General features: G+C 72.6%; 52 protein-coding genes and 1 pseudogene (2 of these 53 only partly in view). 7 read left to right on the top strand and 46 right to left on the bottom strand.

Annotated elements, in window-relative coordinates:
• Positions 1 to 206 carry the beginning of a hypothetical protein gene (locus tag MUE36_03855; protein ID MCU0310061.1) on the bottom strand. The gene continues 304 nt to the left of window position 1, outside the view, so only the first 206 of its 510 coding nucleotides appear in the window; it begins with the start codon at positions 204 to 206; the stop codon falls past the left edge of the window.
• 272 nt (positions 207 to 478) lie between these two features.
• On the opposite strand from MUE36_03855, the gene lexA reads away from it, so the two are divergent.
• Complete coding sequence (lexA, locus tag MUE36_03850) at positions 479 to 1,111, top strand: transcriptional repressor LexA (GenBank protein ID MCU0310060.1); 633 nt, start codon at positions 479 to 481, stop codon at positions 1,109 to 1,111.
• 22 nt (positions 1,112 to 1,133) lie between these two features.
• Here the strand turns inward: lexA and MUE36_03845 are convergent, their stop codons facing one another.
• The 10 genes from MUE36_03845 to recA all read right to left on the bottom strand — a co-directional run bounded on the left by MUE36_03845 (position 1,134) and on the right by recA (position 11,689).
• Positions 1,134 to 1,595, bottom strand: a complete 462-nt coding sequence (locus MUE36_03845; protein MCU0310059.1) for a peroxiredoxin — start codon at positions 1,593 to 1,595, stop codon at positions 1,134 to 1,136.
• Positions 1,596 to 1,690: 95 nt separating this feature from the next.
• Entirely contained in the window at positions 1,691 to 2,785 is a 1,095-nt protein-coding gene (gene dapE / locus MUE36_03840) for a succinyl-diaminopimelate desuccinylase (GenBank protein ID MCU0310058.1), read from the bottom strand.
• Between the two features lies 1 nt (position 2,786).
• The gene (locus tag MUE36_03835; protein ID MCU0310057.1) at positions 2,787 to 3,611 is read right to left on the bottom strand and encodes a 2,3,4,5-tetrahydropyridine-2,6-dicarboxylate N-succinyltransferase; all 825 of its coding nucleotides are present in this window, start codon (positions 3,609 to 3,611) and stop codon (positions 2,787 to 2,789) included.
• A 73-nt stretch (positions 3,612 to 3,684) separates the two neighbouring features.
• Positions 3,685 to 4,617, bottom strand: a complete 933-nt coding sequence (locus tag MUE36_03830; GenBank protein MCU0310056.1) for a hypothetical protein — start codon at positions 4,615 to 4,617, stop codon at positions 3,685 to 3,687.
• A 77-nt stretch (positions 4,618 to 4,694) separates the two neighbouring features.
• Complete coding sequence (locus MUE36_03825; GenBank protein ID MCU0310055.1) at positions 4,695 to 5,810, bottom strand: aminotransferase class I/II-fold pyridoxal phosphate-dependent enzyme; 1,116 nt, start codon at positions 5,808 to 5,810, stop codon at positions 4,695 to 4,697.
• Positions 5,810 to 7,294, bottom strand: coding sequence for a GTPase HflX (hflX, locus tag MUE36_03820; GenBank protein ID MCU0310054.1), 1,485 nt, complete (start codon positions 7,292 to 7,294; stop codon positions 5,810 to 5,812). Before hflX ends, MUE36_03825 begins: the two co-directional genes overlap by 1 nt.
• Positions 7,287 to 8,114: a diaminopimelate epimerase gene (gene dapF / locus MUE36_03815; GenBank protein MCU0310053.1), complete on the bottom strand. Its 828-nt coding sequence runs from the start codon at positions 8,112 to 8,114 to the stop codon at positions 7,287 to 7,289. Before dapF ends, hflX begins: the two co-directional genes overlap by 8 nt.
• Positions 8,115 to 8,120: 6 nt before the next feature.
• Positions 8,121 to 9,101 (bottom strand): tRNA (adenosine(37)-N6)-dimethylallyltransferase MiaA, encoded by a 981-nt coding sequence (miaA, locus tag MUE36_03810; protein MCU0310052.1) that lies wholly within the window; start codon positions 9,099 to 9,101, stop codon positions 8,121 to 8,123.
• Between the two features lie 2 nt (positions 9,102 to 9,103).
• Positions 9,104 to 10,570: a MiaB/RimO family radical SAM methylthiotransferase gene (locus tag MUE36_03805; GenBank protein MCU0310051.1), complete on the bottom strand. Its 1,467-nt coding sequence runs from the start codon at positions 10,568 to 10,570 to the stop codon at positions 9,104 to 9,106.
• A 78-nt stretch (positions 10,571 to 10,648) separates the two neighbouring features.
• Complete coding sequence (gene recA, locus MUE36_03800; protein ID MCU0310050.1) at positions 10,649 to 11,689, bottom strand: recombinase RecA; 1,041 nt, start codon at positions 11,687 to 11,689, stop codon at positions 10,649 to 10,651.
• A gap of 342 nt (positions 11,690 to 12,031) precedes the next feature.
• Here recA and msrB point away from each other — a divergent pair, with 342 nt between their 5' ends.
• The gene (msrB, locus tag MUE36_03795; protein MCU0310049.1) at positions 12,032 to 12,445 is read left to right on the top strand and encodes a peptide-methionine (R)-S-oxide reductase MsrB; all 414 of its coding nucleotides are present in this window, start codon (positions 12,032 to 12,034) and stop codon (positions 12,443 to 12,445) included.
• Between the two features lie 82 nt (positions 12,446 to 12,527).
• Here msrB and MUE36_03790 read toward each other — a convergent pair whose 3' ends face one another.
• The 7 genes from MUE36_03790 to MUE36_03760 all read right to left on the bottom strand — a co-directional run bounded on the left by MUE36_03790 (position 12,528) and on the right by MUE36_03760 (position 21,561).
• Positions 12,528 to 13,772: a competence/damage-inducible protein A gene (locus MUE36_03790; protein ID MCU0310048.1), complete on the bottom strand. Its 1,245-nt coding sequence runs from the start codon at positions 13,770 to 13,772 to the stop codon at positions 12,528 to 12,530.
• 74 nt (positions 13,773 to 13,846) lie between these two features.
• Entirely contained in the window at positions 13,847 to 15,016 is a 1,170-nt protein-coding gene (locus tag MUE36_03785; protein ID MCU0310047.1) for a low temperature requirement protein A, read from the bottom strand.
• 28 nt (positions 15,017 to 15,044) lie between these two features.
• Positions 15,045 to 15,692 carry a CDP-diacylglycerol--glycerol-3-phosphate 3-phosphatidyltransferase gene (gene pgsA, locus MUE36_03780; GenBank protein ID MCU0310046.1) on the bottom strand — a complete coding sequence of 216 codons (648 nt, stop codon included), beginning with the start codon at positions 15,690 to 15,692 and terminating at the stop codon, positions 15,045 to 15,047.
• Positions 15,689 to 16,996, bottom strand: a complete 1,308-nt coding sequence (gene rimO, locus MUE36_03775) for a 30S ribosomal protein S12 methylthiotransferase RimO (GenBank protein MCU0310045.1) — start codon at positions 16,994 to 16,996, stop codon at positions 15,689 to 15,691. Before rimO ends, pgsA begins: the two co-directional genes overlap by 4 nt.
• Positions 16,997 to 17,068: 72 nt before the next feature.
• Positions 17,069 to 17,989: a Dyp-type peroxidase gene (locus tag MUE36_03770; protein MCU0310044.1), complete on the bottom strand. Its 921-nt coding sequence runs from the start codon at positions 17,987 to 17,989 to the stop codon at positions 17,069 to 17,071.
• A 43-nt stretch (positions 17,990 to 18,032) separates the two neighbouring features.
• A complete protein-coding gene (locus tag MUE36_03765; GenBank protein MCU0310043.1) occupies positions 18,033 to 18,983 on the bottom strand; it encodes an SMP-30/gluconolactonase/LRE family protein in 951 nt (316 codons plus the stop codon).
• Positions 18,984 to 19,044: 61 nt separating this feature from the next.
• Entirely contained in the window at positions 19,045 to 21,561 is a 2,517-nt protein-coding gene (locus MUE36_03760) for a DNA translocase FtsK (protein ID MCU0310042.1), read from the bottom strand.
• A 171-nt stretch (positions 21,562 to 21,732) separates the two neighbouring features.
• On the opposite strand from MUE36_03760, the gene MUE36_03755 reads away from it, so the two are divergent.
• Entirely contained in the window at positions 21,733 to 23,004 is a 1,272-nt protein-coding gene (locus MUE36_03755; GenBank protein ID MCU0310041.1) for a lipase family protein, read from the top strand.
• Positions 23,005 to 23,296: 292 nt separating this feature from the next.
• Here MUE36_03755 and bioB read toward each other — a convergent pair whose 3' ends face one another.
• The 8 genes from bioB to MUE36_03715 form a co-directional block, all read right to left on the bottom strand.
• Positions 23,297 to 24,370 carry a biotin synthase BioB gene (gene bioB / locus MUE36_03750; protein ID MCU0310040.1) on the bottom strand — a complete coding sequence of 358 codons (1,074 nt, stop codon included), beginning with the start codon at positions 24,368 to 24,370 and terminating at the stop codon, positions 23,297 to 23,299.
• 56 nt (positions 24,371 to 24,426) lie between these two features.
• Positions 24,427 to 26,103, bottom strand: coding sequence for a ribonuclease J (locus tag MUE36_03745; GenBank protein ID MCU0310039.1), 1,677 nt, complete (start codon positions 26,101 to 26,103; stop codon positions 24,427 to 24,429).
• An 81-nt stretch (positions 26,104 to 26,184) separates the two neighbouring features.
• On the bottom strand, positions 26,185 to 27,069 hold the full coding sequence (dapA, locus tag MUE36_03740; GenBank protein MCU0310038.1) for a 4-hydroxy-tetrahydrodipicolinate synthase: 885 nt from the start codon (positions 27,067 to 27,069) through the stop codon (positions 26,185 to 26,187).
• Positions 27,070 to 27,117: 48 nt separating this feature from the next.
• Positions 27,118 to 28,233: a ferritin-like domain-containing protein gene (locus tag MUE36_03735; GenBank protein ID MCU0310037.1), complete on the bottom strand. Its 1,116-nt coding sequence runs from the start codon at positions 28,231 to 28,233 to the stop codon at positions 27,118 to 27,120.
• A gap of 25 nt (positions 28,234 to 28,258) precedes the next feature.
• Positions 28,259 to 28,879, bottom strand: a complete 621-nt coding sequence (locus MUE36_03730; protein ID MCU0310036.1) for a TetR/AcrR family transcriptional regulator — start codon at positions 28,877 to 28,879, stop codon at positions 28,259 to 28,261.
• A gap of 122 nt (positions 28,880 to 29,001) precedes the next feature.
• Positions 29,002 to 29,604, bottom strand: coding sequence for a TetR/AcrR family transcriptional regulator (locus MUE36_03725; protein MCU0310035.1), 603 nt, complete (start codon positions 29,602 to 29,604; stop codon positions 29,002 to 29,004).
• A complete protein-coding gene (locus tag MUE36_03720; GenBank protein ID MCU0310034.1) occupies positions 29,604 to 30,431 on the bottom strand; it encodes an SURF1 family protein in 828 nt (275 codons plus the stop codon). The genes MUE36_03725 and MUE36_03720 overlap by 1 nt, the downstream gene beginning before the upstream one ends.
• Before the next feature lie 66 nt (positions 30,432 to 30,497).
• Positions 30,498 to 32,126 (bottom strand): long-chain fatty acid--CoA ligase, encoded by a 1,629-nt coding sequence (locus MUE36_03715; GenBank protein MCU0310033.1) that lies wholly within the window; start codon positions 32,124 to 32,126, stop codon positions 30,498 to 30,500.
• Positions 32,127 to 32,195: 69 nt separating this feature from the next.
• Between MUE36_03715 and MUE36_03710 the strand changes: the two genes are divergently transcribed.
• The gene (locus tag MUE36_03710) at positions 32,196 to 32,978 is read left to right on the top strand and encodes a hypothetical protein (GenBank protein ID MCU0310032.1); all 783 of its coding nucleotides are present in this window, start codon (positions 32,196 to 32,198) and stop codon (positions 32,976 to 32,978) included.
• Here the strand turns inward: MUE36_03710 and MUE36_03705 are convergent.
• The 6 genes from MUE36_03705 to rpsO all read right to left on the bottom strand — a co-directional run bounded on the left by MUE36_03705 (position 32,969) and on the right by rpsO (position 39,436).
• The gene (locus MUE36_03705) at positions 32,969 to 33,640 is read right to left on the bottom strand and encodes a hypothetical protein (protein ID MCU0310031.1); all 672 of its coding nucleotides are present in this window, start codon (positions 33,638 to 33,640) and stop codon (positions 32,969 to 32,971) included. The two genes, MUE36_03710 and MUE36_03705, sit on opposite strands and share 10 nt — an antisense overlap.
• Positions 33,641 to 33,648: 8 nt before the next feature.
• Complete coding sequence (locus MUE36_03700) at positions 33,649 to 34,260, bottom strand: TlpA family protein disulfide reductase (GenBank protein ID MCU0310030.1); 612 nt, start codon at positions 34,258 to 34,260, stop codon at positions 33,649 to 33,651.
• 142 nt (positions 34,261 to 34,402) lie between these two features.
• Positions 34,403 to 35,191, bottom strand: coding sequence for a 4-hydroxy-tetrahydrodipicolinate reductase (gene dapB / locus MUE36_03695; GenBank protein MCU0310029.1), 789 nt, complete (start codon positions 35,189 to 35,191; stop codon positions 34,403 to 34,405).
• An 85-nt stretch (positions 35,192 to 35,276) separates the two neighbouring features.
• The gene (locus MUE36_03690; GenBank protein MCU0310028.1) at positions 35,277 to 36,626 is read right to left on the bottom strand and encodes an insulinase family protein; all 1,350 of its coding nucleotides are present in this window, start codon (positions 36,624 to 36,626) and stop codon (positions 35,277 to 35,279) included.
• Positions 36,565 to 38,976: a polyribonucleotide nucleotidyltransferase gene (locus tag MUE36_03685; GenBank protein ID MCU0310027.1), complete on the bottom strand. Its 2,412-nt coding sequence runs from the start codon at positions 38,974 to 38,976 to the stop codon at positions 36,565 to 36,567. The genes MUE36_03690 and MUE36_03685 overlap by 62 nt, the downstream gene beginning before the upstream one ends.
• Before the next feature lie 223 nt (positions 38,977 to 39,199).
• Positions 39,200 to 39,436, bottom strand: a complete 237-nt coding sequence (rpsO, locus tag MUE36_03680; protein ID MCU0310026.1) for a 30S ribosomal protein S15 — start codon at positions 39,434 to 39,436, stop codon at positions 39,200 to 39,202.
• A gap of 440 nt (positions 39,437 to 39,876) precedes the next feature.
• Here rpsO and MUE36_03675 point away from each other — a divergent pair, with 440 nt between their 5' ends.
• Positions 39,877 to 41,154, top strand: coding sequence for a sulfotransferase (locus tag MUE36_03675; protein MCU0310025.1), 1,278 nt, complete (start codon positions 39,877 to 39,879; stop codon positions 41,152 to 41,154).
• 9 nt (positions 41,155 to 41,163) lie between these two features.
• Here the strand turns inward: MUE36_03675 and MUE36_03670 are convergent, their stop codons facing one another.
• From MUE36_03670 to proS, 9 genes and pseudogenes are all read right to left on the bottom strand, one after another.
• Complete coding sequence (locus MUE36_03670) at positions 41,164 to 42,117, bottom strand: bifunctional riboflavin kinase/FAD synthetase (GenBank protein ID MCU0310024.1); 954 nt, start codon at positions 42,115 to 42,117, stop codon at positions 41,164 to 41,166.
• A gap of 12 nt (positions 42,118 to 42,129) precedes the next feature.
• The gene (gene truB, locus MUE36_03665) at positions 42,130 to 43,065 is read right to left on the bottom strand and encodes a tRNA pseudouridine(55) synthase TruB (GenBank protein ID MCU0310023.1); all 936 of its coding nucleotides are present in this window, start codon (positions 43,063 to 43,065) and stop codon (positions 42,130 to 42,132) included.
• A complete protein-coding gene (gene rbfA, locus MUE36_03660; protein MCU0310022.1) occupies positions 43,062 to 43,481 on the bottom strand; it encodes a 30S ribosome-binding factor RbfA in 420 nt (139 codons plus the stop codon). The genes truB and rbfA overlap by 4 nt, the downstream gene beginning before the upstream one ends.
• Complete coding sequence (locus MUE36_03655; GenBank protein MCU0310021.1) at positions 43,478 to 43,777, bottom strand: DUF503 domain-containing protein; 300 nt, start codon at positions 43,775 to 43,777, stop codon at positions 43,478 to 43,480. Before MUE36_03655 ends, rbfA begins: the two co-directional genes overlap by 4 nt.
• Before the next feature lie 47 nt (positions 43,778 to 43,824).
• Complete coding sequence (gene infB / locus MUE36_03650; GenBank protein MCU0310020.1) at positions 43,825 to 45,816, bottom strand: translation initiation factor IF-2; 1,992 nt, start codon at positions 45,814 to 45,816, stop codon at positions 43,825 to 43,827.
• Positions 45,817 to 46,218: 402 nt separating this feature from the next.
• Complete coding sequence (locus MUE36_03645; protein ID MCU0310019.1) at positions 46,219 to 46,593, bottom strand: translation initiation factor IF-2 N-terminal domain-containing protein; 375 nt, start codon at positions 46,591 to 46,593, stop codon at positions 46,219 to 46,221.
• A 155-nt stretch (positions 46,594 to 46,748) separates the two neighbouring features.
• On the bottom strand, positions 46,749 to 48,017 hold the full coding sequence (gene nusA / locus MUE36_03640; GenBank protein MCU0310018.1) for a transcription termination factor NusA: 1,269 nt from the start codon (positions 48,015 to 48,017) through the stop codon (positions 46,749 to 46,751).
• The gene (locus MUE36_03635) at positions 48,014 to 48,592 is read right to left on the bottom strand and encodes a ribosome maturation factor RimP (protein MCU0310017.1); all 579 of its coding nucleotides are present in this window, start codon (positions 48,590 to 48,592) and stop codon (positions 48,014 to 48,016) included. Before MUE36_03635 ends, nusA begins: the two co-directional genes overlap by 4 nt.
• A gap of 456 nt (positions 48,593 to 49,048) precedes the next feature.
• Positions 49,049 to 50,155, bottom strand: a pseudogene (gene proS / locus MUE36_03630) (proline--tRNA ligase).
• Positions 50,156 to 50,364: 209 nt separating this feature from the next.
• On the opposite strand from proS, the gene MUE36_03625 reads away from it, so the two are divergent.
• Positions 50,365 to 50,880: a hypothetical protein gene (locus tag MUE36_03625; protein ID MCU0310016.1), complete on the top strand. Its 516-nt coding sequence runs from the start codon at positions 50,365 to 50,367 to the stop codon at positions 50,878 to 50,880.
• 182 nt (positions 50,881 to 51,062) lie between these two features.
• Positions 51,063 to 51,557: a hypothetical protein gene (locus MUE36_03620; GenBank protein MCU0310015.1), complete on the top strand. Its 495-nt coding sequence runs from the start codon at positions 51,063 to 51,065 to the stop codon at positions 51,555 to 51,557.
• A 55-nt stretch (positions 51,558 to 51,612) separates the two neighbouring features.
• On the opposite strand, the gene ispG is transcribed toward MUE36_03620, so the two are convergent.
• The 5 genes from ispG to frr all read right to left on the bottom strand — a co-directional run.
• Positions 51,613 to 52,848, bottom strand: a complete 1,236-nt coding sequence (gene ispG, locus MUE36_03615) for a flavodoxin-dependent (E)-4-hydroxy-3-methylbut-2-enyl-diphosphate synthase (protein ID MCU0310014.1) — start codon at positions 52,846 to 52,848, stop codon at positions 51,613 to 51,615.
• Positions 52,845 to 54,473: a site-2 protease family protein gene (locus MUE36_03610; GenBank protein MCU0310013.1), complete on the bottom strand. Its 1,629-nt coding sequence runs from the start codon at positions 54,471 to 54,473 to the stop codon at positions 52,845 to 52,847. The genes ispG and MUE36_03610 overlap by 4 nt, the downstream gene beginning before the upstream one ends.
• On the bottom strand, positions 54,470 to 55,672 hold the full coding sequence (dxr, locus tag MUE36_03605; protein MCU0310012.1) for a 1-deoxy-D-xylulose-5-phosphate reductoisomerase: 1,203 nt from the start codon (positions 55,670 to 55,672) through the stop codon (positions 54,470 to 54,472). The genes MUE36_03610 and dxr overlap by 4 nt, the downstream gene beginning before the upstream one ends.
• 88 nt (positions 55,673 to 55,760) lie before the next feature.
• Complete coding sequence (locus tag MUE36_03600) at positions 55,761 to 57,536, bottom strand: phosphatidate cytidylyltransferase (protein ID MCU0310011.1); 1,776 nt, start codon at positions 57,534 to 57,536, stop codon at positions 55,761 to 55,763.
• Positions 57,536 to 57,671 carry the 3' end of a ribosome recycling factor gene (gene frr, locus MUE36_03595; GenBank protein ID MCU0310010.1) on the bottom strand. Its footprint extends 434 nt past the window's final position, so the window shows 136 of its 570 coding nt (coding positions 435–570); its start codon lies off the right edge, out of view — the gene reads right to left on this strand; the stop codon is at positions 57,536 to 57,538. The genes MUE36_03600 and frr overlap by 1 nt, the downstream gene beginning before the upstream one ends.

The raw sequence follows: 57,671 nt of genomic DNA, 5'->3' as shown, positions 1-57,671 counted from the left end.
ACGAGGGCGAGGGCCACGACGGCCGCCGTGACGAGGCCGGCGAGGACCGCCGTTGCCCCGGGGCGGGCGACACCGGCCCCGCGGCGACGCTGCGCGCGCACCGCCGCGGGACCCCCGGGCAGCACCCGGAGCTGGGGGCGGGCGCTGGGCGGGTGGTGCCACGGAGCGGGAGCGGGGGTGGAGGTGGGGGTGATCACGGCGGCCATGGGAGCCAGTCTCCTCAGGGGGTGGGACAGTCGACGGGGAGCTGGGGATGGCGGGGGGCTGCAGGTGCGCCCATCCACCACCGACGAACGGACGTTCGCTACGGTCCTCACCCAATCACGAACAACTGTTCGGCGTCAAGCGATTCTCCGAACAGGTGTTTGCCGATGTCGTCCACCTGCGCTACGGTGGCCGAACGAGCGTTCGCCGGCACGGCAGTGTCGGCCTCCGTCAGACCGGGCCCGTCCCGGCCGCACCCCGTGGAGGGGAACCAATGAGCACCGACCGACTCACCGCCCGCCAACTCCAGATCCTCGACACCATCGAGCAGCACATGACCGAGCGGGGCTACCCACCGTCGGTCCGCGAGATCGGCGAGGCGGTGGGCCTCACCTCCCCCTCGAGCGTCCACTCACAGCTGAACACCCTGCAGCGCCTGGGCTACCTGCGCCGCGACCCCACCAAGCCGCGAGCCATCGAGGTGCGCTACGACCCCAACTCCGGGGCGTCGATGGAGCGTCGACCGGTGCGCCACGTCCCACTGGTGGGCGACGTCGCCGCCGGCACCGACGTGCTCGCCGAGGAGAACGTCGAGGAGATCATGCCGTTGCCCGCCGACCTCTGCGGTGACGGCGAGCTGTTCATGCTGCGCGTCCGCGGCGACTCGATGGTCGACGCCGGCATCCTCGACGGCGACTACGTCGTGGCCCGCGCCCAGCAGACCGCCGAGAAGGGCGACATCGTGATCGCCGGCATCCCCGGCGACGAGGCCACGGTGAAGACCTACACGCGCAAGGGCACGAAGGTGGTGCTCCTCCCCGCCAACGAGGCGCTCGCCCCGATGGAGTTCGACGCCGACGAGGTCGCCGTCTACGGGCGGGTCGTCACGGTGATGCGCAAGCTCTGAATCCGGCCGGCGGCGAGGGCTCTCACAGCTTGGCGATCGCCTCGCGGTAGCGCTCGGCCGGGCGCGCCGTGCCGAGATCGGGGCTCTCGAAGGCGTCCACCACGGTGCCCGAGGCGTCGATCACGAAGGTGCCGCGGTTCGCACAGCCGAGCGCCTCGTTGAACACGCCGAAGGCCTTCGCCGCTGCGCCGTGGGGCCAGAAGTCGGACAGGACCGGGAAGGTGTACCCCATCTCCTCGGCCCACTTGGCCTGCGCGAACCGGCTGTCGCACGACACCGCCAGCACCTGCACGCCGGCCGCCTCGAACTCCCCGAAGTCGTCACGGATGGTGCACAGCTCGCCCTCGCACACCCCGGTGAAGGTGAACGGGTAGAACACGACCGCCACGGGCGAGCGACCCTCGAACGACGACAGCGTCACCTCGTCCCCGGACTGGTCCTTGAGCGTGAAGTCCGGGGCGTCGGAACCGATCTCGATGGCCATGGGTGAACTCCTGGGTGTCGGGCGGGCACGAGCCCCCGGGGCGATGTGGGAGGTCACCCTAGGACGTGGCCGGCCGGGTGAGAGACCGCGCCGGGTCAGAGAGAGGCCGGGCCCCTCGTGAGCAGCTCGTGGGTCGCCGACCAGACGGCGTGGAGGTCCGCGGCGTCGAGGTACTCGCCGCGGGTGTGGGCCACCGTGGCGTCGCCGGGCCCGAAGTTGGCCGCCGGGACGCCGGCCTCCGCGAAGCGGGCGACATCGGTCCACCCCAACTTGGCCCGCACCTCGAGCCCGGCGCGCTCGACGAGGGCGCCGATCAGGGGATGGGTGTGCGACGGTGCCGCGCCGGCCACGCACTCGACGACCTCGACGGCGTCACCCGGTTCGAGCCACGGGGCGAGGAGATCCCGCACGTGGGTCTCGGCCTCGACGGGGGAACGGTCGGGGGCGAAGCGGTGGTTCACGACGAGGTCCACCTCGTCGGGGACCACGTTGCCGGCCACGCCACCCCTGACCGACACCGCCTGAAGTGCCTCGCGGAACTCACAGCCGTCGATCACCGGTCGCCGCTCGCGGTAGCCGTCGAGCACCCCCAACAACCCGGCCAGGCGGTGGACGGCGTTGCGGCCCATCCACGGTCGAGCGGTGTGGGCCCGCTCCCCCGCCAGCGTCACGGCCAGGCGCATCGTCCCCTGACAGCCCGCCTCCAGAGCACCGCCGGTGGGCTCGCCGAGCAGGGCGGCGTCGGCCACGAGCAGATCAGGACGGACCTCGAACAGCTCACCGAGTCCGCTCTCGGCCGAGCGGATCTCCTCGCGGGCGTAGAAGACGTAGGTGACGTCGACCGCGGGCTCGGCCAGCCGCGTGGCGAGGTCGAGCATGACCGCCAGACCGCCCTTCATGTCGGCCGATCCCACCCCCCAGAGTCGGTCGTCGGCGAGGCGGCCCGGGAAGTTGTCGTCGGCAGGCACGGTGTCGGTGTGCCCACCCAGGACGAGGCGCCAGCGCCGCCCCAGCTCGGTGCGGGCCACGAGGTTGTCGCCGACCCGGGTCACCGACAGGTGCGAGGCGAGCCGGAGCCGGCTCTCCAGCTGCGCCACCAGCGCCGCCTCCTCGCGCGACGGCGACCACACGTCGACGAGCTCGGCGGTGAGCGCCAGGAGGTGGGCCCCGGGACGGGCCGTGGCGGTCATGTCAGGTCGCGGCGCCGTGGAGCCGCAGGACGTCGTTGAGCGCCGCCTTGTCGTGGCGCTCGCCCTCGTCGAGGCGCTTGAGCACGAGGACGCAGGGCAGACCGAACTCGCCACCGGGGAACGACCGCGGGCGGGTGGCCGAGACGGCGACGCACCAGGGCGGCACCACCCCCCGACCGAGCTCCTCGCCGGTCTGGGCGTCGATGACGGGGATGGACCCGGTGAGGATGCAGCCCGCTCCGAGGACCGCTCCCTCGCCCACCCGGGCGCCCTCGGCGACGATGCAGCGGCTGCCGATGAGGCAGCCGTCGCCGACCATCACGGGCGCGGCCTGCGGCGGTTCGAGCACGCCACCGATCCCGACGCCGCCGGAGAGGTGCACGTCGGCGCCGATCTGCGCGCAGGATCCGACGGTCGCCCAGGTGTCGACCATCGTGTTGGCGCCCACCCGTGCGCCGATGTTGGTGTAGCTCGGCATCAGCACCACACCCCGATCGAGGAACGACCCGTACCGCGCCGAAGCCCCCGGCACCACGCGGACGCCGGCGGCGGCGTAGTCGGTCTTGAGGGGGATCTTGTCGGCGTACTCGAAGGGCCCGAGCTCGGTGGTCGCCATCTGCGACTGGCGGAAGTACAGGAGGATGGCGTGCTTCAACCACTGGTGCACGACGGGCTCGCCGTGGGCGTCGAGCTCGGCGACGCGGGCCGCGCCGGAGTCGAGCAGGGCGATGGCCTCACCGATGGCGTCGTTGGCGTCGGCGTCGTCGGGAGCGAGCTCGGTGCGCCGCGCCCAGAGCTCGTCGATCGTTGCGGAGAGGTCGGCCATGGCGCGGCAGGCTATCGGCCAACCTCCGACGGCCCAGCCGTCGCCGTCCCGCGGCCGACCGGTGCCGTCCGGGTCAGCCGGGCGGGTCCGAGGCCGGCGGGGCGGCCGGGGGCGCCATGGGCGGCGCCTGCGGACCCGGCGGCGGAGGCGTCGGACCCGGCGGCGGAGGCGTCGGAGCCGGGGCCGGGGCCGGCGGCGGCGTGGCCGGCGCAGGCGGCGCCTGCGGACCCGGGGGCGGAGGCGTCGGAGCCGGGGCCGGCGGCGGTGGCGTCGGAGCCGGGGCCGGCGGCGGCGTGGCCGGCGCAGGCGGCGCCTGCGGACCCGGCGGCGGAGCGGACTGGCCGGGCGGGGCCATGGTGGGCGGCGGCATGGGGGCCGGCGGCGGGGTGGGGGCGTACGACGGCGGGTACGCCGTCGCGGCACCCGGGTAGCCGGCCGTGCGCACCATCTGCTTCTTGGCCTTGCTCCTGCGCACCAGCGTGACGATCACGAGGATCAAGGCCACGAGGAACCCGAGGGCTCCGAGGGCGATGCCCCCGATCAGGAGCCCGACGAAGGTGCCGATGGGCAGCTGGCCGACCCGCACGCTCGTCCCGTCGGGCCCGTCCGTCTCGAAGGTGTAGACGCCCGCCTGGTCGATGTCGATCCGCCCGAGGGAGGTGAAGGACAGACCGCCGGTCTCGGCGTCGTACTGGCCGATGTCGGACGTCAGCACCAGCGACGAACCGTCCGGCGCGGTGACGGTGACGTCCACGAGCGAGGCGGCACCGGTGCTGGCGCTGTCGGTCCCGACGAACACCCAGTACTCCCCGGTCGACAGCCGCACCTCGGCGGTCTGGGGGACGTCGATCTCGGCGAAGTCGCTGATGGCGTTGGCGATGGTCGTGAACGACACGACGATCATCACGATGCCGACGACCGCGGTGACGAGGAAGATCACCAAGGCGATCCAGAAGCCCTTGGACGGCAGCTTGGCGGGCGGGGTGGGAGTCGCAGGCATGGCCATGGGTGCACTCTCGCGCATCTCGTCGACCGCCGTCGCGGATCTCGACCCCTCGGCTCAGCCGGTCGTCGCCGGCCGGATCACGAGGACAGCCGGCGGGCGACCAGCGCGATCCGATCGTCGGGCTGGACGACGGCCACCCGGACGAACGCCGCGCCCCCGGGTCCGTAGAACTCCCCCGGACTCACCAGCACGCCACCGTCGCGGGCGAGGCGTCGGGTCAGGGCCCAGGCGTCGCCGTCCGGCGCCGCCACCCACAGGTAGAAGGCGCCGTCGGGCATCCCCGCCGGCACACCGGCGTCGGTCAGGACGCGGGCCATCTCCTCGAGGCGGCGCCGGTAGCGATCGCACTGCTCGTCGACGTGACGGTCGTCGTCCCACGCCGCGACCGCGGCGGCCTGGACCGGTCCGGGGACCATGAACCCGGCGTGCTTGCGGACCTCGGACAGGTAGTGGACGAGGTCACCGTCACCGGCGTAGAAGCCGGCGCGAGCACCGGCCAGGTTCGACCGCTTCGACAGCGAGTGGACCGCCACCACCCCGTCGGGGCCGTGCTCGAGGATGGTCCGGCGCCGCCCCGACCAGGTGAACTCGACGTAGCACTCGTCGCTGAAGACGGGGACGTCGTGGCGGCGACCCCACGCGGCCTCCGCAGCGAGGTCGCCGAGGGCACCGGTGGGGTTGGCGGGGGTGTTCACCCACAGACAGATCGCTCGGTCCGCGTCGGTGGGATCGACGGCGTCGAGGTCGAGGGCGCCGTCGGGCCGCACGCCGACGGGCACCGCCCGGGCTCCGGCCAGGGTGGCGCCCATGGCGTAGGTGGGGTAGCTCACCGCCGGGTACAGCACCGTGTCGCGGGACGGATCCCGCAGCCGCAGCCAGTGGGGGACGCCGGCCACGAGCTCCTTCGTGCCGATGCAGGCGGCGAGGTCCGAGGGCGCCACCGTGACGCCCAGGCGCCGTTCCAGCCAGCCGGCGGCGGCCTCGCGGTAGGCCGGCGAGCCCACCGACGGCGGATAGCCGCGCTCGGCACCCGAGCGGGCCAACGCGTCGAGGACCAACTGCGGAGGTGGGTCGCACGGGGTGCCGATCGAGAGGTCGACGACACCGCCCTCGTGGGCCTCGGCCAGGGGGACGACGTCGGCGAGACGGTCGTACGGATACGGCGGCGGGACGAACCCCGCAGGGGCGGCCATCAGGGGGCGGTGGTGCCGATCGACGCCGGGGCGGCGGCCACGAACTCCCGGAACCGGTGCGCGGAAGCGTCGTCGAGGCGGGCGCGCACCACCATGGCATCGTCGCCGGCGTCGGCGGCGAGGACCTCGCCCTCGCGGTGCAGGGCAGCGAGCACGTCGCCCCGGTCGAAGGGCACGACGAGCTCGACCACCGACGCCATCCCCCGGAGCCGGTCGCCGACCGCTCGGAGCAACCCGTCGATGCCCTCCCCCGTCACCGCGCTCACCGGCACCGAGCCGGGGTGCAGCGCGACGAGGCGGGCCACCGCCACCGGGTCGAGGTCGCACTTGTTCACGACGAGCAGCTGGGGGACCCGGCCGGCCCCGATCTCGTCGAGCACGCCGTTGACGGCGTCGATGTGCTCACCGGGGTCAGAGGTGGAGCCGTCGACCACGTGGACGAGCAGGTCGGCGTCGACCACGACCTCGAGCGTCGACCGGAAGGCCTCGACGAGCTGATGGGGGAGCTTGGTGATGAAGCCGACGGTGTCGGTGACCAGCACCGACTCGCCGCCCGGCAGCGCGAGCCGACGCGTGGTCGCGTCGAGGGTGGCGAACAGACGGTCCTCGACGAGGACGCCGGCGTCGGTGAGCCGGTTCAGCAGGGTCGACTTGCCGGCGTTCGTGTACCCCACGATGGCCGCGGTGTGCAGACGTGACCGCCGGCGGGCCTTGGCCTGCGTCCGCCGGACCCGGGTGACCCCCCGCAGCTCGGCCTCCAGCTTGTGCATCCGACGCACGAGTCGCCGGCGGTCGATCTCGAGCTGGGTCTCGCCGCCGCCCTGGCGGGCACCGATGCCGCCCCGCTGCTGGGAGAGCTGCTTGCCCCGGCCGCGCAGGCGGGGGAGGCGATAACGGATCTGCGCCAGCTCGACCTGGGCCTTGCCCTCCTGGCTCGACGCGTTCTGCCCGAAGATGTCGAGGATCACCGCGGTCCGGTCGATGGCGGTGCGGCCGAGGAGCTTCTCGAGGTTGCGCTGCTGGCCGGGGCTCAGCTCGTCGTCGAAGACCACCGTGTCGACGTCGAGCTGCTCGCAGAGGACACGCAGCTCCTCGACCTTCCCGCTGCCGAGGAAGGTGGCGGGGTCGGGGTGGTGGCGGCGCTGCACGACCCGCCCGATCACGTCGGCGCCGGCGGTGTCGACCAGGAGGGCGAGCTCGTCGAGGTGGCGGTCGGTGTCCTCCTCCAGATCGTGGGGGCGGGTCACCCCCACGATCACGATCTTCTCCCGGAAGGCCCGGTCGATGAGCCCGGACGAGGTGCCGCCGAAGTCGCCGAACGCACCGCGATGGCCCGTCTGGGCCGACGGGCCGAGGTCGACGTCGTCCTCCGCCTCGTCGACGTCCGGGTTCGCGAGGTGGGCATCGCCGAACGGGTCGGCTGCCTCGTCCGCGCCGGGGGCGACGTCGGCGAACGGATCGTCCTCGCGGCCAGGGTCACGCATCGGGGACCTCGATCGTGGCGACGTGCTGGGTGGGGCCGACGAGCAGCGGCTCCTCGCCGGCGAGGACGACCTCGGCGACGCCCCCCGGCATCTCGACGCGTACCTCGGTGCCGACGAGGCCCCAGGCGTGGGCCAGGTGGGCGGCGGCCACGGCTCCCGTGCCACAGGCCTCGGTGACTCCGGCGCCGCGCTCCCACACCCGCAGACCGAGGGTGTCGGGAGCCTCGGCCACGGCGATGAACTCGACGTTGATCCCGTCGGCGAAGCGCGCCTCCAGCCAGGCGCCCTCGTGCCCGAGGTCGACGGCACCGACGTCGTCGACCACGACGACCAGGTGCGGGTTGCCCACGTCGACGGTGGCGTGACGCCGCGCACCGAGACGCTCGGCCACATCCGGGGGGACCGCCGGGCCGCCGGCGACGGCGCCCATGGTGACGCTCACCGTCGCCAGGCGCCGCTGGGCGTCGTCGTGCACCGTCAGGCGGCGCAGGCCCGCGTCCGTGGCCACGACGTAGTCGGTCTGGTGCTCGTCGCGGGCCTGGGCGAGCGCCTGGCCGAGGCAGCGGATGCCGTTGCCGCTCATCTCGGCGACGCCACCGTCGGCGTTGCGGAGCGTCATGACGACGTCGACGGGGTGCCCGTCCCCATCGGACGAGTCCTTCGCGGGGACCGCGCCGACGATCAGCCCGTCGGCCCCGATGCCCCGACGCCGGTCGCACAGCTCCCGCGTCCGCTCCGCGGTCACGGTGACGGGGCCGTTGACCTCCTCGAGCACGATGAGGAAGTCGTTGCCGAGGCCGTGGTGCTTGGAGAGGCGCATGGGAGTTCAGTCTCCCAGGATTCGGTCGAGGGCCACCAACGCGTTCGCGACGGACGCCGGGGGGAGGGCGCCCTCGCCGACGTCGCCGTGCGGTTCCCCGTCGAGGTCGAGCCACTGGATCCGGGGGTCCCGTCCGAACCAGCGCTGCTGGCGTCGGGCGAACCGGCGGGTCCGGAGCACCGCGGTGGAGACCGCCTCGTCGAGCGGCGTGCCGTGCTCGAGGTGGTCGAGCAGTTCGGCGTAGCCGAGCGCCTGGCGAGCGGTGCGCGACAGCCCGGCCGGTCGGTCGAGGAGGGCCTGCACCTCCGCCACGAACCCCCGGTCGATCTGGTCGGCGTACCGCCGGGCGATGCGGGCATCGAGCCGCGGACGGCCGAGCCGGAGGCCCACGACGGGGAAGGGCAGCGGCGGGTAGGCGTCGAGGCCCGGGCCGAACGACGAGAACGGCCGCCCGGCCCCGAGGGTGACCTCGAGGGCCCGCAGCACCCGACGACGGTTCGTGGGTTCCATCCGGCCGGCGGCGACGGGATCGAGGTCGGTCAGCCGGAGGTGGAGGGCGGCCGTGTCGTCCTCCGCCTCGAGCCGGGCGCGGACGTCGGGGAAGCGGCCGGGGATGTCGAGCCCGTCGACGACGGCCTGGAGGTAGAGGCCGGTCCCGCCCACCAGCAGGCCCCGGCGCCCTCGTCGCTCGAGCTCGGCCAGCACGGCGGCGGCCGCTTCGGCGTACTGCGACACCGAGTAGTCGACGTCGGGCTCCACCACGTCGATCAGGTGATGGGCCACCTCGGCCTGTTCGGCGGCGGTGGGCGTGGCCGTGCCGATGTCCATGCCCCGGTAGACCTGCATCGAGTCGACGGCCACGATCTCGAGCTCCGGCCGGCGTCGGGCCAGGGCGAGCGCGAGGGACGACTTGCCCGACGCGGTCGGACCGACCACGGCGAGGTGGCGGGGCCCCGGGCGGAACCCGGTCGGGGCCGGAGGGGGCACCGTCAGCTCGCGGCGACCGGGATCCGGGTGCGGTGCCGCGGTGGGGCGAGGACGTCCACGAGGTCGCCGCGCAGGAAGTGGGGGCCGGCGTCGATGATGTCGACCGACGCCCGCGAACCGGCTCGGATCGGCGCCGCCGACGCGAAGTGGACGAGCTTGTTCTGCGTGGTGCGCCCGGTGAGCACGGTGCGGTCGCGCTTGCTCGGCCCCTCGACGACGACCTCCTCGCGCCGTCCGATGCGGGCCCGGTGGCGGACCAGCGCCGAGCGCTCCACCACCACGCGGAGCCGGTCGAAGCGCTCCGCCACCACATCGGGAGCGACGAAGCGATCGGTGAGCTCGGCCGCCTCGGTACCGGCGCGGGGGGAGTAGATGAACGTGTAGGCGGAGTCGTACGCGGCCGTGGCGGCGACGTCGAGCGTGTCGGCGAAGTCGGCGTCGGTCTCCCCCGGGAAGCCCACGATGATGTCGGTGGTGACGGCGAGATCGTCGATGGCCGCTCGGGCGTCGGCCAGCTTCGCCAGGTAGCGCTCGGCGGTGTAGCCGCGGTGCATCGCCGCCAGCACCCGGTCGCTGCCGGACTGCAGCGGCAGGTGCAGGTGGGGGCACACCTCGGGCACCTCGGCCATGACGGCGATCGTGTCGGGCCGCAGGTCCTTCGGGTGCGGCGAGGTGTAGCGGACCCTCTCGATGCCCGGGACCCCGGCCACCGCGCCCAGCAGGTCGGCGAACAAGGGGCGAGGCCGGCGGGCCGGATCCTCGGCCCAGACCGGTCCGGCGATGCTCCGGTCGGCGGGTGACAGCGCCTCGCCCCGCCGGGCGGTGGTGAGGTCGCGCCCGTAGGAGTTCACGTTCTGGCCGAGCAGGGTGACCTCGATGACCCCGTCGACGGCGAGGCGCTCGACCTCGGCCACGAGCTCGCCGAAGGGACGGCTGATCTCACGGCCGCGGACAGCCGGGACGATGCAGAAGGCGCAGGCGTTGTCGCACCCGATCTGGATGGTGACCCATGCCGAGTGGTCCACCTCGCGGCGGACCGGGAGCGCCGACGGCCACGCTTCGGCGTCGTCGAGGGCCTCGTCCCAGATCTCGGTCACGGGGCCCGACATCCGCGATGCGTGCAGGAGCTCGACGGTGCGGTGCACGTTGTGGGTGCCGACGACGACGTCGACGTGACCGGCACGCTGTTGGAGCAGCTCCCGGTCCTTCTGGGCGAGGCAGCCGCTGACGATGATCTCCATCCCCGGTCGGGCCGCCTTGGCCGACTTCAGGTGGCCCAGGGTGCCGTACAGCTTGTTGTCGGCGTTCTCGCGGATGCAGCACGTGTTGAGCACGACGACATCGGCGTCGTCGGGTGACGACGCGGGGCGGAGACCGTCGGCCTCGAGCAGACCGGCGATCCGTTCCGAGTCGTGCTCGTTCATCTGGCACCCGAAGGTGCGGATGGCGTAGGTGCGGCCGTCGGTCACGCTGCGAGGCTACCGGCGCGACATGGACGGGCCCGCGGCGCGACGGGGGACGGGTCGGCGCCACGGGCCCGTCGAGGGTCAGTCGCTCAGGCTGATGGGCAGGTCGTCGAGCTCGGACATGACGTCCCCGACCTCGCCACCGGCCTCGGCCTCGTCGGTCACGCCGATGCCCATCTGGGTGAGGATGCGCTCGGAGATCTCGACCATGATCTCGGGGTTCTCCGACAGGAAGATCTTGGCGTTCTCCCGGCCCTGACCGAGCTGCTCGCCCTCGTAGGTGTACCAGGCACCCGACTTCTTGACGATGCCGAGATCGACACCGATGTCGAGCAGAGAGCCCTCACGGCTGATGCCCTTGCCGTACATGATGTCGAACTCGCACTGCTTGAACGGCGGGGCGACCTTGTTCTTGACCACCTTCACCCGGGTGCGGTTGCCCACCACCTCGACGCCGTCCTTGATGGCCTCGATGCGGCGGATGTCGAGGCGGACCGACGAGTAGAACTTGAGCGCCCGACCGCCGGGGGTGGTCTCGGGGCTGCCGAACATCACGCCGATCTTCTCGCGCAGCTGGTTGATGAAGACGCAGACGGTGTTGGACTTGTTGAGGTTGGCGGTGAGCTTGCGCAGCGCCTGGCTCATGAGTCGGGCCTGCAGGCCGACGTGGCTGTCGCCCATCTCGCCCTCGATCTCGGCGCGGGGGGTGAGCGCCGCCACCGAGTCGACGACGATCACGTCGAGCGCACCGGAGCGCACCAACATGTCGGTGATCTCGAGGGCCTGCTCGCCGGTGTCGGGCTGGGAGATGAGCAGCTCGTCGATGTCGACGCCGATGTTCTGGGCGTAGAGCGGGTCCATGGCGTGCTCGGCGTCGACGTAGGCACAGATGCCCCCGTTGCGCTGGGCCTCGGCCACGACGTGCATGGCGAGGGTGGACTTGCCCGACGACTCGGGGCCGTAGATCTCGACGACCCGACCCCGGGGCAGACCCCCGACGCCGAGAGCGAGGTCGAGCGCCAGGGCCCCGGTCGAGATGGTCTCGACGCGCATGGTGCCCTTCTCGCCCATCTTCATGACCGAGCCCTTGCCGAACTGCTTCTCGATCTGCCCGAGGGCCATGTCGAGTGCCTTGTCTCGCTCCACGATGTGTCTCCTGACGTGCTGGTGGGCGCCTGGTGCGCCGGCGGATGTGGTGCTGGAGGGCCGGGCGACGCCTCGGCGAGTGCGATGAGGAGGACCCTACGGAGGGGGTGGGACAGTGCCGGCGGGACAGGGCCGGCGGGACAGGGCCGGCGGGCCGGTGCAGCGGGAAACGACAGCAGTGTAAGTACGAACAACCGTTCGGTCAAGCACCCCTGCCCTGCGTTCGGTCCGGCGTCCGAATCTGGCGCCCGTCAGGGCCCGTCGGGGAGCGCGGTTGGTATCGTCGGGACAGAGCCCGTCGCCCACCGAGGAGCCCCCATGAGCCAGCCTCTCCCCACGGACCCCGCCGAGCGGGAGGCCCTGCTGCGTGAGCGACTCACCCCGCTGCAGTACCAGGTCACCCAGCAGGCCGGCACCGAACGGGCCTTCACGGGCACCTACTGGGACACCAAGGACGACGGCGTCTACCGGTGCATCGTGTGCGACACCGCCCTGTTCCGGTCCGACACCAAGTACGACTCGGGCACCGGGTGGCCCAGCTTCTGGGAGGCCGTCGACGACGGTGCCGTGACCACCCACGTCGACCGCAGCGCGGGGATGGTCCGCACCGAGGCGGCGTGCGCCACGTGCGGCGCCCACCTCGGCCACGTCTTCGACGACGGTCCCGCTCCCTCGGGGTTGCGCTACTGCATGAACTCTGCGTCACTGCGCCTCGACCCCGACGGGACCTGACACCCGACGGGACCTGACACCCGACGGACCTGAGCCCCGGCCGAGCGAGGGGCCCGCTCCCTGCGCCGAGGACCCGCCCGCCTCAGCGGGCGAGGAGACGGCGGCGCAGGTGGTCGAGCACGGAGATCACCGTGAACTGGCGGATCTGGTCGCGCCCGCCGGGCAACCGGATCATGGCCGTCTCGGTGACGCCGTCGAGGTGGCTGGCGATGTGGACGGTCCCCGGGGCGATGCCCTCCTGGGGGTCCGGCCCGGCGACGCCGGTGGTGGCCAGCCCGACGTCGGCGCCGAGCACTCGGCAGACCCCCTCGGCCATCGCGGCCGCGGCGTCGTCGGAGACGACCGGCCCGACCGGCACGCCGAGCACGTCGAACTTGACCTCGCCGGCGTAGGCGGTGACCCCACCGCGCAGCACCTCGCTCGCCCCCGGGACCCCGGTGAGGCGGGCGGTGACGAGCCCACCGGTGACCGACTCGGCGACGCCCAGGCTCAGCTCGGCCGCCCGGAGCAGGTCGAGCACCACGACCTCCATCGGTTCGTCGTCGACCGAGAAGACGTAGCCGTCGAGGAGCTCGGCCACGAGGTCGACCTCCTGACCGAGGACGGCCTCGGCGGCGTCGGCGGTGGGCGCCTTGGCCGTGAGGCGCACCTTCAGGCCCTCGATGCCGCTGGCCAGGAAGGCGATCGTCGCCCGGCTGTCCGGATCGGAGCGGTCAAGCTCCTCGATGCGATCGGCGAGGATCTCGGCGATGCCCGACTCGCTGTGACCCCAGGTGCGTACGGTGCGGCTGCGGATGACGCCGGTGTCGCCGGCGCGCCGGCGCAGCTCGGGGATCACCGTTCCGGCCACCATCTCCTTCATCTCGTAGGGGACGCCCGGCACCGCGAAGATCACCTTGTCGCCCACGGGACACACCAGGCCGGGGGCGGTGCCCGGCTGTTGGGGGATGCGGGCGGCCCCCACGGGCACGAGGGCCTGGCGCAGGTTGTTGGCCGGCATCTCGCGGCCGCGGCCGCCGAACATCGCGGCGAGCCGCTCGACGACCTCGGGGTCCTCGACCAGCTCGACGCCCATCACCTCGGCGATCACGTCGCGGGTGATGTCGTCCTGGGTGGGGCCCAACCCTCCGCACACGATCACCGCGTCGCTGCGACCGAGCGCCGTCCGCAGCGCGGCCGAGATCCGGTCCCAGTTGTCGCCGACCTTGGTCTGCACGTAGGAGTCGATGCCGGCCAGGGCGAGCTGCTCGCCGATCCACGACGAGTTGGTGTCGACGATCTGGCCGAGCAGCAGTTCGGTCCCGACGGCCACCACCTCGCAGTTCACACCATGCTCCTGCCCACGACGTCCTCCCCGGCTCGGCCCGGCGACGCTACCCGGTGGGCGCGACCGGCGGATCCTCAGTTGACGGCCGGCACCGTCGTCGAGCGGCGCAGCCGGGCGGCCAGCGCGGCGTGCGCGACGGCGAGGACGGCGAGGCCCACGAGCAGTTGCCCGGGGGTGAACCAGCCCACACCCCACGACAGCCCGGAGAGGACGAGGACCACACCGAGCGCGCCGAGGCGGGCGGCGGTCAGCGGGCCGATGGGGGTGCGCAGGCCCAGCGATCCCACGACGGCGAGTCCTGCGTAGACGAGGGCGAAGCTCACCCCGAGGATCACACTGACCTCGTCGTGCACCGGGTGGCTGGCGGTCTGCAGGAACTTCGAGATGCCGATGGCCACACCGACGATGCCGATGTGGAGCGGGAGGTGGGCGAGCGCCCACAGCTCACCCTTGCCGGTTCCGGGCCGCACGCCGGCCTTGGGGATGTCGTCGAAGTAGATGAAGAAGATGGCGAACACGCCGACGAACTCGACGACCATCGCCAGCACGTCGGACGCCTCGATCGTGCCGGTGGAGACGACGAGACCGACCTTGACGAACGCCTCGCCGCACATGATCAGGGTGAGCAGCGCGCCACGTTCGACGAGGTGGTGGACGTCGACGGGGGGCGCCGGCGCCTTCCGTCCGCTCCCGAGCGCCGAGGGCACCACCAACACGACGATCGCCAGGAAGAGCGCCACGTCGTCGAGCCGATCGTCGAAGAGCCCGGTGGACAGCACGAGGAGCCCGGCGACCACGAGGCGGTCGCGACGTCGCCGCGCCCAGGCGCCCGCCTGCGGGGAGGTCTGTGCGGCGCGATGGTGGAGATAGGCCACCGAGAACACCGCCACGGCGTAGGTGATCCCGACGAAGTCGCTGGCGGAGGTCTCCCGGTTGGCGAAGGCGACCACCGTGAGCGTGATGAAGAACATCTGCACCAGCACGAGCACCCGATGGGTGAGGTCGTCGGTGCGTTCGACGTTGGCCAGCGTCGTGGTGTGGAACCACAGCAGCCACAGCAACGCGAAGAGCAGCGCGCAGGTGAACGCGCCGGACCAGCTGACGTCGGCGGAGAAGACGTTGGACACGACCATGGTGGCGGCCACGAAGACCAGGTCGTAGAACAGCTCGAGGAACCCGACGGCGGGAGCCGCCGACCCGGTGGGGGCGGCCTGCTCGGGCCCGCCGTCCCGCTCGGCGGTCACCGCCGGACCGCCCCGGGTGCGTCGGGGCTCACCCGACGAGGCCGCTGCGGTCGCCCCTCGCCGTCGCGGCGCGACGCCCGTCGAGCAGGTACTGCGCCGCGCTGATCACCGCGAGGGCCACGGCCAGGTAGAGCAGCGAGTCGGCCAGCCAGGTGACGTCGGTCAGCGGGGGCATGAGCACGGCCCCCACGGCGAGGGACTGCACGAGGGTCTTGGCCTTGGCCGAACGTCGGGCCGGCACCGCCAGCCCGCGCCGGCCCCAGTAGACGCGGTACAGGCTGATGGCCACCTCCCGCACGGCGATGACGGCCACCGGCCACACCGGGAAGCGGTCGACCGCGACGAGGGCGAACATCGAGCCGAGCACGAGGATCTTGTCGGCGAGCGGGTCGAGGAACGCTCCGCTCCGGGTGGTGCCGTAACGACGGGCGATCCACCCGTCGACACCGTCGGTGAGCGAGAGGGCGGTGAAGACGAACCAGACGAGCCAACCGCTCGGGGTGTCGCTGATCATGGCGAAGAGGAGAGGGGAGACCAGCAGCCGGACCACGGTGAGGGCGTTGGCCGGCGTGGCCAGCGCCGAGGGCCCGTACCCGGCGGGGGCGTCGTCGGCCCCGTGGTCGGGCCGGGGCTGGTCGGGCCGGGGCTGGGTGGGCTGGGCCCCTGACTCGCTCACGCCCCCACCCCCGTGCCCCCCAGGGCGCCGGTGGCCGGGGCGAGGGCCTGGTCGAGCGGCTCGGCCACCAGGTCGGGGCCCAGCGCGTCGACCACCCGGACGCTGACGATGGTGCCGACCTCGAGGGTGTCGGGCACGAGCACGACCCCGTCGATCTCCGGGGCTTCGCGGTGCGTTCGGCCCTGGCCGGGTTCGTCCACGAGCACGTCGACCACCGCACCGATCAACCGGTCACGTCGGGCGGCGGTGACGCCGTCCTGGAGCTCGCGCAGCTCGGCCAGGCGCTCGTCGATCAACGACCGGGGCACGTGCCCGTCGAGACCGGCAGCGTGGGTGCCCTCCTCGTTCGAGAACGCGAAGAACCCGCACCAGTCGAGCTGGGCGTCGGCCACGAAGCGCAGGAGGGCGTCGTGGTGCTCCTCGCGCTCACCGGGGTAGCCGACGATGAAGTTCGACCGGAACGTGGCGCCGGGGTCACGGCGACGGATGTCGTCGATGCGGCGCAGGAACCGCTCGCCGTCGCCCCACCGCCGCATGCGCCGCATCAGCTCGGGTGCAACGTGTTGGAGGGACAGGTCGAAGTACGGGACACCGGTGGCCAGGACGGCGTCGATGAGGGCGTCGGTGAGGTCCGAGGGGTAGAGGTACAGGAGCCGGGTGCGGTCGACACGGGCGGCGACGGCCTCGACCAGCGGGACGATGGCCCGCTCCCCCACCCCCTGGTCACGGCCGTAGGCGGCGAGGTCCTGGGCGACCAGCACGATCTCACGCGCACCGAGCCCGTCGACCTCGGCGAGCACGTCGGCGAGGGCGCGCGACCGCTGCGGACCCCGGAAGCTGGGGATGGCACAGAACCCGCAGGCCCGGTCGCAGCCCTCGGCCACCTTGACGTAGGCCCACGGGGCGGTGGCCGGCGGTCGGGGGAGCTCGAGCAGATCGAAGGCCTGGACGGCGGGAGCCGCAGGATCAGGGCGACGGCCCAGGGTGACCGGCACGCCGAACCCGGCGACGGCGTCCACCTCGGGCAGCGCCTCGGCGAGCTCGGTGCCGTAACGCTCGGCCATGCACCCGGTGACCACGAGGCGGGCGCCGTCGCGACGGGCATCGTCGAGGGCGAGGATCGTGTCGACGGACTCCTGGCGGGCCTCCTCGACGAACGCGCAGGTGTTGACCACCACCAGGTCGGCCTGCTCGGCGGAGGCGGCCTCGACGAGCCCGTCGGCGAGGAGGCGACCCACCAGCTTGTCGGAGTCGACCTGGTTCTTGGGGCAGCCGAGCGTCTCGATCCAGTAGCGCTCGGGCATGGCCGGCCATGCTAGGTGGGCGCCCGCCACGTCGACCACATGCCGGGGCCGACGCGTCCGGTCGAGGTCGTCTCAGAGGGCCCCGCCGAGCAGGTCGTCGAGGGCCCCCATCGAGGGCGCGAAGTAGTACGCCCCCGAGTTGGGCCGGGAGAAGTCGGTCAGGCGGTCGCGCATCCCGTCGGCCAGGCCGAACATCCGCTCCAGCATCACGCGGAAGCGGCGCTGCTCGACGCTGAAGGCCAGGAAGTACAACCCCATCTCCCCCACTCGCCCGTACGGGACCGAGCGTCGGTAGATCTCGGCCTCCTCCCCGTCGAGGTCGATCTCGACCCGGGCGATGTGGGCGTCGGCGGGCTTGTGGGCGTCGTCGAGCTCGACGCTGTCGGGCTTGGTCCTGCCGATCACCCGTTCCTGCTCGGCGACCGGCAGCGCGTGGAAGCCGTCGAGGTCGTGCACCCATCGCTGGGCGAGGACGTGGCTGCCGCCAGCCCCCGGGAGACCGTCGGGGATGCACGCCACCTCGAACGCATCGGCCAGGGGCGGGTTGGCCGACCCGTCGACGAAGCCGGTCAGGTCACGGCTGTCGTGGTACACGAAGCCGGGCTGCTCGAGCACGACGGCGGCCACCGGGGCGAGAGCCGCCACCGTGGCTCGGGCGGCGTCGAAGACCACGTCCTCGCCGGTGCCGTGGACCCAGACCCACACGTCGCCCTGGGTCGAGGGGGCGGTGTGGCCGTCGAGGCCGTCGAGGGCCGGGAAGGGGGCGAGGTCCGCGGGGGTGTCGTCGCGGCGCAGCCGGTGCCACAGCGAGGCGCCGAGCCCGAGGACGAGGTTGATCCCCCCGGCGGTCACGGTCGGCTGGCGGACGGCGGCGAGGGCGGCGCGGATCTCGCCATCCGTGGCCGAGGGTCCGACGGCGAGCTCGAGCAGGTGGTGGCTGCGGGTGCCCTGGGCGAAGATGCCGGGCTGGGGGACGAGGTTCGGGGTGGGCACGCCCGGATGGTAGCGATCGGGCCGCGGGCCGGATCCGCTCGCCCTAGGTGTGCAGCGGCGCCCCGGGCCGGGGCCACGGCAGCGTGAAGAGGGTGCCCCACCCGGACCCGGTGCAGTGGGCGGTGCGCCCGTCGGGACCGCCGAAGCAGACGTTGGTGACCAGCGGATCGTCGAGGGGGATGTGGACCCCACCGCCGCCGTCGGGGTCGATCACCGTGAGGCCGCCCGCGCCGAGGGTGCCCACGACGACGAAACCACCGGCGTCGACGGCGAGGGAGTCGAACAGGTGCCCGTCGGGGGCGTCGTAGAGGAGCCGCCCCCCGTGCGGCGCGTCGGGGTGGGCGTCGGGGTGGCGGCCCAGCTCACCGGGACCGACGACCGGCCACGACCACACCCGCCCGGCATAGGTCTCGGCGACGTGGAGCACCGTGGCGTCGGGGGAGAGACCGATGCCGTTGGGGGCGTCGACCCCGAACGCCGCGGGGCGGATCGCCGATCCGTCGACGGCCGCCCAGTGGACGCCCGCCGCTCCCCCACCTGCCGAGCCGTCGGCCCGCACCCCGTGGTCGGTGAACCAGAAGCCCCCGGCCCCATCGAGCACCAGGTCGTTGGGGGCCTGGAGCCGGTCGCCGTGGCAGTGGGTGTAGAGCGCCTCGAGCGCCCCGGTGGACGGGTCGACCCGGTCGATGCTCCCGCCCCGCCACGCCTCGTTCCCGTGGCCGGGGACGGTCAACCCGTCGGTCTCGGTGAAGACGAAGAAGCCGCCGTTGTTGCACACCAGGAGGGTGTCGCCGGCGACGGCGAGCCCGTTCGGACCACCGGGGACGTCGGCGACGTGGGCCGGCGTGCCGTCGGGCCCGATCCGGGTGACACAGGCCCCGGCGATCTCGGTGAGGATCGTCGAGCCGTCGGCGAGGGCCACGGGGCCCTCTGGGAAGCGCAGTCCGGTCGCCAGGGTGGTGGCGTCGCCGGCGGTGGGGAGGCGGTCGGGCATGCCCTCCTCTACCACCGATCGCCGCGGGCCTGCGGCGTGGGCGGGGAGAGCGGGGAGCGGATCAGGCGGCGTCGTCGGGCCCGGCGCCGTCGAGCTCCTCGGGGGTCATGAGCACGGCGCGGGCCTTCGAGCCCTCGGAGGGCCCGACCACACCCTGTTGCTCGAGCAGGTCCATCAGTCGGCCGGCGCGGGCGAAGCCCACCCGCAGCTTGCGTTGGAGCATCGACGTGGACCCGAGCTGGGAGCGCACGACGAGCTCCATCGCCTGGCGGGTGAGCTCCTCGTCGTCGTCGTCCCCACCGCCCCCACCGGCGCCGACGGTCCCGGCGGCGCCCGCGGAGCCCTCGTCGCTGCCCTGGACGGCCTCGTCGTAGGCGACCTCGGGCTGCTGGCGCCGCCAGAACCCGACCACCGCCCGGACCTCGGCCTCGGTGACCCACGCCCCCTGGATGCGCTGGGCGACGCTGGAGCTCGGGCCGAGCAACAGCATGTCGCCGCGCCCGAGGAGCTTCTCGGCCCCGCCCTGGTCGAGGATGACCCGGCTGTCGGCGAGGCTCGAGACGGCGAACGCGAGACGGGCGGGGACGTTGGCCTTGATCACGCCGGTGATGACGTTCACCGAGGGGCGCTGGGTGGCGATGACGAGGTGGATGCCGACGGCACGGGCCATCTGGGCGATGCGACAGATCGACTCCTCGACGTCACGGGCCGCCACCATCATCAGGTCGTTGAGCTCGTCGACGACGATGAGGATGTACGGAAGGCGCTGGTACTCGACGCCCTCCGACGGGTCGCGGTACAGCTCGCCGCGGTCGAAGGCGGCGTTGTAGCCGTTGATGTCGCGGAAGCCGATCTCGCTGAGCAGGTCGTAGCGGCGCTCCATCTCCCGCACCGCCCAGGAGAGGGCGTTGGCCGCCTTCTTCGGGTTGGTGACGACCTGGGTGAGCAGGTGGGGCAGGCGGTTGTACTGGCCGAGCTCGACCCGCTTGGGGTCGACGAGGATCAGGCGGACCTCGTCGGGGGTGGTGCGCATCAGGATCGAGGTGATCAGCGAATTGATGCCCGACGACTTGCCCGCTCCGGTCGCCCCGGCGATGAGGAGGTGGGGCATCTTGGCCAGGTCGGCCATGACGGCGCGCCCGTTGATGTCACGGCCGATCACGACCTCGAGGGGGTTCGTGGCGGCTCTCGCCTCGGGGGAGGCCAGGATGTCGCCGACGGCGACGAGTTGGCGGCTGTCGTTGGGGACCTCGATGCCGATGGCCTGCTTGCCGGGGATCGGGGCGAGGATGCGTACGTCGGCCGAGGCCATGGCGTAGGCGATGTCCTTGTGCAGACTGGTCACCCGGGCCACCTTCACGCCGGGCGCCAGCTCGAGCTCGTAACGGGTGACCGTCGGCCCGACGACCATCCCCACCAGGCGGGTGTCGACGCCGTGCTCGGCGAGGGCGCTCTCCAGCGTGCGACCCCGCTCCTCCACACGGGCCCGATCGACCTCCTGGTGCTCGGAGCGGTCGAGGAGCTTCGCCGGGGGCAGCTTCCACGCCCGGGGCTTCACCGCGGGGACGATCGGCATGGCCAGCTGCTCGACCTCGACGGGCCCGTCGGTCGGCACGTGCAGGACCGGCTCGTCGTCGCGCAGGTCGAGCTCGAGGTCGTCGTGGGCGCCGGGGTCGATGATGGCGTCGAGCTCGTCGGGGTCGACGTCGAGGAGACCGGCATCGTCCTCGCCGGCCACGAACACCTGCGGGGCACCCTCGCCCTGGTCGTCGCCGGGCCGGATCTGCCGAGGCGCCAGGTCGTCGCCGGCCTCGCCGTCGAAGAGCTCGGGTCGGTCGTCGCCTGCGTCGGCGGGCGGGGTGGCGCGACCGAGCACGAACAACGAGTCGAGGGCGCGGCGCGCCACTCCGTGCACCGGCTTGACCGTGTCGGCGGTCCGACCGGCGGCGGTGCGCACCGACACCCCGGTGAGGATGACCAGGCCGACCACCCCGAGGGCGACGAGCAGCAGCGACGCCCCCCAGCGGGCCAGCAGACCCTGGAGCGGGTTGGCCACCAGCGCGCCGACGTAGCCGCCGGCGTCGATGAAGCCCGCGAGCGGCTCGCCGAACGCCGGTGCGCCCTTCGCGAGGTGGAACAGCCCGGTGGCGGCGAGGAGCACCAGCACCGAGCCGACGACGGCGCGGGTGAGGGGGCGCCGGTCCGCTTCGGGCGCCGGGCCTCGCAGCAACAGGGCCCCGAGGACGACGAGGGCCACCGGCACGAGGACCCGCAGCACACCGACCAGCGCGCCGAATGCGTCGCCGAGGCCGCGTCCGAGGGGCCCGGCGAGGTCGAGGTAGATCCCGAGGCCGCTCAGGAGGCCGAGGGCGACGAGGGCGACCCCCCAGACGTCGTGGCCGTGGCCCTCGAAGGCGCGCCGGATCGGGCCGGGTCCCGCAGGACGGGCGGCGCTGGCCGGTCGACCCTTCGGTGCGGCCGCCTTGGCGCCCCCGGTGGGGCGCCGGGAGCCTGCCGACGACGACCGCCCGGAGGTGGACTTCGACCGTTTCGTGCTGGAGCGTTGCTGAGTGGCCACAGGCGTGCGCGTTCCGTTCGGGGCCCCACTCCGCGCGCCGCTCCCGAGGGTACCGGTCCCCGGGGACGGACGCGGGGACCGGTCCCTGGGGTGCCGACAGGCGACGACCGGTGGGTAACGTCACGGTGAGAAGGCTCCGCTCGCGGGGCGAGGGATCGACGAGGGGAACCGATGCATCGCAGGACCAGAACCGCCCGGTGGGTCGCGCTCGTCGTGGGCCTGGCCCTGGTGGGTGGCGCGTGCTCGTCGACCGGCGACGATTCGTCGACCGCCACCACGGCCGCACCGACCGCCACGCTCGCCCCGCCGGTCGGCCTGCCCGCCTTCTACGGCGTGCCCGACCCACTCCCCCCGGGGGAGCCGGGTGACCTCATCGCCGCCGAGCGGCTCGACGTGGCCGGTGTGAACGGGACCACGTGGCGGGTGATGTACCACTCCGAGTCGGTGCAGGGCGAGGACATCGCCGTCACCGGGCTGATCGTCGTGCCGTCGTCCCCCGCCCCGGAGGGCGGCTACCCGGTGGTGAGCTGGGCCCACGGCACGGAGGGTCTGGCCGACACGTGTGCTCCGTCGCTCGACGCCGACGAGCTCGCCCCGCTGGCCAACCCCTTGCTCGACGCCGGCTACCTGGTCACCGCCAGCGACTTCGAGGGCCTCGGCACCCCCGGGCTGCACCCCTACATCGTCGGCGACAGCGAGGCCCGCGGCACGATCGACAGCGTGCGGGCGGCCCGCAACCTCCCCGACCTCGACGTCAGCGACCGCTACGTGGTGTGGGGCCACTCCCAGGGCGGTCACGCAGCCATGTTCACCCTCGACATCGGTGAGGAGTGGGCCCCGGAGCTCCAGCAGCTGGGGGTGGTGGCAGGTGCGCCGCCGTCACAGCTGCTGTTGATCAACGCCGCGTTGCAGACCAGCCCCTACCGCCACTACATCGCGATGGTCGCTGCGGCCATCAACGCCGCGTACGGCGATGAGGCCGCGCCGCTCGACGAGGTGCTCACCCCCGCCGGGCTGGACCTCTTGGACGAGGTCGGCGAGGCGTGCACCGGCGACCTCGCTGCCCAGTTCGCGGGCGTCGACATGTCCACCCTGCAGAAGGCGGACCCGGCCACGGTGCCCACGTGGAACGCCCTGCTGCGCGAGAACGACCCGGGGACGTTCACCACGCCCGCGACGGCTCCGCTGCTCATCATCCACGGTGGGAGCGACGAGCAGATCCCGGTTGCGTCGAGCGCCCTGCTGTTCGACCAGATGTGCGCGATCGGCCAGGTGACACAGCGCTGGGTGTACCCGGACCAGACCCACGGCGGGGTCGTGACGGCGTCGTTCGCGGACATGTTGCGCTGGATCGACGACCGCTTCGCCGGCGAATCGGCGCCCGACCCCTACCAGCCGGTCGGCCCTCCGGTGCCCGAGACCCAGTCCTGCCCGCCGACGTAGGCCCCTCCCCCGACCGGCTCGCCCTCCCCTGCTTCCGAACTGTTGCGTCCCCAGCTCGCCCAGACGAGCGGAGCGCTCAACAGTTCGGGCGAGGGGTGAGAGGTCAGGACTCGATGACGCCGTGGTCGCGGCAGCGGGCGTCCCAACCGGTGGGGTGGACCTGCACACGGAGACGACGCCCGCAGGTCGGGCAGAACCGGGGGGGCTCCAGCGGCCGGGAGCACGACGGGACGACGTGCTCGGCCAGCGTTGTGCCGCACCAGGTGCAGTGGGCGGCCTCCGGGACCAACGGTCAGAGGGCCTTCGACAGCGCGCCGATCGGCATGGCGAGGTCGTCGAGCATCTGGAGGTCCTCGTCGGGCGAGCGGCCGAGCGTGGTGAGGTAGTTGCCGACGATGAGGGCGTTGATGCCGCTCGTCAGGCCCAGGGCCTGCAGCTCTCTCAGCGTCACCTCGCGGCCGCCGGCGTAGCGCAGGATCACCGACGGCAGCGCGAGGCGGAACAGCGCGATCCAGCGGATCGCCTCGAGCGGCTCGACGAGCGGGCGGCCGGCGAACGGGGTGCCCGGTCGGGGGTTGAGGAAGTTGACCGGCACCTCGTGGGGCTCGACGGACCGGAGCTGCTCGAGCAGCTCGAGGCGCTGCTCGACGGACTCGCCCATGCCGAGCAGCACGCCGCAGCACAGCTCCATGCCCTCGTCACGCACCAGCCGACAGGTGTCGAAGCGCTCGGCCCACGTGTGGGTGGTGACGACCTCGGGGAAGAACGACTCGGCCGTCTCCAGGTTGTGGTTGTAGCGGTGGACCCCACCGGCGGCGAAGCGTCGGGCCTGTTCGGGGGTGAGGACGCCGGCGCTCACGGCCACGTCGAGGCCGGTCTCGTCCTTCACCAGCGGCACGAGCTCGAGCACCCGTTCCATGGTCCGCTCGTCGGGGCCGCGGATGGCGAGGACGATGCAGAACTCGCTGGCCCCGAGGGCGGCGGTCTCACGGGCCGCGGCGAGCACGTCGGCGGTGTCCAGGAACGGCGTGGCCTGCACGGGCGACTCGAACTTGGCCGACTGGCTGCAGAAGTGGCAGTCCTCGGGGCACCCGCCGGTCTTGGCCGAGAGGATGCCCTCGACCTCGACGGTGTCGCCGCACCACGCGAGGCGCACCTCGTGGGCCAGCGCGGCCAGCATCGGCACCGAGGCGTCGGGCACGTCGGCGAGGGTGGCCAGCTCGTCGGGGCGGAGCTGGCGGCGCTCGTCGAGCAGTGCCGCCTCGGCGGCGCGGATCGCCCTGCGGGCGTCGTCGGACGACAGCCGGGGACGGGGCGGAGCGGAGTCACGCGGGTTCGGCGACAGGGCGACGGGAACGTCGGACATGGGCGGAGAGGCTAGTGCTCGCCGGCGGCGCGCCCGGACGGTCCGGGGCCCCTGGTTCAGGCCTCCATCACCACCGGGACGATCATCGGACGCCGCTTGGTCTGCTGGTTCACGAAGCGCCCGGCGGCGCGGCGGACGTGGCGTTGCAGGTCCTCGATCGTGGTGGCGTCGTGCTGGAAGGCGTCCTTGATCGCGTCACGCACCCGCTCGGCGCACTGCTCGAGCAGGTCCTCGGCCTCGGGGGCGTACACCCAGCCCCGGGTGATGATCTCGGGGCCCATGAGCACCGCCCCGGTGGTCACGTCGACGCCGACGATCACGACGACCACGCCCTCGTCGGCCAGCACCCGCCGGTCGCGCAGCACGCCGTCGCCGACGTCGCCGATGATCCCGTCGACGTAGAGGAACCCGGCCGGCACCTGACCGCTGCGACGCAGTCCCTCGGCGTCGAGGGTGAGCTGGTCGCCGTCGAGACAGACCATCACGTTGTCGGCGGGCACCCCCATCGTACGGCCGTGGCGGGCGTGGGCCATGAGGTGGCGGTACTCGCCGTGCACCGGCACGAACCACTCGGGCCTGGTGATCGAGAGGAGGAGCTTCAACTCCTCGGCCTTGGCGTGGCCGGAGGCGTGCACGTCGGCGATGCCGGAGTGGACGACCTCGGCCCCGGCGCGCAGGAGGCCGTCGATGACCTTGGAGACGTCCTGCTCGTTGCCCGGGATGGGGTGCGAGCTCATGATCACGACGTCGTTGTCGGACAGCTTCAGCCACCGGTTCTCGTTGGCGGCCATGAGGGCCAGCGCCGACATCGGCTCGCCCTGGGACCCGGTGGAGATGATGCAGACCTTGGCGGGGTCGAGGTCGGCGATGTCGTCGATGTCGCGCAGGCGGTGGTCGGGGATCTTCAACAGGCCCATCTCGCGGGCCAGTCGGACGTTCTTCTTCATCGACATGCCCATGGTGGCCACGGTGCGGTCGAAGGCCATCGCCGCGTCGGCGATCTGTTGCACGCGGTGGACGTGGCTGGCGAAGCAGGTGGTGATGATCCGCCGGCCCTCGTAGGCGTGGAAGAGGTCGTAGAGGACGCTGCCCACGGTCGTCTCCGACGCCGAGTGGCCGTGCTCGTCGGCGTTGGTGGAGTCCGACAACAGGAGCCGTACGCCGTCGGTGCCGGCGATGGCGCCGATGCGGCCGAGGTCGGTGAGTCGACCGTCGACAGGAGTGAGGTCGATCTTGAAGTCGCCGCTGTGGAGGATGACCCCCTGCGGGGTGTGGAACGCGGTCGCGAAGCCGTGGGGCACCGAGTGGGTGACGGGGATGAACTCGACGTCGAACGGACCGATGCGGCGCCGTTCGCCGTCCTTGACCGGGACGAACTCGGTGCGGTCGAGCAGCCCGGCCTCCTCGATGCGGTTGCGGGCGAGGCCGAGGGTGAGCGCCGACCCGTAGATCGGGAACGACAGCTCACGGAGCAGGAACGAGAGCGCCCCCGTGTGGTCCTCGTGGCCGTGGGTGGCGATGCAGCCGACGATGCGCTCGGCGTTCTCGTGCAGGTAGGTGAGGTCGGGTAGTACGAGGTCGACGCCGAGCATGTCGAGGTCGGGGAACATGAGGCCGCAGTCGAGCAGCATGATGGCGCCGTCGACCTCGATGCAGGCGCAGTTGCGACCGATCTCGCCGAGCCCTCCGAGGAAGGTGACCTTGACGGGTGCGGGCGTGGCGGTGTCAGCCATTCGTGGCCTCGGGCATGTGCGGACCTCGTGTCGGGGGGAGTGGGGATCGGCGGGCGCCGGGTCGACGTCGACCGGAGGGCGTCACGCCGGGTAGAGCCGCCGGTGGACCTCGAGGGCGCGCGCCTCGAGCCCCTCGGGCGGCGGCCCGGCCGGCGGGCGGCAGTGGCCGGCGGGCCGGCCGAGGGCCCGCATCATGGCCTTGGTGGGCAGCGGGTTGGGGGCGAGGTCGCCGGTCTCGAACTCGAAGCTCTCGATCATCCGGGTGTTGAGCTCGATGGCGTGGGCCACATCGCCCTTGGCGTGGGCGGCGATCATCTCGGCCATCACCGGCGCGCACCAGTGGGTGGCCACCCCGATGACCCCGACCGCGCCGACGGCCAGGAGGGGCAGCGTGAGGGGGTCGTCGCCGGAGTAGACCTCGAAGCCGTCGGGGGCGGCGGCGATGAGCCGGGCCGTGTCGCCGGGGTGGCCGGCGGCGTCCTTGAGCGCCACGACGTTCGGCACCTCGCGGGCGAGGCGCAGGATGACCTCGTCACTGATCTTGCGCCCGGTGCGCACGGGGATGTCGTAGAGGACGACGGGCAGGTCGGTGGCCGCGGCGACCTGGCGGAAGTGAGCCTCGATGCCGGCCTGGGAGGGACGGTTGTAGTACGGCGTGACCAGCAGCACGCCGTCGGCACCGGCGGCGGCGGCCCGGCCGGTGAGCTCGGCGGCGTGGCGGGTGTCGTTGGTGCCGCTGCCGACGATGATCGGGGCGTCGACGGCGTCGCGGACGGTGCGCCACACGGCCACCTGCTCGTCGTCGGTGAGGCACGACGCCTCACCGGTGGTGCCGGTGACGACCAGTGCGTCGTTGCCCTGCTCGACGAGCCAGCGGGCCAGCTCGGCCGTACCGTCATGGTCGACGTCGCCGGCATCGTCGAACGGCGTGATCATCGCCGTCATCACCGGACCGAAGCGGGGCATGACGGCGAATCTACCAGTGACCCTGTTCGGGCCACGCGAGGGATGGGGTCAGGAGGAGACGGGGTCGGCGTCGGTGAGGGCGAAGGCCTCGTAGTCCGAGCCGGTGTCCTCGGCGTGCTCGAACTCGATGACGCCGAGCTCGGTGAAGCGCTCGCGCAACCAGCCGTCGCCGGCGTCGAGCAGGCCGAGCTTGCGGCAGTTGGGCACGATCTTGGTGAACAACATCTGCTGGAAGAGCTGCTGGTCGGGCGTGGCCATGATGACCGAGATGGCCTCGTGCACCGGCACGCCCATGCGCTCCCAGACCTCCTGTTGGAGGAAGCGGTCGCGCATGCGCACGGCCGCCTCGAAGGCGAACTCCTGGCGTTCGCGGATCTCGGCCTGGGTGAGCCCGGCGTAGAACTCCTGGAGCGACAGCACCCCGAAGGCCACGTGGCGTGCCTCGTCGCTCATCACGTAGCGCAGCAGCTGCTTGAGGAGCGGCTCGGTGGTCATCTGGTGCATGAAGCCGAACGCCGCGAGGGCCAGGCCCTCGACCATGATCTGCATGCCGAGGTAGGTCATGTCCCAACGGCTGTCGGCCACGATGTCGTCGAGCAGCAGGCGGAGGTGGGCGTTGACCGGGTAGCTGCCCGACAGCTTCTCGTCGAGGTACTTGGCGAACACCTCGACGTGGCGGGCCTCGTCCATCACCTGGGTGGCGGCGTAGTACTTGGCGTCGATCCACGGCACGGTCTCGACGATCTTGGCGGTGCACACCAGGGCGCCCTGCTCGCCGTGCATGAACTGGCTGAGCAGCCAGTTCTGCGACTCGATGCCGAGCTGGAGCCACTCCTTGTCGCCCCAGCTCTCGAAGAACGTGCCCTCGACGTCGAGGTTCACGCCGCGGTTGTTGGCGACGGCGTTGGCCTGGACGACCTGCTCCTGGTCGACGTCGAGGTGCCACGGAAGGTCGGTCTGGCCGTTCCACTGCGAGGTCTTGGCCTTCTCGTAGAGCCGCTCGAGCGCCGGCCGCGCACCCTTGGCGTAGTCCCAGGTGAAGATGGTGTCGGCCTCGTTGGCCACGGTGTGGGCCAGCGCGTCGACGTCGTGGTTGGTGATCTGCAGGATGGCCTCGAGGTCGTTGATCTCGGTGCGGCCGATGAGGTGCTCGGTGCTGGTCACGGTGGCTCCTGGGTGGCGGAAGGGTTCAGGCGGGGACGCCGACGCGCACGCCGGGCAAGAGGTAGGTCTCGACGAGGTGGCGGACACGGACGGGGTCGGTGAGCACGAGGAGGTCGTGGGGCTCCTGGAGGTGGGACAGGACGAGGCGGGCGGCCCACTCGGCGACCGCTTCGGCCTCGTCGGCGGGAAGGAAGCGCCGGAAGTGCCCTCCGCCCCAGGCCGAGACCGAGGCGAGCAGCGGGGCCGCGCCGTCGAAGGAGATGAAGGGCATGATCACGCCGGGCTCGTCGGCGAGGAGGCGTTGGAGGGCGGCGTGGTCGGCCAGGTGCACGGCGGCGCCGTTGACGGCGTCGACCACCGCGCCGGCGAGGTCCGCGGCGGCGTCGATGCGGACGCCGAGCTCGTCGAAGAGGGTGGCCACCTCCTCGGCGACCACGGCGCGCAGCAGCCCGCGCCGCCCGCCGGGGACGATGCGGTAGATGGAGGCCCGGCCGCATCCGGCCGCGGCGGCGACGTCCTCGATGGTCGTCGCCCGGAGGCCTCGGTCGGCCACGCAGTCGCGGGCGGCGCGCAGGATACGGGCCTCGAGGGCGGGGCCGGCGAGGGGTTCGGGTGCGGGGGTCGGCCGGGCTGTGACGGGGATCACCCTTGAGACACTACGCCCCCGGCTGTCTCATGACAAGACAGTCAGCGCGGAATTGTCTCGCGTCTTCGCGCGTTCCGTGTTCCGGGGTCACTGTACGTGGGAAGCCAGCCGGCGGACGGGGGTCAGCTCGGGGCCAGGACCCCGGCGAGGAACTGGGTGCGGACGAGGAGCGCCACCTGGTCGGGGTCGTCGAGGTCCCATCGCCCGGGACTGGCCATGTAGGACAGGAACAGCCGAGCGAGGTGGTCGGCGGCCTCGTCGACGTCGCAGTCGGCGCGCACCACACCGGCACGCCGGGCCCGCGCCAGCTCGGTCCCGATGTAGCCGGTGATCCCTTCGCGCACCAGCGCCGTCGTGGCCGACAGCTCGCCCAGGACCGCCTCGGGCTCGGTGCGCAACAGGCGCTGGAGCAGGCCGTGCTCGGTGATCGAGCGCCGCCCCACCGCCAGGCCGGTGGCCACCTTGCCCTCGAGATCGGGCTCGGCGTCGACCGCCCGGGCCAGGTCCTCGAAGAACGACGCCACCTCCCAGCCGACCGTCTCGGCCATGAGCTGGTCGCGTCCGCCCGGGAACGTCCGGTACAGCGTGGCTCGCGACGACCCGGCGGCACGGGCGACATCCTCCACGGAGGTGGCCCCGAGCCCGGCGGACTCCACACAGGCCCGGGCGGCCCGGTAGAAGCGGACCCGCCGCTCGTCGGGATCCACCCGCGACGCCTCGGCCATCAGCTCCCGACCGTCGTCGCCGTCTCGGTGTCCCCCGCCTCGGCCTCGACCGTGTCCGGGGCAGCCCGGTTGCGGGCCACCCGGCGCAGCATGAGCACGTAGACCACCGTGGTCAGCGTGGCGAAGATGAACCACTGCCCGGCGTAGCCGAGGTGGGGTCCCTCGCTCAGCTCCGGCGCGGGCACCGGGGTCGGGGTCTGGTCGGGCTGGGCCGGTTCCTGCACCCGGAGGTCGACGTAGGCGGGGATCAACGGCGAGGTCACCTGCTGGGCGAGGCGTCCCACGTCCACCCGCGAGAGGGTGCGCAGCCGGCCCTCGCCCGGATCCTGGGGGCTCGACACGATGCCGCCCGTCGAGCGGACCTGGGGCTCACGGACGAGCCCGGTGACGGTGACGGTGCCCGTCGGGGGCGCGAAGCGGTCCCAGGGCCCCTCGGGCTGCACGGCGAAGGGCACCCATCCCCGGTTCACGGCGACGGCGGTGCCGTCGGCCTGCACCAGGGGGGTGAGCACCCAGTACCCGGGAGCCCCCTCGTAGGAGCGGTTGCGGATCAGGACCTCGTCCTCGGGCCGATAGGTGCCGGTGACGGTGACGGTCCGGAACCGTGCGGCGGCCACCTCGTCGTCGGTGCTCGCCACCCCCGCGGGCAGGACCTCGGCGAGCGGTGCGGTGGGCAGGTCCTGGGCGGCGAGCACGGCGGCGTTGGCCGCTCGGCGCTCGTCGAGCCGGCTGAGCTGCCAGAACCCCGCCCAGATCATCGCCACGACGCACGAGCCCACGAAGAGGTGCGAGAGGATCCAGCCGGGCTTCAGGGCGAAGCGGTACACGTGACCAGGCTAGGACCGGGCCCCACCGGCTCACGAACCGACACGGCGACCGGCGACCGCGGCCGTTCAGACGGTGGGCAGCTCGTGGTCGGCGAAGCGGTCGCGGAGGTCGCGCTTGGAGAACTTGCCGACCGAGGTCTTCGGCACCTCGTCGATGAAGACGACGTCGTCGGGCAACCACCACGACGCCACTCTCCCGTCGAGGTACTCGAGCAGCTCCTCCCGGGTGAGCGTCGCGCCCGGGGCCACCACGACGCAGGCCAGCGGCCGCTCGCTCCACTTTGGGTGCTTCACACCGATGACGGCCGCCTCGGCCACGGCGGGGTGGCCCATGATCTCGTTCTCGAGCTCGACCGAGGAGATCCACTCGCCGCCGGACTTCACGACGTCCTTCGTGCGGTCGACGATGCGGAGGTACCCCTCGGCGTCGCACGTGACGACGTCGCCGGTCCGAAGCCACCCGTCGTCGGTGAAGGACTGCGGCGAGCGGTCGTCGTCGTAGTACTCCCGGGCGATCCACGGCCCCGCCACCTGGAGCTCGCCCCGGCTCACCCCGTCCCAGGGGAGCTCGGCGCCGGTCGTCTGGTCGGCGACCCGGAAGTCGACACCCGGGGCGACGAGCCCGATGGTCGACCGGAGGTCGGCCTTGGCGTCCTCGTCGAGATGGTCGAGAGTGGACTTGACGCGGCAGATCGACGCCACCGGGCTGGTCTCGGTCATCCCCCACGCCTGGAGGATGGGCAGACCGATCTTCTCCCGGTAGGCCTCGGACAGCGACCGGGGCACCGCCGATCCTCCGCACGGGACGGCGCGCAGGCTCGACACGTCGTGGCCGTCGAGCGCCCCGAGCACCCCCATCCAGATGGTCGGCACCCCGGCGGCGACGGTCACCCGCTCGCGCTCGATGAGCGACACGAGCGCCGGGGGCGACAGGTCGGGCCCGGGCATCACGAGGGTGGCGCCGGCGGCCACGCCGGCGTGGGCGAGACCCCAGGCGTTGGCGTGGAACATCGGCACGACGGGGAGGATGACGTCGCGCTCGCAGGCGCCGAGGCTGTCGGCCATCATCACCCCGGCGGTGTGCAGCCAGGTGGAGCGATGGCTGTAGACCACCCCCTTCGGATGGCCTGTGGTGCCGGACGTGTAGCACATCGACGCCGCCTGGTCCTCGTCGTCGACGCGGAGCTCGGCGGGGGTCGCGGCGGCGAGCAGGGTCTCGTAGTCGTGGACGGTCACCCCCTTGGTGTCGGCGGGCAGCTCGCCTCGCCCGTCGTCCATCACCACGATGTGACGGACCGTGGCGAAGGTGTCGACGATCGGCCAGAGCAGGCCCAGGAGGGACCGGTCGGCGAAGATCACCTCGTCCTCGGCGTGGTTCACGACGTAGGTGAGCTGCTCGGGGAACAGCCGGATGTTGAGGGTGTGCAGCACCCGTCCGCTGCACGGGGCGGCGAAGTAGAGCTCGAGGTGGCGGGCCGTGTTCCACCCGAAGGTCCCCACCCGGCCGTCGGCGCTGATGCCGAGGTCGTCGAGCACCCCGGCCAGGCGCCGGGTGCGCCCGCCCCACTCGCGGTAGGTCACGCGGTCGGTGCCGTCGGCGGTGGCGGTCACCACCTCCTTGTCGCCGAAGAGCCGCTCGGCGCGCTCGAGGAAGTGGGTCAGCACCAACGGTCGGTCCTGCATGAGCCCCTGCACGTGCGCCCCCTTCGGCGGTCCCACCCGGACCGCAGCCGTCGGGGCGAGCGTACGTGAGAGGATTCGGCCTTGCCCGAGAGCACCCCCACCCCCTCGGCGACCCCGCTCCGGCGCTCGCGGCTGGCCCTCATCCTGGGACCGGTCGCGGTGATGGTCGTGATGACCCAGGTCGCCGACGCGCTCTGGCCGGACCTGGTGACCTCGGCGCCGGAACTGCTGATCGCGCTGAGCTCCCGCAACCGCTACCTGGTGCTGGTCACCGGCCGCATCGACGACTGGGCGTACTACCTGATCGGCACGGCCCGCCTGATGGCGCCGGACCCGTTCCTCTTCGCGCTGGGCTGGTTCTACGGCCCCGCGGCGCTGAAGTGGATGGAGAACCGGACGCCGACGGTGGGCAGCATCATGCGGCGCGTCGAGAAGCTCTTCGTGCGCTTCGGCCACCCGCTGGTCGTGCTGATCCCCAACAACTACGTGTGCGTCATCGCCGGAGCGAGCCGGATGTCGCCGGGTCTGTTCTTCTTCCTCAACCTCACCGGCACGGTGGGCCGGCTGATCCTGCTGGCCTGGGTGGGCGACGTCTTCAGCGCCCCGATCGACTCGGTGCTCGGATGGATCGCGGACTACCGGATCCCGCTGCTGGTGGCGTCGATCACGATCGTGGCTCTCGGTGCCGCCGCCGAGGCCCGCCGGGGCCGCAAGGGCATGGACGCCCTCCACGAGCTACAGGCCGAGGACGACCCGCACCACACCGACCCCGACCCGACGGCAGCCGGGCCGGCCACATCCGATGCCGAGCCGGCCGGCGCGTCCGACGCCGATCCCGGGGGCCCGGCGACGCCTCAGACGTAGGTCGGGCGCACGTCGTTCCAGAACCCGAGGCCGGCGATCACGATCAACAAGACGCCGGACAACGCCCCGATGGTGCGGTGGTGGCGTCCGAGGAACCGGGTGATGGCCTGCTGCTTCGGCGCGGCCAGCAACGGGAGCAGGACCAGCGGCCACCCGAACCCCAGCGAGAACCACAGGAAGTAGCGCAACGACTCGACGAGGGCGCCCGACCCGCTCACGCTGCCGACGACGAACGCCGAGACGATGAGCGGGCCGGTGCAGGGCAGCGTGAGCGGAGCGAGCAGCATCCCGTAGACGTAGGCGGTGGCGGCGGGGTTGCGCAGGATCGGGACCTGCGTGCTCGACAGGCGGGCGAACGGGTTGCGCCCGGCCAGCATGGCGATACCGAGGACGAGGACCAGCCCGTACATGAGCGGCAGGAGCCACACGAGGACGTCGGCGACGCTGCGCTGGATCTGGTGGAACAGGAAGCCGATGGCGATCATCACGGTGACCACCCCGCCGAGCACCAGCAGGCCGAGCCACTTGGTGACCCACGCGTTGCGGGGGTTGGCGCTCTGGTTGGCGAAGAGCACGAACAGCCCCGGGTACAGCGGGAGCATGCAGACGTTGCCGAGGATCGCGGCGTTCCCCAGCGAGAACGCCTCGAAGAACTCGTCCACGTGCCGGCTCAGGCGCCGCGCACGGCGGCGACGATCGCGTCCTCGCTGATGCCGCCGGTCTTCATCTCCCCGGGGGTCCCGTCGGCGGCCACCACCACGTGCGGGGTGCTCGGCGGGTTGGCGGCGCTGGTGCCGAAGGCGTCGACGAACGCGGCGAGCATCTCGTCGCTCATCACGGCGAAGCGGATGTTGTCGAAGCCGTTGTCCTTGGCGTAGTCGGCCACCTCGTCGGAGGAGAGGTCGGTCTCGACGCTGAGGGCCAGGACCACCGCCTCGTCGCCGAGCGTCGCCGCGGCAGCCTGGGTGCGGCCGAGCTGGGACCGGCACGTGGGGCACCACGTCGCGAAGTTCTCGACGAACAGCGGCCGACCGGCCAACGAGGCCAGCGTGAAGGTGACGCCGTCGACGTCGGTGATCTCGATGGTCTGCCACGGGGCGAAGTCGACGGTCGACGCCGCAGGGGCCGGCGGGGCCTCGGTGGGGCCCGTGGCCGGCGCCGAGGTGGTCGGCGCCACGGTGGTGGGTGCAGGTGCCGTCGTCGGGGCGGCCGCCCCGTCGTCGGAGGAACTCGAGCCGCAGGCCGCGGCCACCAACGTCAACGCCGCCACTGCAGCAACCACTACCGGCCAGTGCCTCTTCGCACCCACGACTCTCCTGTCCTGCCCGGCGCTTCCGGGACCCGACCATCCCAGCACCCCCGTCGGCGGCCGCCACGCCACCCCGGGTCGAGTTTCGGAAACGTTGCGTTCCCCGTTGGCCGGCCTACAGGTCGAGCAGGGCGTCGAGGCCGACGGTGACGCCCGGGCGCTCGGGCACCGCCTTCACCGCCAGCACCACGCCTGGCATGAAGGAGTCGCGGTCGTAGGAGTCGTGGCGGATGCTGAGCGTCTGACCGGTCGTGCCGAGGACGACCTCCTGGTGGGCGACGAGGCCGCGCAGGCGCACCGAGTGGATCCGGATGTCGGCGGGTCCGGCGCCGCCGCGGGCCCCGGCGACGACCTCGGTCGTCGTGGGGTCGGGCGCCCAGTCGGCGGACGCGTCGGCCATGCGGTCGGCGGTGAGCATCGCCGTGCCCGACGGGGCGTCGATCTTCGCATCGTGGTGCAGTTCGATGATCTCGGCGGTCTCGAAGTAGGGCGCGGCGATCTCCGCGAAGCGCATCATGAGGACCGCCCCGATGGCGAAGTTCGGCGCGATCACGCAGTTGCTGGACGCGAAGGCCCGCTCGAAGGCGTCGTAGTCCTCGTCGGAGAAGCCGGTGGTGCCGGCGACGGCATGGATGCCGTGGGCGGCCAGCCAGAGCAGGTTGGCGCGGGCGGCCTCGAGGTGGGTGAAGTCGACGGCCACCTCCACGCCGGCCTCGACGAACGCCTCGGCGCTCTTCTCGATCTGCCACGACCGGTCGACGCCGGTGACCTGGCGAAGGTCGAGCCCGGCGTGGTGCGGGTCGACGGCGGCGACGAGGTCGAGGGCGGGGTCGGCAGCCACTGCCTGGCAGACGGTTCGGCCCATCCGCCCGCCTGCCCCGAAGACCCCCACGCGCAACGTCACGGGGCGAATCTACGGCTCACCGCGAGCCCACGCCATCGGAGAGGGCCCGGCGACGCGTCCCGGACGGGGGGCGCCCCCGGCGGCGTCAGCCGAGGACGGCGAGACGGGGGTCGGCGTCGGATGCGAACGGCCCGACCACCGAGACGGTGCGGGGACCCCCGAGGACGGCGCCGAGCACCCGCTGCACGTCACCCGGGGTGACCTCGCGGTAGCGGCGCAGGTGCTCCTCGACGGGGACGACCTCGTCGACCGCCACGACGGCGTTGCCGAGTCTGGCCATGCGGCTGCCGGAGTCCTCGAGCCCGAGCAGCATCGAGCCCTCGAGGAACCCGAGGGCGGTGGCGTGCTCCTCCTCGGTGATGCCGTCGGCGACGAGCGAGTCGAGCACGCCCTGGACCACCCGCCAGAGCTCGTCGACCTTCTCGGGGGCGGCACCGGCGTAGACGATCAGGCTCCCGGCGTCGACGTAGGAGGACGGGGCCGAGAAGACCGTGTAGGCCAGGCCGCGGTCCTCGCGCACCTCCTGGAACAGCCGGCTCGAGAGACCCCCGCCGAGGACGTGGTTCGCCAGCTTCAGGGCGTAGCGGTGGTCGTCGCCGTACGGGAGGCCCCGCCAGGCCATGGCCACATGGGCCTGCTCGGTGGGCCGTTCGACGACGGCCAGCGGTCGGGGCGCGGCGACGGGAGCGGTGCGGGACGGCGCCTCGCCAGGGGCCCGGTCGGCCATCAGCCCGGCGACGGCCTCGACGACGTCGGCGTGGTGCAGGTCGCCGGCGGCCGCCACCACGAGGTTGGCCGGGCGGTACCAGCGGTCGTGGAAGGCCACGATGTCGTCTCGGCCCATGGTCTCGACGGAGTCACGGGTGCCGAGCGTCTCCCGACCGAGCGGGTGGTCGGGGAAGAGGTGCTCGTAGAGCGTGGTGAACACCTGGTCGTCGGGGGTGTCCTCGCTCATGAGGAGCTCCTCGACGATCACGTCGCGCTCGGCGTCGATCTCGTCGGGGCGGAAGGCGGGGCGGCTGACGATGTCGCCCAGGAGGTCGAGCCCGAAGTGCAGGTCCCGAACCGGCAGGCGGAGGTGGTAGGCGGTGTGCTCCCGTCCGGTGTAGGCGTTCATCTCGCCGCCGACGGCGTCGACGGTGGTGGCGATGGTGCGCGCCGAGCGGGTGTCGGTGCCCTTGAACAGGAGGTGCTCGAGGAAGTGGGACGCCCCGGCGACGTCCTCGGTCTCGTCGCGCGATCCCACCGCGAACCACAGGCCCGCGGAGACCGACCGCGCCTCGGGCATGCGTTCGGTGACGACACGCACACCCGAGACCAGATCGGTCCGTTCGACGTCGGGCTCGCCGGCGAGCAGGCCCGGGAAGAAGGGTTCAGCGGCGACGGCCGCCACCCCCGCCGCCACGCCGGCCACGGCCGCCGGAGCCGCCGTCACCGCCACGACGCTCGGCCGCGGCAGCCGGCCCGAGGTCGCCGAGCTCACCGGCGATCTCGTCGTCGAAGGAGTCCTCGAACGAGACGTACTCGCGCTCGGCGCCGTTGCCGGCGTCGGCCGCCGGTGCCTCGGCGGCTGCGGGGGCCGGGGAGTCCGACGAGGCGCTCTCGCCGCCACCGGCGACGGGGTTGGCCAGCGACAGCGACACCTTGCCGTTGGGGTCGACATCGTCGACGCGGACCTCGACGGTGTCGCCGAGGTCGAGGACGTCCTCGACCCGGTCGATGCGCTTGCCGCCACCGATCTTGGAGATGTGCAGCAGCCCGTCACGGCCCGGGAGGATGTTGACGAACGCCCCGAACTTGGTGACGTTGACGACCCGACCGGTGTAGGTCTGGCCGACATCGGCGGTCGGCGGGTTGAGGATGAGGCGGATCTGGCGCTCGGCCTCGGCCACCGCGCCGGAGTCGGTGGAGCCGATGCTGACCCGGCCGACGCTGCCGTCGTCGTCGACGCTGATGTCGGCGCCGGTCTCGAGCTGGATGGCGTTGATGACCTTGCCCTTCGGGCCGATGACCTCGCCGATCTTGTCCATCGGGATCTCGAAGCTGACGATCTTCGGGGCGGTGGCACCGACCTCGGGGCGGGGCTCGGCGATGGCGCCGGCCATGACCTCGAGGATGGCGAGGCGGGCCTCCTTGGCCTGCTCGAGGGCCTGGGCCAGCACGTCGGCGGGGATGCCGTCGATCTTGGTGTCGAGCTGGAGGGCGGTGACGAACTCCGAGGTGCCGGCGACCTTGAAGTCCATGTCGCCGAACGCGTCCTCGGCGCCGAGGATGTCGGTGAGGGTCGTGTACTTGCCGTCGGCGAACACCAGACCCATGGCGATGCCGGCCACCGGGGCCCGCAAGGGCACGCCGGCGTCCATCATCGACAGGGTGGAGCCGCACACCGAGGCCATGGAGGTGGAGCCGTTGGACGACAGCACGTCGGAGACGGTGCGGATGGTGTAGGCGAACTCCTCGGGCGTGGGCAGCACCGGCACGAGGGCCCGCTCGGCGAGCATGCCGTGGCCGATCTCCCGGCGCTTCGGGCCGCGCATGAAGCCGGTCTCACCGGTGGAGTACGGCGGGAAGTTGTAGTGGTGCATGTAGCGCTTGCGGGTGACGTTGCCAAGGGCGTCGATCATCTGCTCCATGCGGGGCATGCCGAGGGTGGCCACGTTGAGCACCTGGGTCTCGCCGCGCTGGAACAGCCCGGAGCCGTGCACCGACGGGAGCAGGCCGACCTCCGCCGACAGCGGGCGGATGTCCTTCGGGCCGCGACCGTCGATGCGGATCCCGTCGTTGACGATGCGGCTGCGGACCACGGCCTTGGTGACCGACCGGAACGCCGCCTTGAGCTGCTTCTCGGCGCCGTCGAGGTCGGTGAACTGCGGGGCCAGCTCGGCGACGAGCTCGTCGCGCAGGGCCGCCTCGGCGGCGAGGCGCTCGGCCTTGTCGGAGATGACCTGGGTGGCGGTGATGGCGTCGCGCTTGGTCTCCATGGCCGCGAGGACCTCGGGGGCGTAGTCGACGCTGACGCCGTAGACCATCGGCTCCTTGACGCCGACCTGGGCCATGAGCTGGCGCTGGGCCTCGATGGACGCCTTGATGTGGGCCTTGGCCTCCTGGAGCCCGGCGGCCACGACGGACTCGTCGACCTTGGGGGCGCCGTCCTGGAACGCCGGCCACGAGGCCTCGGTCCCGCCGGCCTCGACCATGGAGATGGCGACGTCGCCGTCGTCGAGGGCCCGGCCGGCCACGACCATCTCGAACGTGGACTCCTCGCCCTCGTCGTAGGTGGGGAAGGCGATCCAGTCGCCGTCGGCGGTGTAGGCCAGACGCACGGCGCCGATGGGCCCGTCGAACGGGATGCCCGAGAGCATGAGCGCCGCGGAGGCGCCGTTGATGGCGATGACGTCGTGGGGGTTGACGAGGTCGGCGGCGAGCGTGGTGCCGACGACGTGGACCTCGTTGCGGAACCCGTCGGGGAAGCAGGGGCGCAGCGGGCGGTCGATGAGGCGGCAGGTGAGGATGGCCTGGTCGGGGGCCTTGCCCTCCCGCCGGAAGAACGAGCCGGGGATCCTGCCGGCGGCGTACATCCGCTCCTCGATGTCGACGGTGAGCGGGAAGAAGTCGGCGCCCTCACGGGCGGACTTGGCGGCGGTGGCCGTGACGAGCACGACGGTGTCGCCGAGCTGGACGGTGACGGCACCGTCGGCGAGGCCGGCGAACTTCCCGGCGCTGAAATCGATGGTCTTGTCGTCCTCACCCGGCACGGGTGCGGCGACGGTGATGGCGTCTGCCATGGGTTCCTCCTGGAACAGGTGACGTGAGACGGCGTCTCACGGGTTCGGAGGCGGTGGCAACACCAGTTCCCAGTGGTGGGCGGCGGAGCGGGTGGGTGACCCGCCGCTCACCACCGGCAACTGAGGTCGTCCGACCGCCGGGGGTGTCCCCTCCACGATGCCAGGCACCGGGGCGGGAACGGCGGAGGGCGACCGCTGGGGTCGCCCTCCGGGGATGGTGCAGCTAGCGGCGCAAGCCGAGCTTGGCGATGATCGAGCGGTACCGCTCGACGTCGTTCTTCTTGACGTAGTCGAGGAGACGGCGGCGCCGTCCCACCAGCATCAGCAGGCCTCGACGGCTGTGATGGTCCTTCTTGTGCATCTTGAGATGCTCGGTGAGGTGGTCGATGCGGTCCGTGAGGAGCGCGATCTGCACCTCGGGAGAACCGGTGTCGGTCTCGTGGGTGCGATGCTCGGCGATGGTGCCGGCCTTCGGAGGAAGGTTGGCGGGATCCTTGGACAAGTCTTTTCCTCTACGTGTGGGTGTCTGACCCGGCTCCGTGGCTCGCTGTGCGCGTTGCGGGAGGACTCCTGGGAGCCCTCCGGTGCGCGACGCGTCTGGCGTGGCCCGGGGCGGATGCGGACGACCGGGTGGTCGACCGACCCGTCAACCGTACCAGCCACGGCCCGGGAATCCCCAATGGCCGGTCGCACACGCGCCGTCGCCATGCCCGGTGGAGGGCACTGCGTCCGCACCTCGACGGGTCCGGACGCCTCCGGGATCGCGCCGGGCCCCTCGACGGCGGCGTCGACGAGCGCGTCGGACCCCATGGATCGAGGCGAAGCGGAGCGGGCACACGGGGCGCCGTAGTCTCAGCATCCGCCGGGCGGGGGCCCGGCCGACGACAGGGGGAACGGACGATGACCCAGACCACCGGACGGCCCGAACCGGTGCGCCTCGACGACCTGGCGGCCCCGCGGTTCTCGGCCGAGATCACCGAGATGATGGCCGGCGCCGCGGCGATGGGTGAGGCCGTCGAGCTCAACGCCGACGCGCTCATGACCCAGACCGCCGAGCAGGTCGGACTCGACGACTACGGCCCGATGGACTTCGTGGAACGCCTCGAGGTGCTCCTCGGGGCCCTCGACACCGAGGCCGGCCTCTCCCCCATGGGTCGCCTGTCGGCCGCCGCCCAGATGGGCCAACTGCTCACCAACCGGCTGCTGCTGGCCGACCTGCTGGCCCGCCACCCCGAGATCCACGACATCGAGATCGCCCGCCCGATGATCATCGCCGGACTCCCCCGCACCGGGACCACCCACCTCCACAACCTCATCTCGGCCGACCCGGCGCTGCGCTCGCTCCCCTACTGGGAGAGCATGCAACCGGTGCCGTTCCCCGCCGAGGCTGCGCTGGCGAACACGCCCGACGATCCCCGCTTGGCTCGCACCGAGGGCGGCCTGGTGATGCTCGAAGCGGTGATGCCCGAGTTCAAGCGCATGCACGAGATGACCACGTGGCACGTGCACGAGGAGATCCAGATCCTCGCCATCGACTTCTCCACGATGTTGTTCGAGACGATGGCGCCCATGCCGACGTGGCGGGAGTACTACCTCGCCCACGACCAGCGGCCTCACTACGAGTTCATGAAGACCGTGCTGAAGGCCTGCCAGTTCCTGCGCGGCGGCGACCGGTGGATCCTGAAGTCGCCCCAGCACCTCGAGCAGTTCGGCCCTGTCATCGACACGTTCCCCGACGCCACCGTGCTCGTCACCCACCGCGACCCCGTGTCGGTGATGGTGTCGATGGGCACGATGATCGCCTACTCGGCCCGCATGTCGCTCGACCCGATCGACCCGTCCAGGATCGCCAACTACTGGGCCGACCGCCTGGAGACGATGCTCAACGCGGCGATGAACGACCGGGGTCTGCTCCCCGACGCCCAGTCGATGGACGTCCGCTTCGACCAGTTCATGGCCGACGACCTCGGCACCGTGCGCCGCATCTACGAACTGGCCGACCAGCCCATGGACGCCGCCGCCGAGGCCGCCCTCGCCGAGTACGGCGCCACCCACCAACGTGACCGCCACGGCAAGGTCATCTACGACCCCACCCAGCTCGGCCTCGACGTGGCCCGCCGCCGCGCCGACATGCGCGCCTACAGCGAGCGCTTCTCCATCCCCGACGAGCCCTGGTGACTGCGCCGGTCAGGCGAGCGCAGCGAGCAGGTCGCGGGCCTGGTCGACGTCGAGACCCATCTGGGTGACCAGCGCGTCGACGGAGTCGAACTTCAGCTCGGGACGCAGGTACTCGACGAACTGCACCCGCGCGGGCTGGCCGTAGAGGTCGCCGTCGAAGTCGACGAGGTGGGCCTCGAGCAGCGAGGTGTCGGCGAACTCGTAGAAGGTGGGCCGGCGGCCCAGCGAGACGGCGGTCGGCCAGCGGGTGCCGTCGGGGAGCACGTACCAGGCGGCGTAGATGCCGTCGGCGGGCAGGCAGATCGACTCGGGGACGGCGACGTTCGCGGTCCGGTAGCCCAGCTCCCGGGCCCGGCCGTCGCCGTGGGCCACGACCCCCCGCACCTCGTGGTGGCGCCCGAGCATCGTCGTGGCGGCGTCGAGGTCACCGGCGCGCAGAGCGGCCCGCACCCGGGTCGACGACACCGGGTCCTCGGCGGCCTGTCCGTCGACGCCCACCAGGTCGTGGCCGACGACCTCGAAGCCGAGCTCGGCGCCCATCGAGCGCAGCAGTTCGACGTTGCCCGACCGCCGGTGGCCGAAGTGGAAGTCCTCCCCCACCGCCACCGCCGAGGCGTTGAGGCAGCCCACCAGCACGTCGGTCACGAACTCCGCCGCCGGCTCCTTGGAGCGGGCCTCGTCGAAGTGCACGACCAGCGTGTAGTCCACCCCGCACTCGGCCAGCAGCTCCAACTTCTGGTCGAGGTCGGTGAGCAGCAGCGGCGCCGACTCCGGACGCACCACGCTCGCAGGATGGCGGTCGAAGGTGACCACCGCGGTGGCCAGACCCCGGTCGTGGGCCAGCTCGCGCACAGTGGCGATCACGGCCCGGTGGCCGCGGTGCACCCCGTCGTAGGCACCGATCGTGACCGCGGTGCCCTGCGGGGGGCGGGGGCACGAGCTGACGTCGTGGAGGACCTCCATGGCAGGCGAACGCTACCCCTGCACGGCCCGCTCACCGGTGGTCGGACCGGGGCCCTCCACCGGCACCACGACCACCTCGGGTTTCACGGTCCCCTCCCGGTGGGGCCCGTAGACGGCGAGGAGCCGGCCGTCCCCGTCGAGCACCCGCCACGGGCCCTCACCGGCGAAGCGGTCGGTGGCGGACAGGACCTTGCCGTGCCCGACGTCCACCGCCTCGACGTCGTCGACGACCACCGCCGGGTAGTCGCGCAGCGCGTCGGCCGGGGTGAGCAGGCCCTCCGGCGACACCGCCTCGAGAGGGCAGGCGTCGGCGAGCGAGAACGAGCCGATGGCCGTGCGGCGCAGGTCGCGCAGGTGGGCGCCCCCGCCCAGCGCGGCGCCGAGGTCGGCGGCCAGGGTGCGCACGTAGGTTCCCGACGAGCACCGGACCTCGGCCCGGTAGCGCAACGGCTCCCCGGCCACGGGGATGACCTCGAAGCGGTGGACGGTGACCGGCCGGGCCACGCGCTCGACCTCGAGCCCCTCGCGGGCGAGCTCGTGGAGCCGGCGCCCGTCGACCTTGACCGCCGAGACCATGGGCGGCACCTGGAGGATGGCGCCGGTGAGGCCCCCAGCCGCCGCCACCACGGCGTCGGGGCTCACGTCGCCCATCTCGTAGGTGGCCATCACCTCCCCCGAGTCGTCGAGCGTGCTCGTCGCCACCCCGAGCACGATCTCGCAGGTGTAGGTCTTGTCGAGCGCGGTGAGGAAGCGCAGCAGCCGGGTGACCCGACCGACGCCGAGCAGCAGCAGGCCGGTGGCGCCGGGATCGAGGGTCCCGGAGTGACCCACCTTGCGGGTGCCCAACAGCCCCCGGCTCTTGGCCACCACGTCGTGGGAGGTCCACCCCGCCGGCTTGTCGACGACGGCCAGACCGTCGGGCCCGTCGGCGCCACCCCGGCGGCTCACGCCGGCGGGTCGGGGCGCTCGGCGTCGATGCCGTCGCCGGGATCGACGGGCGGCGTCACCGTCGACAGCAGCTCCTCGATCCGGGCGCCCTGGCGCACGGCGAGGTCCGGGCTGAAGGTGAGCTCGGGGGTGCGCTTGATCCGGGCCTGCCGGGCGATCGCCCCCTTCAGACGCCAGCGGTTCTCCTCGAGCGCCTCGAGGATCTCGGCGTCACCCTCCTCACCCTGCAGGGAGTCGTAGAACACGATCGCCGTGCGCAGGTCGCCGTCGACGTCGACGGCGGTGACGGTGAGCAGGTCGAGGCGCTCGTCGTCGAGGGCGGCCAGCTCCTCGGCCAGGATCTCGCGGAGCAGCTCGTTGAGGCGGGCCGTGCGCGGGTACTGGCGGGCTCCGCTGCGCTTGCTTCGTTGGCTCATCGGTCCACCTCCGTCCAGTGGCGGTCGGTGCCGACCACCTCGATCTCCGGGAACGACCAGACGAACCGCTCGACGGCGTCGAGCACCTCGGCGCACTGGCCGGGGCTCCCGCTGACCACCGAGAACCCCAGCTCGGCCCGCTGGTGCTCGTCGGCGAACCCGGTCTCCGCGGCGCTCACCCCGAACCGGCGCCTCGAGCCTTCGACGAGCGACCGGACCACCGACCGCTTGGCCTTGAGGGAGTCGGCGTCGGGGATCCGCAGGTCGACGGCCAAGGCCAGGACGTGCAGTGCCACGACGTTCAGGGTACCGCCGCCGGGGACCCTGACCCCGGGCCGGCGGATCAGGCCCTGGGGATCTCCCGGTCCTCGTAGGTCTCGATGACGTCGCCGCCCTTCAGGTCCTGGAAGTCGGTGAGGCCGATGCCGCACTCGAATCCGCTGGCCACCTCGCGCACGTCGTCCTTGAACCGCCGCAGCGAGGCGATGGCGCCCTTCCAGATGACGGTGCCGTCACGCAGGAACCGCACCTTCGAGCCCCTGGTGATGACCCCGTTGGTGACGTAGCAGCCGGCGATGGCGCCGACCCTCGGGACCCGGAAGATCTCGCGGACCTCGGCCTCGCCGGTCACCACCTCCTCGAACTCCGGCTGGAGCAGGCCCAGCATGGCGTTCTCGATGTCCTCGAGCACCTGGTAGATGATCTCGTAGGTCCGGATCTCGACGTTCTCCTCGTCGGCCATCTCCCGGGCCTTGCGGTCCGGTCGGACGTTGAAGCCGATGATCGTGGCGTTCGAGGCCGCGGCGAGCTGGATGTCGGACTGGGTGATGCCGCCCACCTCGCGATGGACGAAGGAGAGCTTCACGTCGTCGCGCTCGAGCTTCTTCAGGCTCTCGGTGAGCGCCTCGAGCGACCCGTTCACGTCGGCCTTGACGATGAGGTTCAGCGTGGCCGTCTCGCCCGACTGGATCTGCTGAAAGATGTCCTCGAGCTTGGCGCCACCGCTCATGGCGTGGGCCTCGCGGCCGATCGAGGCGACCCTGATCCAGTGCTCGCGGGTGGACGCGACCTTGCTGGCCGTCTTCTCGTCGGGGGCGACCACGAAGCGGTCGCCGGACACCGCGACCTCCGAGAGGCCGAGCACCTGCACCGGCGCCGACGGTCCGGCCTCCTTCACCTGGTTGCCCTTGTCGTCGATGAGGGCACGAACCCGACCCCATGCCGCACCGGCGACCATGGGGTCGCCCACGCGGAGCGTGCCGCGCTGCACCAACACGGTGGCGACCGGACCCCGACCGATGTCGAGGTTGGACTCGAGCACCACCCCGCGGGCCCGACCCTCGTCGGTGGCGCGGAGGTCCTCGAGCTCGGAGAGGACGACCAGGTTCTCGAGGAGGTCGTCGATGCCGAGGTTCTGGAGGGCCGACACCTCGACCATCACCGTGTCGCCGCCCCACGCCTCGGGCACCAGCTCGTGCTCGGAGAGCTGCTGCATGACCCGGTTGGGGTCGGCGTTCTCGCGGTCGATCTTGTTGATGGCCACCACGATCGGGACGTCGGCGGCCTTGGCGTGGTTGAGGGCCTCGACGGTCTGGGGCATGACGCCGTCGTCGGCGGCCACCACCAGCACCACGATGTCGGTGGCCTCGGCGCCACGGGCCCGCATGGCGGTGAACGCCTCGTGGCCGGGGGTGTCGAGGAACGTGATCTCGTGACCGTCCTTGGCCACCTGGTAGGCACCGATGTGCTGGGTGATGCCGCCGGCCTCGCCGGCCACCACGTTGGCGTTGCGGATCTGGTCGAGCAGCTTGGTCTTGCCGTGGTCGACGTGGCCCATCACGGTGATCACCGGGGGGCGCACCGGCCAGGCCTCGTAGGTCTCGTCGTCGACGTCGTCGTCGACGAGCAGGAGCTTCTGGAGCTCGACCTCCTGCTCCTCACCCGGGTTCACGAGTCGGATCTCGGCGCCGACCTCTGCCGCGAACAGCTCGATCATGTCGTCGTTGAGCGACTGGGTGGCCGTGACCATCTCGCCCTGTTGCATGAGGAAGCGCACCACGTCGGCCGCGGTGCGGTTCAGCTTCGGGCCGAGCTCCTGGGGCGTCGACGCCCGCTCGACGACGATCTCGCCGATCGGGACCGGGGCCTCGCGGGGCGTGTAGCTCGGGGCGTCGATGGGCTGGAGCTCGTCGCGGTTGCGGCGACGACGCCCCTTGCGACGGGGGGGTCGGCGCTGGCCGGGACCACCGGGACGGCCGCCACCGGGACCACCGGGACGACCGCCGGGTCCACCACCCGGGCCGCCACCGGGCCCGCCGCCGGGACGCGGGCCCATGCCGCCCCCACCGGGACGCGGTCCACCGCCGCCCATCGGTCGACCGGCGCCACCCGAGGGCGGGCGACCCGGACCACCGGGACGGCCGGTCGGACCGGCGGGGGCACGACGGGCCCCCGGCGGCGGCGGGATGGGCTTGCCGGTCGCCGAGGTCGGCGGACGCCCGGGAGGCGGAGGGATGGGCTTGCCCGAGGTGGACACCGGGGGACGCGGCGGCGCCCCGGGGGGCGCGCCCGGACCACCGGCGGCCGGAGCCTGCGGAGGGCGCGGCGTCGTGGGTCGGTCGATCGGCGGCACCGACGGCGCGGCGGCCGCCGGGCGCTCGATCGGCGCTGGTGCGGGAGGTGCCACCTCCTCGCGGCGCGGCGGCGGATGGGCCGCACCGCCCGAGGCGATCACCCGCTACGGGGGGGCGGGAGGCGCCGGCGGGGTCACCTCCGCGGGGGACTCCGGGGCGGGGGCCGGCGCGACCTCGGGGGCCGGCGTCGAGGTCTCGGCCTCCACCGGGGCAGCGGCCTCGGCGGCAGGCGGCGGCTCGGCGGCCTTCTTCGCAGCCGCCTTCTTGGCCGGCTTCTTGGCCGAGGGCTCCTCGGGCTGCTCGTCGCGGATCAGGCCCTCGCGCTCGGCCTTGCGACGGACACGGTCGGCCTGGGCCTCGACGACGCTGGAGGAGTGGCTCTTCACGCCGATGCCGAGCGCGACGCAGAGGTCGAGCGTCTCCTTGTTGGTGAGCCCGAGCTCACGGGCCAGCTCGTAGACGCGGATGTTTCCTGGCAACCTCGACCTCAGTCCTTGCAGCAATGACGACGAACCGACCGGAACGTCGTGCACGGCGCTCAGCGGCGCCGAGCGGCCATCCATTGTCGCGCACGGCGACCGGCGAGCACGAACGACCGCCGGTGCCGCCGGGCGCGTGGCGCCCCGAAAGGCGCTCAGACGACGCTATCGGCCTCGGGCGGGGCTTCCTCGGCGGGAGCGTCGGTCGCGACTGCGCCGTCGGGGCTCGCCGCGTCGGACTCGCCCGACACCTCGGCGGCGGGCTCGGTCCCGGCGGCACCGGTCTCCACCGCCGCAGCCTCGGCCTCGGCCTCGGCGACGGACTGCTGGGCGTAGGCCTCGGCGGAGAGCGATTCGCCGCCCTCGGCGGACTGCCACACCTGCTCGCCGGTCTCGGGGTCGACGACCCACTCGCCCTCGGCCCAGTCCTGGTTGGCGTAGGCCTCCTCCTCGGCGAGCTGGGTCTCGCTCTTGATGTCGACGCGCCACCCCGTGAGCCGGGCGGCGAGGCGGGCGTTCTGGCCCTCCTTGCCGATGGCCAGCGAGAGCTGGTAGTCGGGCACGATCACCTCGGCGGTCCCGGTGTCCTCGTGGATCCGGACCTCCTTGACCTTGGCGGGCGACAGCGCCTTCATCACGAAGTCGGGGGAGTCGTCGGAGAAGGGGACGATGTCGATCTTCTCGCCCCGCAGCTCGTTGACGACCATGCGGACCCGGGCGCCGCGGGCCCCCACGCAGGCCCCCACCGGGTCGACGTTGGCGTCGTTCGACCACACGGCGATCTTGGTGCGGGCGCCGGGCTCGCGGGCGCACGCCTTGATCTCGACGACGCCGTCGGCGATCTCGGGCACCTCGAGCTCGAAGAGGCGCTTGATGAGCCCCGGATGGGTGCGGCTGGTGACGATCTGCGGGCCCTTGGCCGTCTTGCGGACCTCGACGATGTAGGCCTTGACCCGGCTGCCCGGCTCGGGACGCTCGTAGGGCACCTGCTCGGCCTGGGGCATGAGCGCCTCCACCCGACCCAGGTCGAGCAGCGTGTAGCGGGCGTCGGTCTGTTGGATGATGCCGGTGACGATGTCGCCCTCGCGCCCCGCGTACTCCTCGTACTTCATCTCCCGCTCGGCCTCACGGATGCGCTGGCCCATCACCTGCTTGGCGGTCTGGGCGGCGATGCGCCCGAAGTCGTCCGGGGTGACGTCGAGCTCGGGCCCGATCGGCTCGCCCTCCTCATCGAGCTCCTGGGCCATCACCCGGATCTCGGCGGTGTCGGGGTCGATGGTGACCCAGGCGTACTCCTGGGCATCGGGCATGCGCTTGTAGGCGGACTCGAGCGCGTCGGCGAGCGCACCGAACAGCGTGTCGACGGAGATGCCCTTGTCGGCGGCGAGCGCCTGGAGGGCATCCATCAGGTCGGGGTTGTTCATGTCGACGGGTCCTTCGTTCCTCGGGGATCGGTGGGTGGCGCGTCGGTCGCGCCAGTGGTCGGGACGGCGGCACTCCGGCGACGGCCCTGGTCGGACCGGCCGCCGGCACCCGGCTTCGGGGCCGGGCCCCACTCGAAGACGGACCGGGCCTTCTCGACGTCGTCGTAGGCCAGCTCCAGGCGGGCCCCGACGGGCTCGTCGAGGGCCAGTTCGAAGCTCGTCGGACCGGCGGCGAGCACGGTGCCGGTGACGCGCCGGACGCCCTCGTGGCCCGGCACGGTCTTCACGGCGACCTTCTTGCCGACGGCCCACTCGTAGTGGCGGGGGGTGCGCAGCGCCCGCTCGAGGCCGGGGCTCGACACCTCGAGCGTGTAGCTCCCGGCGATGGGGTCGTCCTCGTCGAGGGCCCGCGAGAGCGCCCGGGTGACCGCGGCGATGGCGGTCATGTCGACACCACCGGGGCGGTCGATGCACACCCGCAGCACGGGGCCGGCCTGCTCGAGGTCGAAGAGCTCGACGCCCTCGGACGCCACCACGGGCTCGACGACGCGACGCACACGTTCGGCGACGCTCATCTCCTCGACCTCCTCTCCGGACCGGGCAGACCGGACGGACCCGGCCCTGAATGTGACGAAGGCGTGGGCCGGAGCCCACGCCTTCGGTCGAACTGCGATCGAATGCAGGTCAGGAGTATACCGGTCCTCGGACGCCGAGCACCCCGAGCCCGGAGCACGAGAGGCGGGTCGACGTCAGGGACCCCCGCTCGAGGGGGTGGCGTTCCGCCCGGCCGCCCCCGCTCCGGATCAGTAGGAGCGGGCGACGACGGCGAGGGCGTCGGGGTCGTCGTCGGACTGCGGGAGACCGCCGTCGGGCATCACCAGGCAGCGCACGGTGACGCTCTCGGCGGCCAGCTCGGCCTCCCCGTCGGTCCCGAGGGTCGCCCACGGGATGCGGGCCCACCCGGTGGCGGCCGCCTCGGCGGCGTCGGCGATGGTGGTGACGTCGGCCGTGCGGGCGTCGCGGCGCTCGGTGGCCTCGGCGAGCAGCGCCGCCTGCCCCTCGGTGAGCGCCGTCTCGACGGTCGCCACGATGCCGGCGAGCCCCACGGGCTCCTTGCCCCCGGTGATGCGGCGAGCCATGGTGACCACGCCCTCGGTCAGGTCACGGGGGCCGAGCTCGAGGCGCAGCGGCACACCCTTCAACTCCCAGTCGGTGGCCCGGCGGCCCATCGACGTCTCGACCCGCACGTCGAGCTCGACCCGCACCCCTGCCGCGGTCAGCTCCTCGGCCAGAGCGCGGCACCGCTCGACGACGGCGTCGTCGTCGCGCACGGCGATCACCACGACCTGGACCGGGGCGAGCACCGGTGGGACCCGCAGGCCGGCGTCGTCGCCGTGGCCCATGATCAGTCCGCCCACCATGCGGGTGGACACCCCCCACGAGGTGGTCCAGGCCAGCTGCTGGGTGCCCTCGGCGTCGAGGTACCGGATGTCGAAGGCCTTGGCGAAGTTCTGCCCCAGCTCGTGGCTGGTGCCCATCTGCAGCGCCTTGCCGTCGCCCATCATGGCCTCGCAGGTCATGGTGTTCACGGCCCCCGCGAACCGCTCCCTGGGGGTCTTGCGGCCCACCACCACCGGCAGGGCCAGGACGTCACGCATGAAGCCGGCATAGACGTCGTGCAGGATCCGCTCGGCGTAGACGCGACCGCCCTCACGATCGGCGTGGGCGGTGTGGCCCTCCTGCCAGAGGAACTCGCTGGTCCGCAGGAACACCCGGGGCCGCAGCTCCCAGCGCACCACGTTGGCCCACTGGTTCAGCAGCAGGGGCAGGTCGCGGTAGCTCTGCACCCACTTGGCCATGAACTCGCCGATGACCGTCTCCGAGGTGGGCCGCACCACGACCGGTTCCTCGAGCTCCTTGCCCCCGGCGTGGGTGACCACGGCCAGCTCGGGGCTGAAGCCCTCGACGTGCTCGGCCTCGCGGGTCAGGTAGCTCTCGGGGATGAACAGCGGGAAGTACGCGTTCCTGGCCCCCGCCGCCTTGATGCGACGGTCCACCTCGGCCTGCATCTGCTCCCAGATGGCGTAGCCGTACGGGCGGATCACCATGGTGCCGCGCACCGGCCCGTTGTCGGCCATCTCCGCCTTGGCGACGACGTCCTGGTACCAGCGGGGGAAGTCCTCCGCCTGAGGGGTGAGCACGGGGGGCTTGGCCATAGGAGCCGATGCTACGGCCGACCGCCGGGGGGGGGCTCGCCCCTCCGCGAGTTCCTCGACTGGGTCGATCATCACAAGTAGCATTCCGGTTTCGCAGGTCCGCCCCGGTCCCGACAACAGGAGATGACCTCATGCGCCGACGTGCCCCTCTCCTCGCCGCCGCAGTGCTCCTCGTCTCCGTGCCTGCCCTCGCCGGCACCGCGAGCGCCGAAGCAACGCTGTCCTTCGATGGCGACCCTGCGCCGGGAGCCGAGATCGAGGTGTCCGGCTCCCGATGCAACGGCTTCGACGGCGACGGGGGCGGTGTCATTGGTGGAGACGTGTCGATCGAGGTCACAGGCGGCGACCCACTCGCCGTCATCGGCACTTCCAACTTCACCACCGAGGACGAACCGGGGCCGTGGCAGGTCCTCGTCGAGCTGTCACCTGACGCCCAGCCGGGCGAGACGTACACCATCAAGGCCACCTGCTCCACCCTGGACAACGGTGACCCCCTGTTCTTCGAGTACCCGGACGTGACCTTCGTCATGGGAGGGACGGTCGTTCCCCCGACGCCGACGCCGACACCGGACACGACACCGGGCACGAACCCGCCGACCGCCGGCGCCGCGGCGGCGGTGGCCGGCCAACCCCGCTTCACCGGCTGACAGGTGAACCGAAGTCGGTGAGGGTCCTCCGCCCTGCGGGGTGAGCACGGGAGGCTCGGCCATGGGCCGCCGATGCTGGGACCCGCCGGGCGAACGCCTCTCCACGACTTGCCCGATCGCCTCGAACCACCACGCCCAGCACTCCGACATCCCCGATCCTGATCCGAACAGGAGATCCTCTGATGCGTCGCCGTGCCCTCGTCGCCACCGCTCTGCTGCTCGCCACCGTGCCGATCGTCACGGGCACGGCGGCTGCCGGCGCGCCACCCCCCCTCGAGCTCTCCGGCGACCCTGCACCCGGGGGCTCGATCACCGTCATCGGCCTGGCCTGCATCGGCTTCGACGAGGAGGGCAATGACACGACGGGAACCGTCGAGATCGTCGTGAGCGGGGGCGAGCCGTCTGCCGTGGTGGGCTCCGAGGAGCTGATGTCGACCATCGAGGGCGACTGGACGGCGGATGTCTCGCTGTCGCCGGATGCCCAGCCCGGCGCCACCTACGTCGTCGAGGCCACCTGCACCGCACAGACCGGGGACCTCGTCACCGTCTCCGACTACGCGCCGGTCACCTTCGTGATGGGCGGGGCGGCGCTGCCGACCACGCCAGATGCGGGGCCCACCCCCCCAGAGGACGGACCCGCCTCGGCCGTGGTGGCCGGACCTCGGTTCACCGGCTGACCCCCGCCGGCGAAGATCTTCCGGGCTGAACCAGATGCCCGGCCGGGGTCGTCCCTCAGGTGGCGTCGAGCTTGCGGATGACCTCGATGCGCTCGCCGGCGTGGTTGGCGTCGTCGCCCTGCTCGTCGAGCAGCGACGCACGGTCGGCCTCGGCCTCCGCGGCGGCGGTGTCGTCCTTGCGGCGCAGCGCCTCCTCGACCCCGCCGTCGGCGATGACCTGGGCCCACTCGACGAGCGCCTCGACCATCGACGACTCGGGCACCACCTTCACCACCTGGCCCTTCACGAAGAGGTGGCCCCGCTTGCGGCCCGCGGCGATGCCCAGGTCGGCTTCCCGGGCCTCCCCCGGACCGTTGACGACGCAGCCCATGACGGCCACCTGGATGGGTATCTCGAGGCCGTCGAGGGCCTTCTGGGCCTGCTCGGCCACCTCGATCACGTCGACCTCGGCACGGCCGCACGACGGGCAGGCGATCAGGTCGAGGCCCCGGCGCTCGCGCAACCCCAGGCTCTCCAGCAGCCACCGCCCGGCCCGGGCCTCCTCGACGGGATCGGCGGTGAGGGAGTAGCGGATCGTGTCGCCGATGCCCTCGGCGAGCAGGGTGGCGATGCCGGCGGTGGCCTTCACCAGGCCGGCCGGCGGCGGGCCCGCCTCGGTGACGCCGAGGTGCAACGGGTGGTCGACGGTGTCGGCCAGGAGGCGGTAGGCGTCGATCATCAGCGCCACGTTCGAGGCCTTGACCGAGATCTTGATGTCGGTGAAGCCCACCTCGTCGAAGTAGGCGATCTCACGCAACGCCGACTCGACCATCGCCTCGGCGGTCACCCGCCCGCCGTACTTGTCGTAGAGCTCGGGATCGAGCGAACCGCCGTTGACCCCGATGCGGATGGGCAGGCCCCGGTCACGGGCCTCGGCGGCCACGGCCTTGATGTGCTCGGGCCGACGGATGTTGCCCGGGTTCAGGCGCAGGCCGTGCACCCCCGCCTCCATGGCCTCGAGGGCCCGCCGGTACCGGTGGTGGATGTCGGCGATGATCGGGATGGGCGAGCGGGGGACGATCTGGGCCAGGCCCTCGGCGGCTTCCACCTCGTTGCAGGTGCACCGGACGATGTCGCACCCCGCCCCGGCGAGGGCGTAGATCTGCTGGAGCGTGCCCTCGACGTCGGCGGTCTTGGTGGTCGTCATCGACTGCACCGTGATCGGAGCGTCACCACCCACGGCCACCTTGCCGACCCGGATCTGGCGGGTCGGGCGGCGCGGGTAGCGGCTCTGAGGGGCGAGGCGGGTCACGGCTGGAACGGGTTCTGGGCCGGGTTCACGATGTCGAGGTACATCGACGACAGGCCGAGCCCGACCATGAGGAACACCACCGCGTAGGTGATGGGCATCAGCCGCGCCATGTTGACCCGGTAGGGCCGGTGCGCGATCCGCGACCGGATGCCCTCGTAGATCGCCACGGCGGCATGGCCGCCGTCGAAGGGCAGCAACGGCACCAGGTTGATGAGCCCCAGGAAGATGTTCACCGTGATGAGCAGGTAGAGGAACGTGACCGCCCCGGCGGCGTCGGCGGCCTGCGACCCGAGCCGGATCACACCGAGGATCGACAGGACCCGATCCTCCTCGGCGGCGCTCGACGAGGCGGAGCTGGTCACCGGGGCGTCGGGGTCGAGCGGTGTCACCCCGGTCGGAGCACTCGGGACCGAGGACCCCTCGTCGGCCGTGAACAGCTCGGCGTAGCGGCTGAGCCCGTCGGGCGAGAAGAAGCGCCCGAGGCCCTGGACCGACATGACCGTGACCTCGCCGAAGGTGCGCACCGCCTCACCGGTGGCCGACACGACGTCCTCGCGGACCCTCGGGGTCTCCGGACCGATGCCGAGGAAGCCCCGGGCACCGTCGTCGGGCATGTCCACGGGACCGGTGATCGTGGCGGTGTACAGGAAGCCGTCGCGGTCGAAGGTCACGACGACCGGTCCGGCGGCGGCACCCAGGGCAGCCACCGTCTCGGGGTAGTCGGCGACGGCCACGTCGCCCACCGCGGTGACCCGGTCACCCGACTCGAGCCCCGGGAGGGGGGCGGCGCCGGTGGCGTCGAGCTCCCAGCCCACCGGAGCGGTGAGGGTGATCCGCTCGCCGTCGCGTTCGACGACGAGGTCGACCTCGGACCCGGCCACGGGGCGGACCTGGTCGGCGAAGTCGGCGAACTCGGCGACCGGCGACCCGGCGAACTCGACGAGGCGGTCGCCGGGCAGCACGCCGGCCGACTCGGCCGCCGACCCCTCGAGAACCCGGCTCACCTCCCACTGGTCGGGACGGGGGGTGCCGAAGCCGGCGAACACCACGACGAGGAGCACCAGGCCGATCAGCAGGTTCATGGCCGGACCGGCCAGCACCACCGGGAGGCGCTTGGCGAACGGCTTGTTGCGGTACGTGCGGGCCTCGTCGGCGGGGTCGACCTCCTCGAGGGTGTGCATCCCGATGATGCGCACGTACGCCCCGGCGGGGATGACCTTGAGCCCGTACTCGGTCTCACCCCTGCGGAACGACCAGATGCGGGGACCGAACCCGATGAAGAACTCGGTGACCTTCATGCCGGCCCACTTGGCCACCAGGAAGTGGCCCATCTCGTGCAGGAACACCGAGATGACGATGGCCACGACCATCAACAGGACCGGCCAGCCGGCGAACAGCCCCAGGGCGACCACCGCCGCCACGAGCAGGGCGAGCCGCACCCGCTGGTCGGCGAAGGGCGACGGCCGGGGAACGACCGGCTCGGCGCGGTCGCCGGGGTCACGGGTGTCGCCGGGGTCGGGTCCTGCCGGCGGTGGGACCGGCGGCACCGCGGCACCCACCGTCGGCCAGGGACGGTCGTCGCCGGACGGGGCGGTGGGACCGGGAGGGCGGAGGGTGTCGCTCACGAGGGGGCTCCGGGGGGATCGAACGAGGCGAGCAGATCGGTGGCCACCCGGCGGGCCTCGGCGTCGGCGGCGACGACCGACCCGGCGTCGGTGGCCGGGGCGCCGTCGTGACGGTCGAGGGCGGCGGCGACGAGGGCGGCGATGTCGGCCCAGCGGATGCGCCCGGCGAGGAAGGCGTCGACGGCGACCTCGTTGGCGGCGCTCAGCCAGGCCGGGGCGGTGCCCCCCACCCGGCCGGCGGCGTAGGCCAGGCCGAGGCAGCGGAAGGCGTCGGCGTCCGGCGGTTCGAAGTCGAGCCGGCCGAGCGTCGTCCAGTCGATGCGACCGAACGGCGTGGCGATGCGGTCCGGCCAGGCCAGCGCGTACCCGATCGGCAGGCGCATGTCCGGGTTGGACAGCTGGGCGATCGTGGAGGCGTCGGTGAACTCGACCATGGAGTGGACCACGGACTGGGGGTGCACGACGACGTCGATCTGGTCGAAGCCGAGGCCGACACCGTCGTCGCCGGCGGGGGCGCCGAACAGCTCGTGGGCCTCGATCACCTCGAGGCCCTTGTTCATGAGCGTGGAGGAGTCCACCGTGATCTTCGGTCCCATCGACCAGGTCGGATGGGCGAGGGCCTCGTCGACGGTGACCTCGGCCAACTCGGCGGCCGAGCGGCCCCGGAACGGGCCCCCGCTGGCGGTGAGCAACAGCCGGGCGACCCGGGCCGGGTTGTCGTTGGCCCGCAGGCACTGGTGGAGGGCGCCGTGCTCGCTGTCGATGGGCACCAGCTCGGCACCCGGGGTGCGCCGGGCCCTCTGCACCACCGGGCCGGCCGCGATGAGCGACTCCTTGTTCGCCAGGGCGAGGCGTCGCCCGGCGTGCAGGGCGGCCAGGGTCACGTCGAGCCCGGCGAAGCCGACCACGCCGTTGACGACCACGTCGGCGTCCTCGGCCAGGCTGGCCATGGCGTCGGGTCCCCCCCGCACCTCGCACTCCGGGAGCGCGGCAGCGACGGCTCCGGCCGCGGCCGCGTCGGCGACGGCCACCACCTTGGGCCGCACGGCTCGCGCCTGGGCCACCAGCACCTCGGGGTGCCGGCCGGAGGCACCGAGGCCGGAGAGCTCGAATCGGTCAGGTTCGGCGGCCACCACGTCGAGGGTCTGCGTGCCGATCGAACCGGTGGAACCGGCCAGCGCAACCCGCGTGGCAGTCATGGGACGAGCCTACCGACGCGCTGCGACGGAATCGCCTCGGGGAACGATCGCCCCGCCGGCGGACGGCGGGGCGGCGGCGCGCCCCGACTCAGCCCGCGAAGCCGAAATAGCGGGTCACGTAGTAGGCCGTCGGCAACACGAACAACAGCCCGTCGAAGCGATCGAGCACCCCGCCGTGCTGGGGGATGAGCGCCCCCATGTCCTTCAGCCCGAGGTCGCGCTTCAACAACGACTCCCCCAGGTCGCCGAGCGGCGACACGAGCGCCGCGACCAGGGCGAACACCAGGGCCTGCCCGGCGCTGAACGGGCCGAAGCCGAGGATCACGGCGACCACGAACACCGCCAGCAGCGTGGCCACGACCCCGCCGAGGAGCCCCTCGACGGTCTTGTTCGGCGAGGTCGGGGTGAGCGGCGTGCGCCCGATCGACCGACCCACGAAGAACCCCCCGACGTCGGCGGCCACCGCCGCCACCACGGTGAGCAACAGGATGGACACGCCCTCGACGGGGATGTCGAGGATGAGCGCCGCGAACGAACCCAGGACCCCGACCCACACGATGCCGAGCAGCGTGACGCCGAGGTTGGCCGTCGGCCGGGCCTTGCCCCCCACCCCGAGGATGAACCACAGCACGCCGACGACGAGGGAGAGGAACATCACGAGCGGCACTGCGGCCTCGCCCCGCCAGTAGGCGGCCACGGGCAGGATCGCCACCGCCACGAGTCCGAGGAGGGTGGCCGGCCGGAACCCGCCACGTTGGAGGGCGGCGAAGTACTCGGCGCCGGCCAGGGCCACCACCACGGTGACGAGCACCATCGCCGCCGCCGGCCCGACGGCGAAGGCCACCAGCGCCACCACGGCGATCACCAGCCCGGCCACGACCGCCTGGGGCACGTTGCGCGCCGCGCCGTCCCCACCGTCGTCGCTCGGCGGGACGGGACGCCGCGACCGGGGCGCGGCCGGGTCGGCGGCGGGATCGACCGGCCCGGGATGGGTGGACGGCAGACGCGAGGCGCGGGGAGCGGCGGCGCGCCCACGGCGCTCCCCGGGAGCCTCGGGCAACGGGGGCGGCGGCGGAGGGGGCGCGGTCGGCTGGCGCCCGCTGAGGTCGATCGGCCCCCCCGGGGCGGACGCCTCCGAAGGTGGGGTCGAACGCCGACGCGATCGGGAGGCCGCCACCGGCGGCCCGGCGCCCAGGTCGACGTCGTCGAAGTTCAGATAGGCGTCGTCGCTGGCCCGCGGCGCCGTGTCGAGCGCTCCGGCGGCCGTCGCCTCGTCGTCGACCTCGGCGAGGTCGGCGAGCAGGTCACCGTGGTCGGAGGTGTCGTGCTCGTCACGCCACCGGGTGGCCCCGGCGGCGTAGGAGCTCCACCGGGCCTCCTCGTCGTCGCCCCCGGGAACCTCGTCGCCGATCACGACGAGCGGGACCTGCCCGGTGGGGGGCTCCGTCCAGTGCGGGAGCAGCGCCTCGCCGGTGCCCGGCCCGAGGTCGAGCACGGGCTGGTCGTCACCGAGGATCACGCGGGTCACGTCCGCCGGCTCGGCGGGCGGGGGGGCCTCGGGCGTCGGGGTGACCGAGCCCTCCGCCACCTGGCGTTCGACGGGGGCCACCCGGGGCCGCTCGAACCCCTCGGGATCGCTCGCGTCGGGCAGCGGGAAGCGGATCGTGGGGCGGACGTCGTCGGGGGGCGCCGGGGGCCGGTCGCCGTACTTCGGTTCGTCGGAACGCCGCCGTTTCGCGACCCCTCCCCGCTCGGCCACCTTGTCGACCTCGTCGGCGGCGATCAGGCGGACGCCCTCACTCGCCTCGGGCGGCGCCGCCGGCGCATCGCCGTCGTCCACGGGGGTCTCGTCGTCGGGAGTCATCAGTCCTCCAACAGCTCGCGTTCCTTGAGCGCCAACGCCGTGTCGATCTCGGCCTCCTGGGCGTGGATGAGCTTGTCGAGCTCCTTCTCGGCCCGCATCAGCTCGTCACTCGAGAGGTCGCCGTCCTTCTCCAGC

Source organism: Acidimicrobiales bacterium, assembly GCA_025455885.1.
Taxonomy (GTDB): Bacteria; Actinomycetota; Acidimicrobiia; order Acidimicrobiales; family Acidimicrobilacustridaceae; genus Rhabdothermincola_A.
This window is presented reverse-complemented; position numbering and strand designations above follow the sequence as displayed.

Coding starts and splice junctions, on each gene's coding strand:
- infB (MCU0310020.1), bottom strand. CDS start 45,816: ATGGGCCCGCGTCCCGGCGGCGGGCCCGGTGGCGGCCCGGGTGGTGGA.
- MUE36_03635 (MCU0310017.1), bottom strand. CDS start 48,592: ATGAGCGTCGCCGAACGTGTGCGTCGCGTCGTCGAGCCCGTGGTGGCG.
- MUE36_03755 (MCU0310041.1), top strand. CDS start 21,733: ATGCATCGCAGGACCAGAACCGCCCGGTGGGTCGCGCTCGTCGTGGGC.
- MUE36_03600 (MCU0310011.1), bottom strand. CDS start 57,536: ATGACTCCCGACGACGAGACCCCCGTGGACGACGGCGATGCGCCGGCG.
- MUE36_03625 (MCU0310016.1), top strand. CDS start 50,365: ATGCGCCGACGTGCCCCTCTCCTCGCCGCCGCAGTGCTCCTCGTCTCC.
- MUE36_03670 (MCU0310024.1), bottom strand. CDS start 42,117: ATGGAGGTCCTCCACGACGTCAGCTCGTGCCCCCGCCCCCCGCAGGGC.
- MUE36_03825 (MCU0310055.1), bottom strand. CDS start 5,810: ATGGCCGCCCCTGCGGGGTTCGTCCCGCCGCCGTATCCGTACGACCGT.
- MUE36_03835 (MCU0310057.1), bottom strand. CDS start 3,611: ATGGCCGACCTCTCCGCAACGATCGACGAGCTCTGGGCGCGGCGCACC.
- rimO (MCU0310045.1), bottom strand. CDS start 16,996: ATGCCCGAGCGCTACTGGATCGAGACGCTCGGCTGCCCCAAGAACCAG.
- hflX (MCU0310054.1), bottom strand. CDS start 7,294: ATGCGTGACCCTGGCCGCGAGGACGATCCGTTCGCCGACGTCGCCCCC.
- dxr (MCU0310012.1), bottom strand. CDS start 55,672: ATGACTGCCACGCGGGTTGCGCTGGCCGGTTCCACCGGTTCGATCGGC.
- MUE36_03725 (MCU0310035.1), bottom strand. CDS start 29,604: ATGGCCGAGGCGTCGCGGGTGGATCCCGACGAGCGGCGGGTCCGCTTC.
- MUE36_03845 (MCU0310059.1), bottom strand. CDS start 1,595: ATGGCCATCGAGATCGGTTCCGACGCCCCGGACTTCACGCTCAAGGAC.
- MUE36_03685 (MCU0310027.1), bottom strand. CDS start 38,976: ATGGCAGACGCCATCACCGTCGCCGCACCCGTGCCGGGTGAGGACGAC.
- MUE36_03745 (MCU0310039.1), bottom strand. CDS start 26,103: ATGGCTGACACCGCCACGCCCGCACCCGTCAAGGTCACCTTCCTCGGA.
- recA (MCU0310050.1), bottom strand. CDS start 11,689: ATGGCCCTCGGGCAGATCGAGAAGCAGTTCGGCAAGGGCTCGGTCATG.
- lexA (MCU0310060.1), top strand. CDS start 479: ATGAGCACCGACCGACTCACCGCCCGCCAACTCCAGATCCTCGACACC.
- MUE36_03620 (MCU0310015.1), top strand. CDS start 51,063: ATGCGTCGCCGTGCCCTCGTCGCCACCGCTCTGCTGCTCGCCACCGTG.
- dapA (MCU0310038.1), bottom strand. CDS start 27,069: ATGCCCCGCTTCGGTCCGGTGATGACGGCGATGATCACGCCGTTCGAC.
- dapE (MCU0310058.1), bottom strand. CDS start 2,785: ATGACCGCCACGGCCCGTCCCGGGGCCCACCTCCTGGCGCTCACCGCC.
- bioB (MCU0310040.1), bottom strand. CDS start 24,370: ATGTCCGACGTTCCCGTCGCCCTGTCGCCGAACCCGCGTGACTCCGCT.
- msrB (MCU0310049.1), top strand. CDS start 12,032: ATGAGCCAGCCTCTCCCCACGGACCCCGCCGAGCGGGAGGCCCTGCTG.
- dapF (MCU0310053.1), bottom strand. CDS start 8,114: ATGCGCCTCTCCAAGCACCACGGCCTCGGCAACGACTTCCTCATCGTG.
- MUE36_03675 (MCU0310025.1), top strand. CDS start 39,877: ATGACCCAGACCACCGGACGGCCCGAACCGGTGCGCCTCGACGACCTG.
- rbfA (MCU0310022.1), bottom strand. CDS start 43,481: ATGAGCCAACGAAGCAAGCGCAGCGGAGCCCGCCAGTACCCGCGCACG.
- nusA (MCU0310018.1), bottom strand. CDS start 48,017: ATGAACAACCCCGACCTGATGGATGCCCTCCAGGCGCTCGCCGCCGAC.
- MUE36_03765 (MCU0310043.1), bottom strand. CDS start 18,983: ATGCCCGACCGCCTCCCCACCGCCGGCGACGCCACCACCCTGGCGACC.
- MUE36_03830 (MCU0310056.1), bottom strand. CDS start 4,617: ATGGCCATGCCTGCGACTCCCACCCCGCCCGCCAAGCTGCCGTCCAAG.